This window comes from Nitrobacter vulgaris (assembly GCF_002028545.1).
Lineage (GTDB): Bacteria > Pseudomonadota > Alphaproteobacteria > Rhizobiales > Xanthobacteraceae > Nitrobacter > Nitrobacter vulgaris.
Map to the genome: position 1 here is coordinate 1 of NZ_MWPQ01000042.1, position 56,668 is coordinate 56,668.

Annotated in this window: 57 protein-coding genes; 19 read left to right on the forward strand and 38 right to left on the reverse strand. The window is 61.3% G+C overall.

Translation table 11 applies throughout. The annotated features are described in order from the left end of the window. The 3 genes from B2M20_RS10935 to B2M20_RS10945 form a co-directional block, all read right to left on the reverse strand. On the reverse strand, window positions 1–230 hold a 230-nt coding region (locus tag B2M20_RS10935), incomplete at its 3' end, for a putative inorganic carbon transporter subunit DabA (protein WP_139372887.1). Continuing rightward, window positions 215–973 carry a hypothetical protein gene (locus B2M20_RS10940; RefSeq protein WP_079447082.1) on the reverse strand — a complete coding sequence of 253 codons (759 nt, stop codon included), beginning with the start codon at window positions 971–973 and terminating at the stop codon, window positions 215–217. The genes B2M20_RS10940 and B2M20_RS10935, both read right to left, overlap by 16 nt. Before the next feature lie 5 nt (window positions 974–978). Next, window positions 979–2,679 (reverse strand): proton-conducting transporter transmembrane domain-containing protein, encoded by a 1,701-nt coding sequence (locus tag B2M20_RS10945; protein WP_079447083.1) that lies wholly within the window; start codon window positions 2,677–2,679, stop codon window positions 979–981. 208 nt (window positions 2,680–2,887) lie between these two features. Between B2M20_RS10945 and B2M20_RS10950 the strand changes: the two genes are divergently transcribed. Next, window positions 2,888–3,181, forward strand: coding sequence for a hypothetical protein (locus tag B2M20_RS10950; protein ID WP_079447084.1), 294 nt, complete (start codon window positions 2,888–2,890; stop codon window positions 3,179–3,181). An 845-nt stretch (window positions 3,182–4,026) separates the two neighbouring features. Here B2M20_RS10950 and B2M20_RS10955 read toward each other — a convergent pair. The 7 genes from B2M20_RS10955 to gatC all read right to left on the reverse strand — a co-directional run bounded on the left by B2M20_RS10955 (window position 4,027) and on the right by gatC (window position 11,313). After that, a complete protein-coding gene (locus B2M20_RS10955) occupies window positions 4,027–4,293 on the reverse strand; it encodes a hypothetical protein (protein WP_079447085.1) in 267 nt (88 codons plus the stop codon). Between the two features lie 1,646 nt (window positions 4,294–5,939). Continuing rightward, window positions 5,940–7,424 carry an Asp-tRNA(Asn)/Glu-tRNA(Gln) amidotransferase subunit GatB gene (gatB, locus tag B2M20_RS10960; RefSeq protein ID WP_079447086.1) on the reverse strand — a complete coding sequence of 495 codons (1,485 nt, stop codon included), beginning with the start codon at window positions 7,422–7,424 and terminating at the stop codon, window positions 5,940–5,942. A gap of 65 nt (window positions 7,425–7,489) precedes the next feature. Further along, window positions 7,490–8,869 (reverse strand): patatin-like phospholipase family protein, encoded by a 1,380-nt coding sequence (locus B2M20_RS10965; RefSeq protein ID WP_079447087.1) that lies wholly within the window; start codon window positions 8,867–8,869, stop codon window positions 7,490–7,492. Window positions 8,870–9,030: 161 nt separating this feature from the next. Then, complete coding sequence (locus B2M20_RS10970; protein WP_420799311.1) at window positions 9,031–9,339, reverse strand: hypothetical protein; 309 nt, start codon at window positions 9,337–9,339, stop codon at window positions 9,031–9,033. Beyond that, a complete protein-coding gene (gene gatA / locus B2M20_RS10975; RefSeq protein WP_079447088.1) occupies window positions 9,330–10,808 on the reverse strand; it encodes an Asp-tRNA(Asn)/Glu-tRNA(Gln) amidotransferase subunit GatA in 1,479 nt (492 codons plus the stop codon). Before gatA ends, B2M20_RS10970 begins: the two co-directional genes overlap by 10 nt. Continuing rightward, complete coding sequence (locus B2M20_RS20270) at window positions 10,805–11,011, reverse strand: hypothetical protein (RefSeq protein ID WP_079447089.1); 207 nt, start codon at window positions 11,009–11,011, stop codon at window positions 10,805–10,807. Before B2M20_RS20270 ends, gatA begins: the two co-directional genes overlap by 4 nt. Before the next feature lie 14 nt (window positions 11,012–11,025). Then, window positions 11,026–11,313 carry an Asp-tRNA(Asn)/Glu-tRNA(Gln) amidotransferase subunit GatC gene (gene gatC / locus B2M20_RS10985; protein ID WP_079447090.1) on the reverse strand — a complete coding sequence of 96 codons (288 nt, stop codon included), beginning with the start codon at window positions 11,311–11,313 and terminating at the stop codon, window positions 11,026–11,028. Window positions 11,314–11,478: 165 nt separating this feature from the next. Here gatC and ruvX point away from each other — a divergent pair, with 165 nt between their 5' ends. After that, window positions 11,479–11,994 (forward strand): Holliday junction resolvase RuvX, encoded by a 516-nt coding sequence (ruvX, locus tag B2M20_RS10990; protein WP_079447091.1) that lies wholly within the window; start codon window positions 11,479–11,481, stop codon window positions 11,992–11,994. Here the strand turns inward: ruvX and B2M20_RS10995 are convergent. After that, window positions 11,971–12,765, reverse strand: coding sequence for a CPBP family intramembrane glutamic endopeptidase (locus B2M20_RS10995; RefSeq protein WP_079447092.1), 795 nt, complete (start codon window positions 12,763–12,765; stop codon window positions 11,971–11,973). The genes ruvX and B2M20_RS10995 overlap by 24 nt on opposite strands. Before the next feature lie 15 nt (window positions 12,766–12,780). Further along, window positions 12,781–14,421 (reverse strand): acyl-CoA dehydrogenase family protein, encoded by a 1,641-nt coding sequence (locus B2M20_RS11000; protein ID WP_079447093.1) that lies wholly within the window; start codon window positions 14,419–14,421, stop codon window positions 12,781–12,783. A 173-nt stretch (window positions 14,422–14,594) separates the two neighbouring features. Here B2M20_RS11000 and B2M20_RS11005 point away from each other — a divergent pair, with 173 nt between their 5' ends. From B2M20_RS11005 to dprA, 4 genes are all read left to right on the forward strand, one after another. Then, complete coding sequence (locus B2M20_RS11005) at window positions 14,595–15,548, forward strand: aspartate carbamoyltransferase catalytic subunit (protein ID WP_079447094.1); 954 nt, start codon at window positions 14,595–14,597, stop codon at window positions 15,546–15,548. Between the two features lie 69 nt (window positions 15,549–15,617). Further along, window positions 15,618–16,919 (forward strand): dihydroorotase, encoded by a 1,302-nt coding sequence (locus tag B2M20_RS11010; RefSeq protein WP_079447095.1) that lies wholly within the window; start codon window positions 15,618–15,620, stop codon window positions 16,917–16,919. A gap of 161 nt (window positions 16,920–17,080) precedes the next feature. After that, window positions 17,081–17,677 (forward strand): glycerol-3-phosphate 1-O-acyltransferase PlsY, encoded by a 597-nt coding sequence (plsY, locus tag B2M20_RS11015; protein ID WP_079447096.1) that lies wholly within the window; start codon window positions 17,081–17,083, stop codon window positions 17,675–17,677. Between the two features lie 192 nt (window positions 17,678–17,869). Further along, a complete protein-coding gene (dprA, locus tag B2M20_RS11020) occupies window positions 17,870–18,988 on the forward strand; it encodes a DNA-processing protein DprA (RefSeq protein WP_079447097.1) in 1,119 nt (372 codons plus the stop codon). A 53-nt stretch (window positions 18,989–19,041) separates the two neighbouring features. Here dprA and B2M20_RS11025 read toward each other — a convergent pair whose 3' ends face one another. Continuing rightward, complete coding sequence (locus tag B2M20_RS11025; RefSeq protein ID WP_139372888.1) at window positions 19,042–19,881, reverse strand: prolipoprotein diacylglyceryl transferase; 840 nt, start codon at window positions 19,879–19,881, stop codon at window positions 19,042–19,044. A gap of 682 nt (window positions 19,882–20,563) precedes the next feature. Between B2M20_RS11025 and B2M20_RS11030 the strand changes: the two genes are divergently transcribed. From B2M20_RS11030 to purF, 6 genes are all read left to right on the forward strand, one after another. Next, entirely contained in the window at window positions 20,564–21,814 is a 1,251-nt protein-coding gene (locus B2M20_RS11030) for an SAM-dependent methyltransferase (RefSeq protein ID WP_087881168.1), read from the forward strand. A 311-nt stretch (window positions 21,815–22,125) separates the two neighbouring features. Next, window positions 22,126–23,616 (forward strand): replicative DNA helicase, encoded by a 1,491-nt coding sequence (locus B2M20_RS11035; RefSeq protein ID WP_079447186.1) that lies wholly within the window; start codon window positions 22,126–22,128, stop codon window positions 23,614–23,616. 123 nt (window positions 23,617–23,739) lie between these two features. Next, a complete protein-coding gene (gene alr / locus B2M20_RS11040) occupies window positions 23,740–24,927 on the forward strand; it encodes an alanine racemase (RefSeq protein WP_079447099.1) in 1,188 nt (395 codons plus the stop codon). Window positions 24,928–24,945: 18 nt separating this feature from the next. Continuing rightward, window positions 24,946–26,397, forward strand: a complete 1,452-nt coding sequence (gene radA / locus B2M20_RS11045) for a DNA repair protein RadA (RefSeq protein ID WP_079447100.1) — start codon at window positions 24,946–24,948, stop codon at window positions 26,395–26,397. A gap of 167 nt (window positions 26,398–26,564) precedes the next feature. Beyond that, window positions 26,565–27,194 carry a CvpA family protein gene (locus B2M20_RS11050; RefSeq protein WP_079447101.1) on the forward strand — a complete coding sequence of 210 codons (630 nt, stop codon included), beginning with the start codon at window positions 26,565–26,567 and terminating at the stop codon, window positions 27,192–27,194. Between the two features lie 58 nt (window positions 27,195–27,252). Then, complete coding sequence (purF, locus tag B2M20_RS11055) at window positions 27,253–28,767, forward strand: amidophosphoribosyltransferase (protein ID WP_079447102.1); 1,515 nt, start codon at window positions 27,253–27,255, stop codon at window positions 28,765–28,767. Window positions 28,768–28,794: 27 nt separating this feature from the next. On the opposite strand, the gene B2M20_RS11060 is transcribed toward purF, so the two are convergent. After that, complete coding sequence (locus tag B2M20_RS11060; RefSeq protein WP_079447103.1) at window positions 28,795–29,325, reverse strand: GNAT family N-acetyltransferase; 531 nt, start codon at window positions 29,323–29,325, stop codon at window positions 28,795–28,797. A gap of 51 nt (window positions 29,326–29,376) precedes the next feature. On the opposite strand from B2M20_RS11060, the gene B2M20_RS11065 reads away from it, so the two are divergent. Beyond that, window positions 29,377–30,120, forward strand: coding sequence for an SDR family NAD(P)-dependent oxidoreductase (locus tag B2M20_RS11065; protein ID WP_079447104.1), 744 nt, complete (start codon window positions 29,377–29,379; stop codon window positions 30,118–30,120). Between the two features lie 451 nt (window positions 30,121–30,571). Here B2M20_RS11065 and der read toward each other — a convergent pair whose 3' ends face one another. From der to B2M20_RS11095, 6 genes are all read right to left on the reverse strand, one after another. Then, on the reverse strand, window positions 30,572–31,954 hold the full coding sequence (gene der, locus B2M20_RS11070; protein ID WP_079447105.1) for a ribosome biogenesis GTPase Der: 1,383 nt from the start codon (window positions 31,952–31,954) through the stop codon (window positions 30,572–30,574). A gap of 65 nt (window positions 31,955–32,019) precedes the next feature. Then, window positions 32,020–32,538: a hypothetical protein gene (locus tag B2M20_RS11075; protein ID WP_079447106.1), complete on the reverse strand. Its 519-nt coding sequence runs from the start codon at window positions 32,536–32,538 to the stop codon at window positions 32,020–32,022. A 38-nt stretch (window positions 32,539–32,576) separates the two neighbouring features. Beyond that, window positions 32,577–33,230, reverse strand: a complete 654-nt coding sequence (locus B2M20_RS11080) for a tetratricopeptide repeat protein (protein WP_079447107.1) — start codon at window positions 33,228–33,230, stop codon at window positions 32,577–32,579. Between the two features lie 363 nt (window positions 33,231–33,593). Next, a complete protein-coding gene (locus B2M20_RS11085) occupies window positions 33,594–35,408 on the reverse strand; it encodes a di-heme-cytochrome C peroxidase (RefSeq protein WP_079447187.1) in 1,815 nt (604 codons plus the stop codon). A 174-nt stretch (window positions 35,409–35,582) separates the two neighbouring features. Further along, the gene (gene panB, locus B2M20_RS11090; RefSeq protein ID WP_079447108.1) at window positions 35,583–36,407 is read right to left on the reverse strand and encodes a 3-methyl-2-oxobutanoate hydroxymethyltransferase; all 825 of its coding nucleotides are present in this window, start codon (window positions 36,405–36,407) and stop codon (window positions 35,583–35,585) included. A 1-nt stretch (window position 36,408) separates the two neighbouring features. After that, a complete protein-coding gene (locus tag B2M20_RS11095; protein WP_079447109.1) occupies window positions 36,409–36,993 on the reverse strand; it encodes an NnrU family protein in 585 nt (194 codons plus the stop codon). 171 nt (window positions 36,994–37,164) lie between these two features. On the opposite strand from B2M20_RS11095, the gene B2M20_RS11100 reads away from it, so the two are divergent. Next, window positions 37,165–37,458: a hypothetical protein gene (locus B2M20_RS11100; protein ID WP_244553490.1), complete on the forward strand. Its 294-nt coding sequence runs from the start codon at window positions 37,165–37,167 to the stop codon at window positions 37,456–37,458. A gap of 140 nt (window positions 37,459–37,598) precedes the next feature. Here the strand turns inward: B2M20_RS11100 and B2M20_RS11105 are convergent, their stop codons facing one another. Then, window positions 37,599–39,218, reverse strand: a complete 1,620-nt coding sequence (locus tag B2M20_RS11105; protein ID WP_079447188.1) for a peptide chain release factor 3 — start codon at window positions 39,216–39,218, stop codon at window positions 37,599–37,601. 179 nt (window positions 39,219–39,397) lie between these two features. Between B2M20_RS11105 and sugE the strand changes: the two genes are divergently transcribed. Beyond that, window positions 39,398–39,712, forward strand: coding sequence for a quaternary ammonium compound efflux SMR transporter SugE (gene sugE, locus B2M20_RS11110; protein WP_079447111.1), 315 nt, complete (start codon window positions 39,398–39,400; stop codon window positions 39,710–39,712). Here sugE and B2M20_RS11115 read toward each other — a convergent pair. From B2M20_RS11115 to B2M20_RS11125, 3 genes are all read right to left on the reverse strand, one after another. Next, the gene (locus B2M20_RS11115; RefSeq protein ID WP_079447112.1) at window positions 39,705–40,706 is read right to left on the reverse strand and encodes an inorganic phosphate transporter; all 1,002 of its coding nucleotides are present in this window, start codon (window positions 40,704–40,706) and stop codon (window positions 39,705–39,707) included. The genes sugE and B2M20_RS11115 overlap by 8 nt on opposite strands. A 14-nt stretch (window positions 40,707–40,720) precedes the next feature. Then, window positions 40,721–41,365, reverse strand: coding sequence for a DUF47 domain-containing protein (locus B2M20_RS11120; RefSeq protein WP_079447189.1), 645 nt, complete (start codon window positions 41,363–41,365; stop codon window positions 40,721–40,723). A 286-nt stretch (window positions 41,366–41,651) separates the two neighbouring features. After that, window positions 41,652–42,014, reverse strand: coding sequence for an ArsC family reductase (locus B2M20_RS11125; protein WP_079447113.1), 363 nt, complete (start codon window positions 42,012–42,014; stop codon window positions 41,652–41,654). 28 nt (window positions 42,015–42,042) lie between these two features. Between B2M20_RS11125 and B2M20_RS11130 the strand changes: the two genes are divergently transcribed. From B2M20_RS11130 to B2M20_RS11140, 3 genes are all read left to right on the forward strand, one after another. After that, window positions 42,043–42,516 carry a copper uptake system-associated protein gene (locus tag B2M20_RS11130; RefSeq protein ID WP_244553491.1) on the forward strand — a complete coding sequence of 158 codons (474 nt, stop codon included), beginning with the start codon at window positions 42,043–42,045 and terminating at the stop codon, window positions 42,514–42,516. Between the two features lie 144 nt (window positions 42,517–42,660). Further along, entirely contained in the window at window positions 42,661–44,703 is a 2,043-nt protein-coding gene (gene thrS / locus B2M20_RS11135; RefSeq protein WP_079447115.1) for a threonine--tRNA ligase, read from the forward strand. A 145-nt stretch (window positions 44,704–44,848) separates the two neighbouring features. Then, complete coding sequence (locus B2M20_RS11140) at window positions 44,849–45,412, forward strand: nitroreductase family protein (RefSeq protein WP_079447116.1); 564 nt, start codon at window positions 44,849–44,851, stop codon at window positions 45,410–45,412. 39 nt (window positions 45,413–45,451) lie between these two features. Here the strand turns inward: B2M20_RS11140 and B2M20_RS11145 are convergent, their stop codons facing one another. The 5 genes from B2M20_RS11145 to exbB form a co-directional block, all read right to left on the reverse strand. Beyond that, window positions 45,452–45,892, reverse strand: a complete 441-nt coding sequence (locus tag B2M20_RS11145; protein WP_079447117.1) for a hypothetical protein — start codon at window positions 45,890–45,892, stop codon at window positions 45,452–45,454. A gap of 104 nt (window positions 45,893–45,996) precedes the next feature. After that, window positions 45,997–46,569 carry an invasion associated locus B family protein gene (locus tag B2M20_RS11150; RefSeq protein WP_244553492.1) on the reverse strand — a complete coding sequence of 191 codons (573 nt, stop codon included), beginning with the start codon at window positions 46,567–46,569 and terminating at the stop codon, window positions 45,997–45,999. Further along, entirely contained in the window at window positions 46,566–47,363 is a 798-nt protein-coding gene (locus tag B2M20_RS11155; RefSeq protein ID WP_079447118.1) for an energy transducer TonB family protein, read from the reverse strand. The genes B2M20_RS11150 and B2M20_RS11155 overlap by 4 nt, the downstream gene beginning before the upstream one ends. Further along, window positions 47,360–47,842 (reverse strand): TonB system transport protein ExbD, encoded by a 483-nt coding sequence (exbD, locus tag B2M20_RS11160; RefSeq protein ID WP_079447119.1) that lies wholly within the window; start codon window positions 47,840–47,842, stop codon window positions 47,360–47,362. The genes B2M20_RS11155 and exbD overlap by 4 nt, the downstream gene beginning before the upstream one ends. 6 nt (window positions 47,843–47,848) lie before the next feature. After that, window positions 47,849–48,547: a tonB-system energizer ExbB gene (gene exbB / locus B2M20_RS20670; RefSeq protein ID WP_087881164.1), complete on the reverse strand. Its 699-nt coding sequence runs from the start codon at window positions 48,545–48,547 to the stop codon at window positions 47,849–47,851. A gap of 47 nt (window positions 48,548–48,594) precedes the next feature. Here exbB and B2M20_RS20675 point away from each other — a divergent pair, with 47 nt between their 5' ends. After that, on the forward strand, window positions 48,595–49,005 hold the full coding sequence (locus tag B2M20_RS20675) for a hypothetical protein (RefSeq protein ID WP_087881165.1): 411 nt from the start codon (window positions 48,595–48,597) through the stop codon (window positions 49,003–49,005). A gap of 17 nt (window positions 49,006–49,022) precedes the next feature. Here B2M20_RS20675 and B2M20_RS11170 read toward each other — a convergent pair whose 3' ends face one another. The 9 genes from B2M20_RS11170 to B2M20_RS19545 all read right to left on the reverse strand — a co-directional run bounded on the left by B2M20_RS11170 (window position 49,023) and on the right by B2M20_RS19545 (window position 56,179). Further along, entirely contained in the window at window positions 49,023–50,972 is a 1,950-nt protein-coding gene (locus B2M20_RS11170) for an ABC transporter permease (protein ID WP_079447121.1), read from the reverse strand. Further along, complete coding sequence (locus tag B2M20_RS11175; protein ID WP_244553493.1) at window positions 50,969–52,201, reverse strand: efflux RND transporter periplasmic adaptor subunit; 1,233 nt, start codon at window positions 52,199–52,201, stop codon at window positions 50,969–50,971. Before B2M20_RS11175 ends, B2M20_RS11170 begins: the two co-directional genes overlap by 4 nt. 13 nt (window positions 52,202–52,214) lie before the next feature. Beyond that, the gene (locus B2M20_RS11180) at window positions 52,215–52,541 is read right to left on the reverse strand and encodes a hypothetical protein (RefSeq protein ID WP_079447123.1); all 327 of its coding nucleotides are present in this window, start codon (window positions 52,539–52,541) and stop codon (window positions 52,215–52,217) included. Further along, window positions 52,538–53,068, reverse strand: coding sequence for a thiamine pyrophosphate-binding protein (locus B2M20_RS11185; protein WP_079447124.1), 531 nt, complete (start codon window positions 53,066–53,068; stop codon window positions 52,538–52,540). The genes B2M20_RS11180 and B2M20_RS11185 overlap by 4 nt, the downstream gene beginning before the upstream one ends. Beyond that, window positions 53,068–54,294 carry a PepSY-associated TM helix domain-containing protein gene (locus B2M20_RS11190; RefSeq protein ID WP_079447125.1) on the reverse strand — a complete coding sequence of 409 codons (1,227 nt, stop codon included), beginning with the start codon at window positions 54,292–54,294 and terminating at the stop codon, window positions 53,068–53,070. Before B2M20_RS11190 ends, B2M20_RS11185 begins: the two co-directional genes overlap by 1 nt. 85 nt (window positions 54,295–54,379) lie before the next feature. Next, a complete protein-coding gene (locus B2M20_RS20000; protein ID WP_079447126.1) occupies window positions 54,380–54,580 on the reverse strand; it encodes a hypothetical protein in 201 nt (66 codons plus the stop codon). Window positions 54,581–54,673: 93 nt separating this feature from the next. Then, window positions 54,674–55,168: a DUF3016 domain-containing protein gene (locus B2M20_RS11200; protein WP_079447127.1), complete on the reverse strand. Its 495-nt coding sequence runs from the start codon at window positions 55,166–55,168 to the stop codon at window positions 54,674–54,676. A 76-nt stretch (window positions 55,169–55,244) separates the two neighbouring features. Continuing rightward, a complete protein-coding gene (locus tag B2M20_RS11205) occupies window positions 55,245–55,931 on the reverse strand; it encodes an energy transducer TonB (RefSeq protein ID WP_244553495.1) in 687 nt (228 codons plus the stop codon). A 98-nt stretch (window positions 55,932–56,029) separates the two neighbouring features. Further along, window positions 56,030–56,179, reverse strand: coding sequence for a hypothetical protein (locus tag B2M20_RS19545; RefSeq protein ID WP_158081532.1), 150 nt, complete (start codon window positions 56,177–56,179; stop codon window positions 56,030–56,032). Between the last annotated feature and the right edge of the window lie 489 nt (window positions 56,180–56,668).

Below are 56,668 nucleotides of genomic sequence, written 5' to 3' on the forward strand. Positions count from 1 at the left end.
TTGCCCTCGCGCTGCCACTGCTGGTAGTTGCTGCGCGGCAGGAACATGCGCGCATGAAACAGCTCCGCACCACGGCGCACCGCCTGTTCGAACGGCATGTTTTCGAGGCCGTAGAGCGGGTTGTGGTGAATGAAGGTACGCATCGGCCAGAAAAACGGCACCGGCTCACCCGCCACATAGGCGGTCGAGCGTACCCGCAGACGCCGGCCGAGGTTCAATGCATCCACCATGACCACCCTCCGATCGAACCCAGCACCGCGGCAACGGCTGCGAGCATCAGCAACAGACCAGTGCTGAGTGACAAGTCGACTGCGCCCGCCGGGCGCGGCCATTCTTTCCCGAACAGGCCATGCTGCCACAAGATTGCGGCCGCCCAGCTCCACAGCAACCACACCGCAAGCACGACAGTCGCCAGACCAGCGGGAATCTGCTTCAGCACCGCAAACATGGCGAAGAACCCGGGGAAAGGAGGCGCCGCCAGAGCCGCGAGCAAGGTCAGCACCAAGGCGCAGGTCAGGCGCGGAAAGGCCGGGCCGATGCGCCCACGCAGTCCGAGATACGCCCCTCCGAGACGCTCGCTCAGGCTGGAGCCGAGAACCATCAGCAGCGCAGCGGGGATTGTCACCGCCAGAGCCACGAACATGAGCGCTTTACCGTGCAGACCGTGCAGCCACGCCAGCCACACCAACGGCCAAGCGGAGGTGGCCTGCAGCCGCGCCCAAATGAACACCTCCTGCACCGCAAGCAGCCGCCATGCATAGAGCAGCGCGGTGAACGCCGCCAATAGCTGCAGGGGAGTTATGTATTGCTCGGGTGGCGCGGCCGCCCGGTCGAGCAACAGCACCCCCGCAATGGGACACGCCAAAAGCACTGGAGCGCGCAACCACACGGGTAGCGCCTGGAGCCCGGCGTTGAACAACATGCTCAGGGGAAACAGCGGCAGCAGGATCAAGGCAAGGAACAGAGCGATCATGGCGGTCAGACCCAACGCAGCCAAATATTCACCCGCTTGGTCGCGGCCAGCAGGCTGCGTGACAGTTGGGTGTAAATGACGGACACATAGAACTCTCGCGAGAACAGGGCGTAGAGATTGAGGTAAATAGCGTTCCACCGTGTGCCGGGTTTCCCCCCGATTTCGAGCGACTGCGCATAAAATGTCACCAGCCAGGCGCCGACCAGCAACGCAGTGAAGAACAGCACAAGGATGACGAAAGCGAGGTCGTTGATGCCCGCCGCGGCATAGATGGCGTCGCGCAGCACCGGATCCGGGTAGAGGAAGGCCTCGAACGCATGTGCGATGAGTGTATAGCCCACCACTACGATGAGAAAGGACAGAAGGATCATGGTCAGCAAGCCCCATGCGTTCTCGCTAGGCAGCTTGTGAATGGAGAAGAACAATTGCGCGCCAGTGACCCAGCCGAAGAACAGCAGCACCACCGAGCCTTGCTTATGGAAGAAATCCTCCGCCACCACCCCGTGTGACAAGCCCAGCACCAGCACCGGCACCAGCACGGTGACGAGCGCGGCCAACAGCCAGGGCACCTTCTTAACTTCGCGCAGGGGACGGCGCTCGACCACGAAGCTGTAGATATCATCGGGCGGCACGCCATCCTCGTGGCGGCTTTCGCTGATGACATTGCCCGAGCCGAGGAACAGCGTGGCTTTGAACAATCCATGTGCGATGAGGTGATAGACGGCGAGCGAAAATGCGCCCAGCCCGCATTCCATGATCATGAAGCCCATCTGCCCCATGGTGGAATAGCCCAGAGATTTCTTGACGTCATTTTGCGTGAGCATCAGCGCCGAGCCGATCAGCGCCGTCACCAGCCCGACGACGAAGGCCAGGTGCAGCACGTTGGGCGCGTGAACGAACACCGGAGCGAAGCGGTTGAACAAGAATCCCCCGGCGTTGACAATGCCCGCATGCATCAGTGCCGACACCGGCGTGGGACCGTCCATTGTGTAAGGCAGCCAAGTATGCAACAGGAACTGCGCCGAGCGGGCAAACGCCGCCAGCGCCAGCAGTAGCGCCGCCAGCGGCACCACCGCCACCCCGCCGAGTTGCACACTCGGATCGGCGCTGATCCGTGTGAACAGTTCCGGCAACTGAGCGGTTCCATAGCCATGCCACAACAGCAACGCCGCGCCCACCAGCGGCAGATCGCCCACGCGATAGGTCAGAAACGTCCACAACGCATAGCGGCCACTGGCTTTGCGACTGGTGTCGAAGCCGAGCAGAAAGAACAGCAGCACCCCAATCAGGAACCAGGCGACCAGCAGCGTGACCAGATCGGCGGCGATAACCATCAGCAGGATCACGGCCGTCATCAGGTCAAGCTTGGCAAAAAACCGCACGTAGCCGGGCTCGTCGGCCATGTAGCGCACCGAATAGACATGCACCACCAAGCTGATAGCCGCCACCAGCACCGCCATCGCCACCGCGAGATGGTCGAGCAACAGAGCCGCCGGCCCGAGTCGAGCCAGCATCACCTCGCTCTCCGGCGCGGCCAGCACCGCCACCAGCATCGCCAGCGCGACAGCGCAGGTGACAGCGGTCATCGTCACGCTGATGCGCGCCGCCTGTGCCGGCCGACCGGCTCCGGCTAGCGGGGCGACGATCGCCGATAGTGCCGGTAGCAACGGCAACACCACTAGACACCAAGAGACCCATTGGTCCACGGCAACACTCCTTGTTCGATCGGGATAGCGCGATGCCGAAGCATTCGGGGGCCCCGCAGCCCCGGCTGGCCAAGCAGGCCGGCCGCAACATCATAAAGGATAGACTGAATAAGCAAATTTGATTTTCTTATTCAGTCCCCAAGGCGAGCTGATAACAACGCTTGCCGCCAGCACTCGGCGAATCGTTTTTCATGCAAGAGAATCGTCCATGGCCAAATACGTCGGACTCGACCAAGACAGACATGGGATGACCCCGCTCGGGCGAACCGTGCTTGATGCGCGCGTGTTCGGTCTCATTCCCGAGACACAAGACTGCGCGAATTGGGACGCCGGCCAGATGCAGGCGTTGATGAGCAAAGTGGACCAGCTTTGGGATCAATACGGCAACGTTCCCAGCGCGTTGCCACCGGAGTTGGCCGACCGCCACAAGCGCGTTTATGCCGAGGCCATCGCCCGTGCAAAGGCGCGTGGCTGGGACGCTGAACTGGACGATAACGATTAGCTGGCCTGCGGCGGCCCGGGTTCGAAACCAGCCCTTTGCTCGGTCAGGCTAGTGCCTCCCAGGCGTCCTCGCCGCCGCGCTTCGCAGCAGATGTCGGTGGCAGCGGAGAGCTGGGGATGGCGCGTGCCGTGCAACGATCTGTGACGACGGGTCGCATCACCTCGGCGTCAGGTCGCAGGATGTGGAGGCTGCGAAAGGTGAATGATCGCACGCCTTACATCTCATTAGTCTATTAGGGGCAACGCGTTCACGCTCATGGCTGGCGCTGATTGGTGCACAATCTCTGGCAAACATTGCAGCGTGCGCCAACGAGCGGTTGAAAACGACACCCCTCGCAATCGAGCAATGGAACCAGCCCAAGCCAGTCGCTCGCGCATACTTGGCGAACAAACAGAATGCCTCGTTCTACTGGGCCTCATGCGGGTTTCTGCAGGTGCCCAGCCGCAGCCTCGATCAGTAACACTGATGGGTCGGTCGGGTATTTGCCGCCTTCCCGTCCTGAGAGGAACCTTGCCCTCGCCGACGTCGACGCGCCCCTGCTTCAGGGCCCATTGAAAGGAGATGCGCAGTCCATTCGTGCAGCTATGAAACAAAACGATGGAAAGAATTCCAAAACCCGCACCGACATCGCCGAAGCTATGCTGGCACAGCCCTTTCGTGCGCGCCCTTCTCGAGACGCTTGCTGCGTCGCCAGGCGGAACCGAGAGACCTTAGTTGTCGGTGGCCATATGGCACAGCTCCAGTGCCTTTGCTGCCCGAGATTTCAGATTCAATCGCAAGCAACCCGAAGGCGATACCAAGCGGTAAGACTCCCGCGGCGCATTGGACGCGAAAGTCAAAGCGGCTCAGTGCACCGTCATCCAGGCCCGCGCGTCGCGTTGCGCCATGACAATCTCGGCCTCGGACATCAGCGCCGCAACCTCGCGGCGCATCGCGGCCGCGTCAGTGTGTCCCTTAAGCGCTGCAAGATTGAACCATTTATGCGCGGCCACCAGATCGACCAGGCCGGCCCGACCGCTCGCCCAATACAGGCCCTGTTCGAAAAGAATATCCTGAATAGCGTCAGCGCTTACCGGCACCGCCGTCTCGTAGTCGATCTGCCCCTGATACATCTCTCTGTTCCTTTTTTTGCCACCCCTGCTTCGAGTGCGGCCCATCCACCTGTTGGCGCCCCGCTGGATCCAACCGCCGTTCGCCGGCGTGCCGTCCAGACACACGGATCATGGAGGTTAAATTTGAAGAGCAGTTTAAGTATTGGGATGAATCGAACGTGAACACCGTTGCGGACAGGAATCGCACCGAATCAAAAAACCCTTATGTGAGAGGGGTTTTTGTAGTTTCACAGGATTCGATTTACTGTTTCATTTGGCAAACTGCTAACCATCGCCACAGCCCGGATCCAACCGCGCTCGCTAAAGCAGGAGGCCGGACGCCGTAAGCATCACGATTCGCCGCCTTCCTGCGACAGATCAACTGCAAATGATGGAAAATGGCAGCGCCGGGGCTGAGCCACGCCAGCGCAGGACGAGGGCGTCGGTGAACACGTCAGGACCAACTCTCACCGCAGCCGAGGCTGCAAGTGATCGCGGATCTTGATATCCGCGTCGACGAAGACCGACGGTGAAACTCACCGCGTTCTTCCTTCGGATCGGTTGTCGCGGGGGGAGTTCCGAAACGACGATCCGACCGTTTGACCTGATGTCTCGCCGACACCCTCTCTCGTCGCCAAAGCCCGAATTTGAAATCTGTTTGGAAACAAACTCTCTTCGGCTCCTACGACTTCGCCGGCATCAAGCTGCCGGCGATTCCAAAGCGAACTTATTTCTTCTTCTTGGCGACCTTGCGGGTCTTCTTCGCAGTCTTCTTCACTGCGCTCTTCGTCTTCTTCACCTTCTTCGTTTTCGCTTTCGCCTTCTTCGCTTTCTTGGCCATGTTGCCCTCCAGATGTAGTGAGATGGCTTAGTCGCTGCATGCACTCGGGAATCGAAGTGCACATCATTCGAATACACCAACATATTGAAAAAAACAGTGTCTCGCTTAAGGAAGTGTTGATGCCTTACAGCGGCAAGACGGCAGCACGCACCGCGATGATGCGGAGACTCGTTGACGAGAGGCGCCAGCAAGCTAAGAAACCCTGCGCAGGCGCTTCTCAATATTTTTAAGAAAACCACTGCGCCGCAGCGATATTCTGCATTCAACAAATCAGCGATAGATGCGCAGTACGCATCGTGACGAGTCGGAGCGAAGGTGAAATCGATATAGGCATGGACTCCGAGTCGCGACTTTTGGCAATAAAAATATTTTCACCAACAAGCTTGAAAGCCACCGCTCGAGCCCGCCATGACGCATCGCTTTTGCGAATCGTGAAATACGATTCGCAAAATTGATCCTGCTCTCACTACTCTTCCGGGCGCTGTCGGCTCGTTGGGACAGGTTGCGAACTCAGTTGGTACGAGCCCGTGAAGACGTTTGCGAGCGGTTGGTGTTGTAGTCGATCCTCAGTCCTCGATGACTGGCGGGCCTCGTCGAGGCTGACGAACAGATGCTCGTTGAGGCATTAGGCGCGAAGCGGCCTTTGAAGCTTTTGACAAAGCCTTCTGCATCGGTTGGCGGGCGTAACGTAGCGCCACTCCGCGCCATGCGAGGCCAACTCCTTCAGCCAGGCCCGCAACGCTCAGCCAAACAAACGCAAGCGCCGTCGCACCATGCGGTCGGGGCGAGGAATGCAGCCGCGCAGCGTTGAAACTACGGTCGAAGGTTACAGACCAAGCTTGGTCTTGAGCAGATCATTCACCGCCTGCGGATTGACCTTGCCGCCAGACGCTTTCATCACTTGACCCACGAACCAGCCGATCATCTGTGGCTTGGCGCGGACCTGCGCGACCTTGTCCGGGTTGGCAGCGACGATATCCTCGACCGCCTTCTCGATCGCACCCATGTCGGTGACCTGCTTCATCCCGCGCGCCTCGACCAGCACCCGCGGATCGCCGCCCTCGGTCCAAACGATCTCGAACAGATCCTTGGCGATCTTGCCGGAGATGGTTCCCTCGCCAATCAGGTCGATGATCGCAGCGAGTTGGGGCGCCGATACCGGCGATGCCGCGATGCTCAGGCCCTCTTTGTTGAGGCGTCCGAACAGTTCGTTGATCACCCAGTTGGCGGCAACTTTCCCATCGCGTCGCGCGTTCGCAAGACCGGCCAGAACCGACTCGTAGAAGTTGGCGCTCTCATGCTCGTTGACAAGCACGGCGGCGTCATAGGGTGTCAGGCCGAGATCCGCGATGAACCTTGCCTTCTTCTGGTCCGGCAGTTCCGGCAGATCGGTCTTCAACGCATCGACGAAGGACTGCGAAAACTCCAGCGGCAGCAGGTCGGGGTCGGGGAAATAGCGGTAGTCGTGCGCCTCTTCCTTGGAGCGCATCGCGCGGGTCTCGCCCTTATCCGGATCGAACAGCCGGGTTTGCTGATCAATGCTGCCGCCATCCTCGAGAATTTCGATCTGACGCCGCGCCTCGTGTTCAATCGCCTGACCGATGAAGCGGATGGAGTTGACGTTCTTGATCTCGCAGCGCGTACCGAAGGGCTCGCCCGGCCGGCGCACCGAGACGTTGACGTCGGCGCGGAGGCTGCCTTTCTCCATGTCACCGTCGCAGGTGGCGAGATAGCGCAGGATCGTCCGCAGTTTCGTCACATAGGCCTTGGCCTGTTCGGATGAACGCATGTCGGGCTTGGATACGATTTCCATCAGCGCTACGCCGGAGCGGTTCAGGTCGATCGCGCTCATGTCCGCGTGCTGCTCGTGCAGAGACTTGCCGGCGTCCTGTTCGAGATGTAGCCGCTCGATCCCGACCACAAAGCTCGTGCCGTCAGCAAGATCGACCACGACTTCACCCTCACCGACGATCGGCGACTTGTACTGGCTGATCTGATAGCCCTGCGGCAGGTCGGGATAGAAATAGTTCTTGCGATCGAACACCGAGCGCAGGTTAATCTGCGCGTTCAACCCAAGCCCGGTGCGCACCGCCTGGCGGACGCATTCCTCGTTGATGACCGGCAGCATTCCGGGCATGGCCGCATCGACCAGCGAGACATGGCTGTTGGGGTCACCGCCGAAGGCGGTCGAGGCGCCCGAAAACAGCTTTGCGTTGGAAGTGACCTGGGCGTGGACTTCAAGCCCGATCACCATCTCCCAGTCGCCGGTTGCGCCTTTGATCAGGTTAGACGGTTTGACAGGTGCGTTCATGCGCGGCTTTTACTCCGGGGTTCGCGATTGGGAAACCCCATCTTACGCGGGATGTCCACGCTCGCTTACTTGCTTCCGGCAAACATGCGAAACGCGGAGCTTGCCCGCAATGCGTCCCGGCCTGCCGCGATGACCTCATCCACCTGCTGCGGCGGCAAGTGGAATCGGGTCGGAACAGTCTCGAGGCGAGCAGCGCGCGCGGAATCAAGTTGATCGAAGCCGACGCGGCCTACGAAAAATTTCAGATCGTGACAGTTCCAACCCGGACGCGCCCCGTAACGGGCGCGCTCCGCCGCAGTCAGACCACAGCGCCAACGGACCAGCGCCGCCTGCCAATCACCCATGGTGCGCTCGAAGGCGGTGTAACCCGCGCCCACACTGGCATCGATCGCGGTATTCGCCGCCGCCTTGACCAGATCGACGCCGCTTGGACCTTCAATGGTATTGATCCAGTTGCCTGAAACGCCGGTCTTGGCATCCACGACCACAAAAAGTCCGCGCCGAATTTTGACGGCCTGCTCGGGTGACAGCGGTTCATAGGGAGCGCGCGCCGACAGCAGCGCGATGGTGAAACCGGCCAAGCCGTAGTTGTCGACCAGACCACCGTCGAGCAGCTTGATGTAGGGAATTTCGCCATCATGATAGCGGCTGATTGCTTTCGCAAAGGCGCTCAACATCGGCGGCGCGTTGCGATTGTCGCGCGCTTTCAAGATCCAGGCCGGCAGCGGATCCTTACATCGACCCGGAAAGGTCTGAATCACCACCGGCGCGAACGCGACGGGGACCGCCGCCGACGCCGCCACCGCGTTTGCCAACGGATAAGACTCGAGGTCGCTGCACATTGCGCTGAACGCAGTCACACCAAAGACAAAGGGCGTGCGATTGTAGATGTCGGAGGCGTTGATCCACACCCGCGGGCGTACCGTCTTTCGCAGATCGGCGAAGGTCGCGCCATGAAACAGGTTGGCATCGAGCCAGCGCGGCAGGCCGTTGGAATCGTTGATACCGCCGGCGAACGCTTTGCTAAGCGTGGCAAGGTTGAGGTTGGTTTGAAGCCCCTCCTCGGCATTGCGCAGCAGGAATTTTTCACGGAAGTCGGCCATGGCCGCTCGTTTGCGCAATCCGAAATACGCAGCGGTTACCGACCCTCCCGACACTCCGGAAATGAAATCGATGCGGTCGATCATGGATGCGCCGCCGCCGCGCACTGGCGTCTGCGCCAGTTCTTCTAGCACACCGAAAGAAAAAGCAGCCGCCCGCGTACCGCCGCCTGAAAACGACAGCGCGACCAGATCGTCGTCGGTGGCGGTGCGTTCTTCGAAGTTTTCGTGCAGTTGGCCCGCGAGATCGGCGCTGCTGCCCGGCTGGTTGACAGGCGCGTTCTGGATCGACGCGCAGCCGAGCAGCATCGCACACAGTCCGATGACAGCTAATGCTGAACGCATGGTCCTAAAGTCGCCCCGCCAATCGCGCGCCGACTATGGTTCGGGGCGCGGCGAATGGCAATCCGTCTCGACCGGCCTACCTCCCGTTGTGGTCAATTTGCGGCGCCGGTACCGCGCATGAAGCGGCAATGAAATTGGCGGGGCGACCACCCCCGAATGAGCTAGCCGCTTTGGCCGCCCAGCAATTCCGCGACGATCTGGCTCCACTCGTCCTCGGACGAACCTTTCGCAAACGGCTTGTCGGCGCGGCGATACCAGTAAGCGGCGTTACCGATCTCGCGACCATCAAGCCGATGCAGATAGGCGTGTACCCAGGCGGCCTCCGGCCCCACCAGCGGCTGCACAATGACGTGCGCCTTATTCCAGTCACCCTTGGCAGCCCACCACAACGCCGCAAGCTGTGGCGAAACACCCCCCGGCGGGGCCGCACTCGTCAGGCTGGCTTTGAAAGTATCTGGAGTCACCACCACACCTCGGGTTTAAAGCGCCCGGTAGCCTGCTCGATAATCGCGCCGAGCGAAAGCAGCGTCTCCTCGTCGAACGGCCGACCAATCAGTTGCAGTCCGAGCGGAAGTCCCTGAGCATCCTTGCCCGCAGGCACGGAAATACCCGGCAAGCCCGCCATGTTTGCCGTCACAGTGAAGATGTCGTTGAGATACATCTCGATCGGATCGGAGCCAGCCTTCTCGCCGATGCCGAAGGCGGCGGACGGCGTCGCCGGAGTGAGGATCGCGTCGACCCCCGCTGCATAGCAATCCTCGAAATCCTTTTTGATCAAGGTACGAACCTTTTGTGCGCGGAGGTAATAGGCATCGTAGTAACCCGCCGACAAAACATAGGTTCCGATCATGATGCGACGGCGGACCTCCGCGCCAAAGCCTATCGCACGCGTATTTTCATACATTTCCACAATGTTGTTGCCCGCTGCCCGGGCGCCGTATCGGACGCCATCGTAACGCGCGAGGTTTGAGGACGCCTCGGCCGGTGCGACGATGTAGTAAGCGGGCAGTGCGTATTTCGTGTGGGGCAGCGACACCTCCACAAGTTCGGCGCCAGCGGCTTTCAGCCAGTCGGCACCCTGCGACCACAGTTTCTCGATTTCAGCGGGCATTCCGTCCAGCCGGTACTCCCTGGGAAGGCCGATCTTCATTCCCTTGACGGATTTGCCGACCACGGCTTCATAGTCGGGCACGGCACGATCGACTGAAGTCGTATCCTTGGGATCATGGCCTGCCATCGAGCGCAGCAGGATCGCCGCGTCGCGGACGGTACGCGCAATCGGCCCCGCCTGATCGAGCGACGACGCAAACGCGACAATGCCCCAGCGGGAGCAACGCCCGTAGGTGGGCTTGATGCCGACGGTACCGGTGAAGGCTGCGGGCTGGCGGATGGAGCCGCCGGTATCGGTCGCGGTTGCGCCGAGACATAATCCGGCCGCCACCGCCGAAGCCGATCCGCCGGATGAGCCACCGGGCACCAGTTTCGCGTCGGAGGCTTGCCGCCGCCACGGATTGAGCACCGGACCGAAGCACGAGGTCTCGTTGGACGAACCCATCGCGAATTCATCATTGTTGAGCTTGCCAAGCATCACCGCGCCGTCACGCGTGAAGAGCTGCGACGTCACCGTGGATTCATAAGGCGGCTTGAAATCATCGAGGATTCGCGAACACGCCGTGGTCCGTGTGCCTTCCGTCGCAAACAGATCCTTCACGCCGAGCGGAAGGCCATTGAGCGGTCCGCCCTCGCCTTTGGCAATCCGCCCGTCGGCCTGGCGCGCCATCGCCCTCGCCTGCTCCGGCGTCTCGAGCACATAGGCGTTCAAGACGCGCGCCCGCTCCATCGCCGCAAGATGCGCGTCGGCCAGTTCGAGCGCGGTGAACGATTTGCCCGCGAGACCGTCACGAGCCTCGGCCAGCGTAAGCGAAGTCAAGTCTGTCATTTATCAACCGCGCTGCAAAAAAAAGGCGATAGGGTTCTGTCGTTCCTGGGGTCATCGGCAGGCGCCGTATCGTTTGCCTGAAGTCTTTCGAAAACGGTCTTCATCGCCTCGTCGGGATCGGCGGTGCGGCCCTCGCGTTCCATGGCGTCGAGGTAATCCATATAAGCCCGATACGACTTTTCATCGCCACAGAGCAGACACATCGAATCAAACCCTGCTATTCGACGACCTTCGGCACCAGAAAGAAGTGGTCATGAGTCACCGCCGCGTTGGCGACGATCTTGTCCGCGATCTCGCCGTCATTCACCAGGTCGGGCCGCATTTTCATCGCCATCGGCGTCACAGACGTCATCGGTTCGACACCGTCGACGTTCACTTCCTGCAACTGCTCAACGAAGGCAAGGATCGCGTTCAGTTCGCCCTGGAGATGGGGAACCTCGGTGTCATCGACCGCTATACGCGCGAGATGCGCGATGCGGCGGACGGTAGCGGCATCGACGGACATATTAGGCCCCCGCAGGCGTCTATCGTAAGGCATTGGCGCCCTACAAGCGTTACGCCTATAGCAGACCCGGCTTTCGCACTGCAACCATCCGTGATTGCCAAGGTCGCGCAAACGGTTCCTTAGCCCCCTTTTGCCCTGCCTGTCTTGCCCATGATATGCGGTCTCATGCCTGCATCCATTCTCCCGTTGATCGAAGCCGCCGCGCATTGGCCTGAGCGCGGAGCGCTTGTCGGACTCGATCTCGGCACCAAGACCATTGGCGTCGCGGTGTCCGATCCGGATCGTCGCCTCGCCACCGGCGTGGAAACCATCCAACGCAAGACGTTCACGGTCGATGCCGCGCGGCTTCTTGCCATTGCAAGCGAACGTCGTGCGGAAGGTTTCATTCTTGGACTGCCGATCAACATGGACGGCAGTGAGGGGCCACGCGCACAGTCGACCCGTGCTTTTGCGCGCAATCTGGCAAAACTCACCGATTTCGCAATCGGGCTATGGGACGAGCGGCTCTCGACGGTCGCCGTCGAGCGCGAGTTGATCGGATTGGACATGAGCCGCGCAAAGCGCGCCAAGGTCATCGACGAGCATGCCGCGATCTTTATTCTTCAGGGTGCGTTGGACCGGCTTGCGGCACAGCGGCGATCGTCCGGACCGGAGCGATCACGGCTGATTGGCGAGCCATAACGTCTGTAGCGTCGCCGCGAGATTGTTGAGGCCATGCAGGATCACGGTCGGCCAGATCGAACCGCTGAGGTATCGCAGGTAACCGAACAGCAATCCGATCGAAAAGATCTGCCCGAAGAAAAACCAGTCGTATTGAAGGTGCATCGCTGTCCATACCATCGATGACAGCAAGATCGCGCCGGTGGGGCGCAAGAACGACTCCGACCAGCCGCGATACAGGAATCCGCGCGTCAGAAGTTCCTCGCTGACGGGCGCCACGACGCAAAATGAAATGACCAGAAGCCACAGCGCGCCATCGGCGCGGGCCGACTTTGCCACATCGACCATGAATGCAGCCGAACTTTCGTGTCCCACCGCATTGGATATTCCCTCCCAGCTGATGACAAGCACGACCATGGCGACGATGCCAAGCAGCAGGTAGCGCCATGAGGTCCAGCGCAGCGCGAGATAATCGGCGAACGACACTCCCGACAGCCGGATCGCGATCCACAGCGCGAGCAGGGCCGCAGGCAGCCCCATGATGACCGATAGTGAGATGGTCAGACCTCCGCCGGCCAATTCCTTGACCTCGTCGAAACTGAACGGCGCACGATCGGTGATCAGGAAATAAGCAAGGACGGATAGCTGTCCTGCAAACATCGCGGCGAATACCACGATCCCCCAAAGGCTGGTGCCAAGAAATTTCCACGTTTGCGGGACGCGGGTCGGTGAAGGAGCCAACGCCGGCGGCGTCACAGGATCACTTTCGGGTATACTTACTCCGCTCGGCATTTGCTTACCCCCGATTCATGGCAGCGCCCGCTCTAGCAGATCGCGGCTCTGGGCGGCGGACAATTCGGCCGTTCCGAACAGGCGCCCATGCGTGCCGCCGAGCCGTGTCGTCGCAAACAGCGCGGCCTGATTTGGCGAGGTCCGGTTGAGCGCCGCGACCGCGGCCAGTTGCGCGAGCGTCTCCACCGCCTGGCGCGCGACGCGCTCACAGTCGGGCCGACGGAAAGTCTTGGCAAGAAATGCTACCGCTTCCGCCGCACCGGGCAAACCATTGGTATCCGCCACGAAATCTTCGAGCACGGCGACAGCCGCCTCGCCTTCGTGGGCCAGCGCCCGCAGCACGTCGAGGCACATCACGTTTCCGGACCCTTCCCAGATCGCGTTTACCGGCGCCTCGCGATAGTGACGAGGCAGAATATTCTCCTCGACATAGCCGTTTCCCCCCAGACACTCCATCGCCTCATACAGAAAGCCCGGCGAGCTCTTGCAGATCCAATATTTCACCGCGGGCGTCAAAAGCCGCATCCATGTCGCCGCTTTCGGGTTAGACGGAGCTTCATCGCACGCGCGACACAGCCGCATCACCAATGCCAACGACGCTTCCACATGCAGCGCCATATCGGCAAGAACCGCATGCATCAAGGGCTGATCGACGAGACGTTTCTGGAACACGCTGCGATGACGTGTGTGATGCAGCGCATGTGCCAGCCCCGAGCGCATCAAGCCTACCGAGGCGATGGCGCAATCCTGCCGTGTTAACTGCACCATCTGGATGATGGTGCGAATGCCGTTTCCTTCGTCACCGACACGCCGGGCATAAGCCTCGATAAATTCCACTTCGGACGATGCATTGGAGCGATTGCCGAGCTTGTCCTTCAGCCGCTGGAGATGAATCGTGTTGACCGAGCCGTCTGGACGGAAGCGTGGCATGAAAAAGCATGTTAGTCCGCCATCCGCCTGCGCCAGCACCAAGAACGCGTCGCACATCGGCGCCGACATGAACCACTTGTGACCGGTGATACGATAGGCGTCGCCATCGCGGACGGCGCGGGTCTGGTTGATGGACACGTCGGTGCCGCCCTGCTTCTCGGTCATGCCCATGCCCAGGGTGATGCCGCGCTTGGTCCACCACGGCGCAACCGACGGGTCGTAGCTGCGGGTCGCAATCACCGGCATCGTTTTCGCCAACATGTCCGGCTGCACTGCGAGCGCCGCCACTGAGGCACGAGTCATGGTGATCGGACAGAGATGCCCGGTCTCGACCTGCGCAGCCATATAGAATTTTGCCGCACGCACCACTTCCGCCGCGCCGGCTGCCGGTTTGCCCTCGGCCGTCCAGGTGGAATTGTGGAGACCGGCATGAGCGCTGTTCGCCATCAGTTCGTGATAGGATGGATGGAATTCGACCTCGTCGCGCCGGTTACCGCGCGCATCGAACAGCCACAGCTTCGGCGGGTTCTCGTTGGCCAGACGGCCGCGCGCGGCCATCGCCGCCGAGCCCCAATGCTTTCCGAACGCCTCCATTTCGTCGCGGGCTGCGGCTCCGCCGTTCGCAGCTGCCGCCTCCGCCAACGGACGGTCGAGCGTAAATAGATCAACGTCTTCGAACGGCGGCGACTGGTTGAAGACCTCGTGCGTCCTGAATGGTTGCGTCATGAACCACCTCCGCCGGCGCTGATGCCCATGCGACTTTATGCCGGAACCGCGGCGAGTTCACGCCGACGGTCTCCACTTCATTTACCGTGACCTCCGCTTCGGCGGGGGATAACCCGCTCGCGCGCTGTTCGGCCTTGCCCGACGGGGCAACTCTGCCTATAGCTCTGGCTTTAATGACATCGCCAGCCAAATCGAGCTTTGTCCTTGGACACCGGCATCTGCTGGGCATCGAGGGCCTTTCCGTCGCCGACATTACCGGCCTCCTCGACCTTTCCGAAGAATACGTCGAATTGAACCGCCAGGTGGACAAGAAACGAACCTCCTTGCGCGGGCGTACCCAGATCAACCTGTTCTTCGAGGCTTCGACCCGAACCCAATCGTCATTCGAGATCGCCGGCAAGCGGCTCGGCGCCGACGTGATGAATATGTCGGTATCGTCAATGTCGACTCGCAAGGGGGAGACGCTGGTCGATACCGCGATGACGCTCAACGCCATGCACCCGGACATTCTGGTGATGCGACATTCAGCTTCCGGCGCGGTGGAGCTTCTGGCGCGCAAGGTTGACGGTTCCGTTATCAATGCTGGCGATGGCGCCCACGAACATCCGACCCAGGCGCTGTTGGATGCCCTGACTATCCGCCGCAACAAAGGACGGCTGGAGGGACTTCTGGTCGCGATTTGCGGCGACGTGCTCCACTCGCGTGTCGCGCGCTCCAATATCATCCTGCTCAACGCCATGGGCGCGCGGGTCCGCGTCGTTGCACCCTCCACGCTGCTGCCACCGGGCATCGAGCGCATGGGCGTCGAAGTCGCCCGCGATATGCGCGAGGGGCTGGACGGCGCAGACATCGTGATGATGCTCCGGCTACAACGCGAACGGATGAGCGGCTCGTTCGTGCCGTCGAGTTCCGAGTACTTCCATTATTACGGCCTCGACCAGAAAAAGCTCGCATACGCCAAACCTGACGCGCTGGTCATGCATCCGGGGCCAATGAATCGCGGCGTTGAGATTGATTCAATCGTCGCGGACGGCACGCAGTCTCTGATCCGCGAACAAGTGGAAATGGGCGTAGCGGTGCGGATGGCAGTGCTGGAGGCGCTGGCGAGGAACCTGCCGAATGCATGAACCCGACCGTTCCGGCCGATTTGCAGGGCGAGCATTAGCGAGCGCTCTCGATTTGCGAAGGTGCAGCACATGCTAAGTGGTCACCGCCCCGTCCTGCTCGCCAACGCTCGCATCGTCGACCCTGCCCTCGATCTCGATGGCCCTGGGGATGTGCTCATCACTGACGGGGTCGTTCGTGACGCGCGCCACGGCATCGGCGCCGCAGGAGTGCCCGAAGGCACCGACATCATCGACTGTGCCGGCAAGATCGTCGCTCCTGGCCTGATCGACATACGCGCTTTCGTCGGCGAGCCGGGCGCCGGCCATCGCGAAACCTTTGCATCCGCGAGCCGCGCCGCCGCTGCCGGCGGGATCACCACCATTGTCTGCCAGCCTGACACTTCGCCGGTGATCGACAATTCCGCAACCGTCGATTTCGTGCTGCGCCGCGCGCGGGACACCGCGATCGTCAACATTCATCCGATGGCGGCGCTGACCAAGGGTCTTGCCGGCAAGGAAATGACCGAGATCGGCCTCTTGAAGGAGGCAGGCGCGGTCGCCTTCACCGATGGTGCCCGCAGCGTGATGAATGCCGGGGTGATGCGTCGCGCCCTCACCTACGCCCGCGACTTCGACGCGCTGATCGTCCATCACACCGAAGATGCCTTTTTGGTCGGCGAAGGCGTCATGAATGAAGGCGAGCTATCTGCCCGTCTCGGATTGACGGGCGTTCCGACGGCCGCGGAAGCGGTGGTGCTGGAGCGCGACATGCGGCTCGTGGGACTCACCGGCGGTCGTTACCACGCGGCGTCGCTCACCTGCGCGGAATCTCTCGATATTCTCAATCGCGCGCGCGAGGCCGGACTTCCTGTCACCGCGTCCGCATCAATCAATCATCTAACTCTAAATGAAAACGATATCGGTCCATACCGCACGTTTCTGAAGTTGTCGCCGCCACTGCGCGGCGAGGATGACCGCCGCGCGCTGGTCGCAGCGCTGGCGTCAGGCCTGATCGATGTGGTGATGTCCGACCATAACCCGCAGGACGTGGAAACCAAGCGCCTGCCTTTCGCGGAAGCTGTGTCCGGCGCGATAGGGTTAGAAACCATGCTGACGGCGGCGCTGCGGCTTGTACACAACGGGGAACTCGATATCAAAACCCTGATCCGGGCAATGTCGACGCGGCCCGCAGAATTGCTGGGTTTGCCGGGCGGATCATTACAACCGGGCGCACCCGCCGATGTGATCGTGATCGATCCTGACGTCCCCTGGATTCTCGATCCCGCCGATCTCAAATCGCAATGCAAGAATACGCCATTTGACGAGTCGCGCTTCCTGGGCCGTGTCGTCCGCACAATCGTCGGCGGACGCACGGTTTTCGAACACGTCTGACGCCACAATAAGGGCGGCCAGCGAAGGTATCCGAACCAAGGAACACCCGCTGCGCAGGCGGATGGACGCGAACCTCATGCTCTACCTTGACATGTCGGTTATGGCGCGATGAAGCCGATCTATGGTTTACATCTGCGAAGTGAAGCCCGGAGCCCCTCACGATGTCTTCTTCCATCATTGCCGTGATCGCCTTCGTCTTCGGCTACCTGTTCGGCTCAGTCCCGTTCGGGATGATTTTGACGCGGCTCGCCGGAACGCAAGATCTGCGTTCGGTCGGCTCCGGCAATATCGGTGCAACCAACGTGCTGCGGACCGGACACAAGCGACTCGCCGCGGCAACGCTTGTTGGAGATATGCTCAAGGGCACTGCCGCCGTACTTGTTGCAGGATCGCTATGGGGACCTGCGGCCGCCATGGCTGCGGCACTCGGTGCGTTTCTCGGCCACCTTTTTCCAGTGTGGCTGAAATTCCATGGCGGCAAGGGCGTCGCAACCTATATCGGGGTACTGCTGGGCCTGTGCTGGGCGACAGCGCTCGCCTTCTGCGCGATCTGGCTGCTTGTGGCGTTCACGACACGCTACTCGTCACTGTCGGCACTCATCGCCAGTCTCCTCACGCCGCTGCTGTTGTGGTGGCTCGGACACCCGCAGCAAGCGCTGCTGTTTGCGGTGCTGACCGTGCTGTTGTGGTTCAAACACCGCGACAACATCCGGCGTCTTTCCGCGGGCAGCGAAGGCAGGATCGGCGCGAAAGCGTAACGGCGATCTGGGATCAAATTGATCAACGCCGCATCCGAGGTTGCTCCCTCGCGACAACTTGGGCAAAGCTCACCTGGAGCATTTCCGCTTTTTACTGATTGGGAGCGAACTCCAGTTTGTTGTTTTGACGCGTTTTCTTCACGCGAACCGGTATCCACTTCGCTCGAAAACGCTCTAGCTTTGGGGGCAGGCGTGGACATCCGGAATCCAGACAGGCGGCTGAACGAAGCGCAGCGGATCGATTGGCTGCGGCTTATCCGGTCCGAAAACGTCGGGCCTCGGACCTTTCGTTCCCTCGTGAACCATTTCGGCAGCGCCCGTGAGGCCCTCATCCGGCTACCCGATCTGGCGCGGCGTGGCGGAGCTTCGCGTCCCGGCCGGCTTTGTGCGGAAGCCGAGGCGCGGAACGAGTTGGCGGCTGCCCGGCGGATCGGCGTCAGTTTGCTAGCGCCAGGAGAGGCCGGCTATCCCCCGCACCTTGCAATGATCGACGACGCGCCGCCACTGCTTGGTGTGCGCGGCAACCTCGATGTCATGGAGCGTCCCATGATCGCGATCGTCGGCTCACGCAATGCATCCGGCGCCGGTCACAAGTTCGCGCAAACGCTGGCGCATAATCTCGGCGATGCCGGCTTCGTCATCGTATCGGGACTGGCACGCGGTATCGATCAGGCAGCGCATCGTGCAAGCCTGGCACGCGGTACTGTCGCAGTGCTTGCCGGTGGCCATGACCGTATCTATCCGTCGGAGCATGAGGATCTGCTAGCGGCAATATTAGAAGGCGGCGGCGCGATTTCTGAAATGCCGATGGGGCATGTGCCACGAGCCCGTGATTTCCCGCGGCGCAATCGCCTGATCTCAGGCGCTGCGATCGGTGTTGTCGTGGTCGAGGCCGCGCATCGATCTGGCTCGCTGATCACCGCCCGCATCGCTGCCGAGCAAGGCCGCGAGGTTTTCGCCGTGCCGGGCTCGCCGCTCGATCCTCGTGCCGCCGGCACTAACGATCTTATCAAGCAGGGCGCGACTCTGATTACCGAGGCATCCGACGTCATCAATGCCGTCCGGCCGATCTTGAGACGGCCGGTCGATCTACCCGCTGAAGAACCGGAGCACGGCAGCACCTGGACCGAAGAGCCTGCCGCAAGCGACCGTGCGCGCATCGTCGCCTTGCTTGGTCCCGCACCGATTGGACTCGACGATCTGATTCGGATGGCGGATGCCCCACCAGCCGTCGTGCGTACGGTCCTGCTTGAACTGGAACTGGCCGGACGACTGGAGCGCCATGGCGGCGGTTTGGTATCAATGATCTGACGGTCTGTTCGACTCGATTCGAAGTTGCAGCGATTGTAGCGTCTTCAAAGCGACTACTGGACGGGAGCCGATGGCGGCGGCGCGGACCAAGAAGCGGCGGGCTCCAATGGCGGCGATGCCGGCTCCGTCCTAGGCGAAGCTGATGGCGACGGCGCTGCGGAGGTCGATGGCGACGATACGGCGACAGAGTCGGAGGGAGCTGGCGCCAGCGTGGAACTCGCTGCTTCCGACGGCGGCAGGGCTTCGCTCTTGCCGACCTTCGGCGCAGGCGTCACCGCCGGAACGGGATCGGCGCGCAGAGGCACCGCTTTGGGTTCACCGAAAGGCGCAGCATCGGTCGGAGTGCCATCCGCCTTGTTGCGTTCGGACGCGCTGGGTTTCTCGGCTTCAGATTTATCAACGCCAGGTTTTCCCGTTTCGCTTCTACCGACGTCGGCCTTATCGCTCTCGGATTTGGCTGGATCAGGCTTCGATGCGTCCGGCTTGACCGCTTGCGGCTTTGCGGCTTGCTCCAGAGCAGGCTGTTTCTCGTCGGCCTGTTTCTTGGCAGGCTCCGTTTTTGGCGCTTCGTCCTTGACCGTCTTTTCTTCGGCCGCTTCTTTCTTGCCGGGCTGCGCCTTGGGCGTCTGTCCGTTAGCTGGTTCTTCCTTAACCGCTTCTTTTTCCTTGGCTGGCGTCACGTCGGACGGTTCAGTCTTCGCCGTCTCGGGCTTCGTCGCAGCGTCGCTCGGAGACGCGCCCTGCCCCGCGGCGCCAGCTTTCGTCGATTCGTCCGGGGCCGGCTTGCTTTGCTTGCTGAGCTTTTTCCTGTCTCGAGGCTTCCGCCTATCCTGCTGACTGGCCTCCTCCGAAGCCGGTCTCGCAGTCTCGGGATTCTCGGCGGCCGGCCGCATGATGCGCCTTCCATACCGGTCCTTACCTGCCTGTGGTTCATTCTGCGCGGAAGGATCAGGCTGCGCCGCCTGAGGAAGCGGCCTCCTGCCCTGTCCCTCCGCCTGCCTCGGTTCCGGTCTCACATCACCCGGAGATAACCTGGGTCGTTCAGGGCGGGACCGCTGATCGGTCGCGCCTCTGGAAATCAGATAGGCACTAAGCATCCCGGCCATGTCGGGGCCGGTGGTATAATGCTGGCGCAGGAAGCCTGGCAACGATCCGGGCGGTACCGTCCTGAGTAGCCCGCGCACCGCTTTGTGGCAGGAGGCGCAGTTCCCCGAAAACATCTGGGCAGCCGACTTTCCTGCCTCGAGATTTTGCGCTCCGGCATCACCCGCGAAAACAACGATCATAAGCATCGTCGCTAAACTGAGCGCTCGGCTCGACATTCTCATCCTCCGGGTGCGGAAATTGCGCGGCCGCCGCGGCGGCACACCTTTTAGCTCATTATGCTGCGAATGGAAGCGTAGAGATGAATGTAAACACATGACCGCAGCTCGATTCCGGATATCGGCCTTGCGATCAGAACATTGGTGAACCGGCTTCCGCGACATTATTATTAATTATTATTGCTGATGGAACTTGGACGCCATTCCCAGACGTTATGGCGGCTGATGCGTCCTCGTGATGATGGTGGTTTCGATGGACCGTTTGTTGCGGTTTTTTCTGAACCAATTTATCCGGCGCGGCTCGATCACATTCGTAACCGCGAGCGGTATGGCCTTCACTTGCGGCGATGGCACCGGGGAACCGGTTCGGGTCCGGCTGACCACGAAAGACGTCGCACGCCAGCTTCTGCTCGATCCTGAAATGTCTTTCGGCGAGGCCTACACCGACGGCACAATGCTCGTCGAACGGGGATCGATTGCCGACGTTCTGGCGATCATCCTCGACCAGCCCGACATCATGCCGCGCTGGGCGAAGCTGCAATGGTGGCTCCGCTATCTCGCCCGCAACTTCCAGCAATTCAATCCTCGCGGACGTTCCATAAACAACGTCTCGCGCCATTACGATCTCGACGGCCGTCTCTACTCACTGTTTCTCGATGCCGACAAACAATACAGTTGCGCGTATTTCGAAACTCCGGACATGACGCTGGACGACGCCCAGCTTGCAAAGAAGCGGCATATCACCGCCAAGATTCTGGTCGAGCGCGGCCACAACGTCCTCGATATCGGCTCGGGCTGGGGCGGGCTCAGCCTTTATCTCGCGGAAATGACTGGCGCCAACGTCACCGGCATCACGCTTTCGACCGAACAACTTCAGGTGTCGAAAGCCCGCGCGGCTGAGAACAACATGACGCGGTCGACGAAATTCCTGCTCCAGGACTATCGCGATATTCCCGGATCGTTCGATCGCATCGTATCTGTCGGGATGTTCGAGCATGTCGGCGTCGACCACTACGATACCTTTTTCAAACGTTGCGCCGAGCTACTTGAACCCGACGGCATAATGCTGCTGCATTCGATCGGCCGTTCCGAGGGCCCGGGCATTACCAATCCCTGGATCGCGAAGTACATCTTTCCGGGCGGCTACATCCCCGCGCTGTCCGAAGTCCTGTCAGCCATCGAGGGCGCCGGACTGCTCGTCTGCGACATCGAAATCCTGCGTCTGCACTATGCAGAGACGCTGAAGGCATGGCGTGAGCGCTTCATGGCGAGACGCGAAGAAGTCGTGTGGCTCTACGATGAGCGGTTCGGGCGCATGTGGGAGTTTTATTTGGCAGCATCGGAAATGTCGTTCCGGAAGCAGAACCTGATGAATTTCCAAGTTCAGATCACGAAACGGCAAGGCACCGTACCTATGACGCGCGATTATATCCAATGTGGGGAAGCGAAACTGCGCAATCTTGAGCAAAAACAGCGGCCGCGGTTTCAAATCGCCGGCGAATGAGCCGCTTCAAATCGGGAAATTTCAGTTTCGAAGGCTAAGTGCGATCCTTAGTGCTGTGAATATAGGCCGATATGCAAAGTCGCTCCGTCATCCATTCGAAGTTTCGTTTTGAGCGTCAGCCCGGCTCGGCGAGTCGAACGGAGATTTGTCGCTGGCGACAGTCAAGTTCCTTGCATTTTCGACTCAAGTTTCATTCAAGGTCATGTGGGAATCGGGCATAAGGGGCAGGACCTTGCTTTCGCCGTCCACCGGAGCGGCGCTTTATGCGGGGCCTGTATCCCACAAATAATCCAGGTCAGAATCCGAAAGCCATGGCTGATTCGAACATCCTGAAGCTTGCGCCTGACGCGACGACACCAGCCTATCGCACCCCGCCGCACAACATCGAAGCCGAGCGCGGCATTCTCGGTGCCATTCTGGTCAACAACGACGCATTTTACAGGGTTTCGGATTTCCTGGAGCCGAAGCATTTCTTCGACCCGATGCATCGGACCATCTTTGAGACCGCAGGCAGCCTGATCCGCGCTGGCAAGATCGCAACGCCTGTCACGGTCAAGACGTTCGTTCCCGCTGAAACCGATATCGGCGGAATGACCGTAAGTCAGTACCTCGCCCGTCTGGCGGCGGAAGCGACCACGATCATCAACGCCCTGCATTACGGACGCACAATCTATGAGCAGGCGTTACGCCGCGACCTGATTCACATCGGCGAGGACATGGTCAACGTCGCCTACGACGCGCCGGTCGATTTCGCGCCGCGAGCGCAGATTGAGGACGCCGAGCGCCGACTCTACGAGCTGGCCGAATCCGGCCGCTATGAAGGCGGCTTCCAGAAATTCTCGCAGGCGATGAAGATCGCACTCGACATGGCGGCCAACGCCTACCGCCGCGATGGAAAGCTTTCCGGCATCGCGACGGGCCTGCGCGATCTCGACTCGAAAATGGGCGGATTGCAGCAGTCCGACCTGATCATCGTGGCCGGCAGGCCGGGCATGGGCAAGACCGCGCTCGCGACCAACATCGCCTACAACATCGCCAAGACTCATGAGTCGGAGCTTCAGCCTGACGGCACGATGAAGACCGTCAATGGCGGGATCGTGGGCTTCTTCTCCTGCGAAATGTCGGCGGAGCAACTGGCGACTCGTATTCTCGCCGAGCAGACCTGCATTCCCTCGAGCAATATTCGGCGCGGCGGCATCACTGAAAACGATTTCGAGAAGATCCGCGATCACACCATCGAGCTGGAGCACCTGCCGCTCTTCGTCGACGAAACCGGCGGCCTTTCGATTTCACAACTCACCGCGCGCGCCCGCCGTCTGAAGCGGCAGAGAGGGCTCGACGTCTTGGTGATCGACTACATCCAGCTTCTGCTGGGTAGCGGCAAGCGCAGCGACAACCGCGTGCAGGAAGTCACCGAAATCACCACCAGCCTGAAAGCGCTGGCGAAGGAGCTGAACGTTCCGATCATCGCGCTGTCGCAATTGTCGCGTCAGGTCGAAAATCGCGACGACAAGCGCCCGCAACTCTCAGATTTGCGCGAATCCGGCTCGATCGAACAGGACGCCGATGTCGTGATGTTCGTCTATCGCGAAGAGTATTACCTCCAGAACAAGGAGCCTCGGCCCGGCACGCCTGAACATGAGAAATGGCAACTCGAGATGCATCTGGTGCACGGCAAAGCCGAAGTCATCATCGGCAAGCAGCGCCATGGGCCGACCGGCACCGTCGAACTACAGTTCGAAGGCCAGTTCACCCGCTTCAGCGACCTCGCACATGACGGTCACCTGCCCGAACGCATCTAGCGTCGATTCCGACAGTCGCCTCACGATGCGGCGCGCTACAATATGAGCAGGCTCGATTTACAGCCTTTCCAAGCATACGACTCGCGCTGTTGAACCGCCGCACAGCCGAGCGTACCATGCGGCATGAATCTCATTCCCGATTCCAAAATGACCTCCAGCAGCGTGCCCACCGATGCCGGCGCGGCTATTGCGACGGCTGCGGCGATCGGCACCCTCACCGTCGATCTGGACGCTATAGTCGCCAACTGGCGCAAGCTCGAAAAGACCGCGGTGCCCGCCGAATGTGCGGGGGTGGTCAAGGCCGACGCTTACGGCTGTGGAGCCCGACCCGTGGTGCGCGCGCTGAGCGCCGCCGGATGCAAAACGTTTTTCGTTGCCACGCTCGATGAGGCGCGCGTGGTGCGCGGTGCCGCGGCCGCGGCCGACATCTATGTGCTGGACGGCTTTTTTCAGAATTGCGGTGACGCTTTCGCGGCAATCAATTGCCGGCCCGTGATCGGCGATCTCAACGAACTTGCGGAATGGGACGTGTTTTGCCGCCGTACCGGCTGGGCGGGCGGCGCGGCCATCCACATCGACACCGGCATGAACCGCCTCGGTCTCACCATCGATGAAGCGCAAGGCATCCTTCCAAGGATCGACGCCGGCGATCATGGTATCACGCTGGTGATGAGTCATCTGGCGTGCGCGGACAGCCTCCATCATCCTCTCAATGCCAGTCAGGTCGCGGCGTTTCGGGAGACCGCCAGGCTGTTTTCCGGCGTTCCGTCTTCGCTGGCGAACTCGTCTGGTATTTTTCTCGGGCCGCAATATCAATTTGACCTGGTGCGTCCGGGCGCCGCGCTCTACGGCGTCAACCCCACGCCGGAAGCCACCAATCCGATGCAGCCGGTGGTCGAGTTGAAGGCGCGGATCTTGCAAACCCGCTCGATCGACAAAGGCGAAAGCGTCGGCTACGGCGCGACGTGGACCGCGCGGCGGCCGACCCGGCTTGCCGTTGTCTCGGCGGGATACGCCGACGGATATTTCCGTGCCGGCGGCAGCAATGACGGTACGCGCGGAGCCGACGTCATTGTCGCCGGAACGCGATGCCCGGTGGCAGGCCGGATTTCCATGGACCTGTTGGCGGTCGACATCACCGACCTGCCATCTCACGCGGGAGTCCGGCGCGGCCATCTGGCGACGCTCATCGGTGAAGGCATCACCGTGGACGAACTCGCTCACCATTTCGGCACCATCGGTTACGAGGTGCTGACCAGCCTGGGCGGCCGCTACAACCGAATCTACAAGGGCGGTCCAGCCGAGTCGTGAGCTAGCGTCGATCACAGAATGCCCAAATCCGCCCTCTCCTTCGTCTGCCAGAACTGCGGCGCGGCCTATAACCGCTGGCAGGGCAAGTGCGACGCTTGCGGCGAGTGGAATACGCTGGCCGAGGAGGACGTAAGCGGCGCGACGACGATGCCGGTCAGCATCCGCTCCAAGCGCAAGGGCCGATTGTTCACACTGGAAACGCTAACGGGTAAGACGCAGGATGCGCCGCGCCTCTCCTCCGGCATGACTGAGCTCGATCGCGTCACCGGCGGCGGCTTTGTCCGCGGCTCGGTTCTGCTGGTCGGCGGCGACCCGGGGATCGGCAAATCGACTTTGCTCACGCAAGCGACGAGCCTGCTGGCGCGCGCCGGCCATCGCGCCGTCTATATCTCCGGTGAGGAAGCGGTCGCGCAAGTGCGATTGCGCGCCGAACGCCTTGGGCTTGCCGACGCACCGGTGCAACTGGCAGCGGAAACCTCTGTTGAGGATATCGTCGCCACTCTGTCCGAAGGGTCGGTACCGCGCCTTGTGGTGATCGACTCGATCCAGACCATGTGGACCGACACGGTGGAATCCGCGCCGGGAACCGTAACCCAGGTGCGCGCTTCGGCGCAGGCCCTCATTCGTTTCGCAAAAAAGTCCGGGGCGGCGCTGATTCTGGTGGGCCACGTCACCAAGGACGGCCAGATCGCTGGCCCCCGCGTGGTCGAGCACATGGTCGACGCCGTGCTGTCGTTCGAAGGTGAAGGCTCTCAACAATTCCGTATTCTGCGAGCGGTGAAGAACCGGTTCGGCCCCACCGACGAGATCGGCGTCTTCGAGATGACAGGACTCGGCTTGCGCGAAGTCTCCAATCCGTCCGAACTGTTCCTGTCGGAACGTGATCTCGGTAGTCCGGGCACGGCGGTCTTCGCGGGCATCGAGGGCACCAGGCCGGTGCTGGTGGAACTACAGGCATTAGTGGCGCCCACCTCGCTCGGCACACCGCGGCGCGCCGTCGTCGGTTGGGATTCGAGCCGGCTGTCCATGGTGCTGGCGGTTCTCGAAGCTCACTGCGGGGTCAAGCTCTCGGGTCACGACGTTTATTTCAATGTGGCGGGTGGTCTGCGAATCAACGAGCCAGCCGCCGATCTTGCCGCGGCTGCGGCGCTCGTGTCTTCACTGACAAACGCCCAACTCCCGACCGACGCGGTCTATTTCGGCGAGATTTCGCTATCTGGCGCGGTCAGACCGGTGGCCCAAACCTCGGCACGGCTGAAAGAAGCCGCCAAGCTCGGATTCGGACGTGCCGTGCTGCCGGAATCGGCCCGTGGAGACGTCGGCGGCGATGCTGGCCTGTCGCTCAATACCGTCGCCGGATTGACGACGCTGGTGGCGGATATCGCAGCGCGCGGACAAAGCCGCTCTAGCAAGGCCACCGAGCCGGAGAAAAATGCCACACCTGCCCGATTCCGTCGTCAGGACGGCTAAAGCGGCGTGACCTTGCGACCGCCCGCCGCTATACATTCGGCGGCCGCAAGGCCAATGATAGTTTTGTGCGAAAATGTCCCTGCTAGACGCGCTGTATGATCGTCTGCGAGACCAGCAATAAGCAACGATTCGTGGTTTGAGATTTTACGAGCGGACCTGACCAGCCGATGCCGATAACCATCCTCGACCTCGTTCTGCTAGCCGTAATGCTGATTTCGGGGCTGCTGGCGATGATCCGCGGCTTTATGCGCGAAATCCTGTCGATTGCCTCGTGGGGCATAGCCGCGCTGGCCACCCTTTACTCGTTCCAGAAGCTCCTGCCGTTCGCCAAGAATTATATTAACAACGATACGATCGCGGCTGCCGCCGTCATCGGTGGCGTTTTCATCGGCACCTTGATCGTGATTTCCCTCATCACGACACGCATTTCCGACATGGTCCTCGATTCCAGGATCGGCGCACTCGACCGCACCCTTGGTTTCCTGTTCGGACTGGCGCGGGGTCTGTTGATCGTCGTCGTTGCCTTCCTGTTTTTCACCTGGCTGGTTCCGGACAAGCAGCGGCCCGATTGGGTCACGGCGGCAAAATCGCTCACGGTGCTCAATTCCACTGGCGTCTGGCTACAGTCGCTCTTGCCGGACGATCCCGAGAACACCATTTTAAACAAGCTCAAGAAGAATAAGCCCGAAGAGGAGCAGCCGGATGCGGAACCTGCGTCACCGGGTTCCGAGGGCTATTCCAAACCTGCCCGAGACGGCCTGCAAAAGCTGATCGACGGCAAACCGGCGGAACAGTAGTTAGAACGCGGACTTGACGTTCACGACTTATTCAGGTCCGACCGAATAGTGAGGCGCAATGGACTGTCAGCAGAGCCTTTCCAGCGACGCGTCCTCGCATGATTCCGAACCTGATTTCGATCTTGACGGCGACATGCTCCGTGAGGAATGCGGCGTGTTCGGCATCTTCGGTCATCCGGAAGCCGCAGCGATCACTGCGCTTGGCCTTCACGCACTCCAGCATCGCGGCCAGGAAGCGGCCGGCATCGTGACCTTCGATGGCCATCGCTTTCACTCTGAACGCCGGCTCGGACTTGTCGGTGACGCCTTCTCCCGCCGCGAGGTAATCGAACGTCTCCCTGGCAGCGCCGCTGTCGGCCACACCCGCTACTCCACCACCGGGGGCACCATCCTGCGGAATGTGCAACCGCTGTTCGCCGAACTCAACGCAGGCGGCTTCGCCGTTGCGCACAACGGTAACCTCACCAACGGACTGACGCTACGTCGCGAATTGGTAGGCCGCGGCGCGTTGATGCAATCGACCACCGACACCGAGGCCATCCTTCATCTGGTCGCACAGTCAAGGCGCGGCCGCTTCATCGAGCGCTATATCGAAGCGCTTCGGGCTCTCGAGGGCGCCTATGCGCTGGTGTCGCTGACTAACAAGAAGCTGGTCGGAACGCGTGATCCGCGGGGCATCCGCCCGCTCGTGCTCGGCGAACTCGACGGTTGTCCGATCCTTACCTCGGAAACCTGTGCGCTCGATATCATCGGCGCAAAGTATGTCCGTGACATCGAACCCGGCGAAGTCATCGTGTTCCATCGTGTCGATGGCACCATCCAGACCGAAATCCACAAGCCCTTCCCGCCGATGCCGCCAAGGCCGTGCATCTTCGAATACATCTATTTTTCACGGCCAGACTCAATCGTCGAAGGCCGTTCGGTCTACGAAGTTCGCAAGGCGTTCGGCGCACAACTGGCCCGTGAGAGTCACGCCGAGGTCGATGTCGTGGTACCGGTGCCCGATTCCGGCGTGCCTGCCGCCCTTGGCTACAGCCAGTTTTCCGGGGTGCCGTACGAACTCGGGATCATCAGAAACCATTATGTCGGCCGCACGTTCATCCAGCCGGCCCAAAGCGTCCGCGAACTTGGCGTCCGGATGAAGCATTCCGCCAACCGCGCCGCGATTGCCGGCAAACGCATCATCCTGATCGACGACTCGCTGGTGCGCGGCACGACTTCAAGAAAGATCGTTCGCATGATGCGCGACGCCGGGGCCACGGAGGTGCATTTCCGCCTGGCCTCGCCGCCGATCATCCATCCCGATTACTACGGCATCGACCTGCCCGACCGGAGCGGACTATTGGCCGCGACCCACAGCCTCGAGCAGATGCGTGACATGATCGGCGCGGATTCGCTTGCCTTCCTCTCCATCGACGGCATGTACCGCGCCATGGGCGAACCCGGACGCGATCCGGCGAACCCGAAATATTCCGATCACTGCTTTACTGGCGCCTATCCGACCAACCTTACCGACCATACTGACGTCGAACCGCAACCCCATCAGTTGTCGCTGCTCGCGGAAGCGAGCTGACCGGACACGCCCCACAAGCGTCCGCAGTCAAAACTGCCGGACCATGAACGACGCCGCTTTGCTGTAACCATGCAGCTTCCGCATCAGTGTGACGTCACCGATCTCGTCGAGCGGGATCGCGCGGAAGCCATGTCGCACCCAAAATCCCGCGGAGTCATTGACTGCCACCAGCGAAACGGTGGCGAGTCTTTCCTTACCCGCTCGCACGAGCACCTGCGACACCGCCAATGACGCCGCGCCGGTCCCACGCAACCCGGACAGCAATGCAAGGTCGTGAATATAGTAAGTTTCAGGTCGCCTGGGCAACTCGCCGAGGTATGAATTCAACGCTGGCGGATCCTTGGCCCGCCACGGATGGCTGATGACATAGCCGGCGATAGTCCTGCCGGCGTGGAAGACCAGGCAGCCAGCCGTGTAAAGGCAGAGCCGCTCGGCGAACACTTCCGCATCCTCTGGAAACGCTGGATGAACCTCTTTTGCAACTGCCAGCACCTGCGGCAGGTCACTGGGCACCATCGGCCTCCATTCGCCTTTGGCCTCGCCAGATAATTCGGGCATAAGGCACAGAACCTCCGTCCTCGTCCCCCCCTAGCACGAAGCACCCCAGTCATGACACAACCGCTCGCCTCCCGCATAGCGCTTGTCAGCGGCGCCTCGCGCGGCATCGGCTACGCCACCGCACGCGCGCTTGCCAAAGCCGGCGCGCATGTCATCGCAGTTGCGCGCACGCAAGGCGGGCTCGAAGAACTCGACGACGACATCCGCAAGGACGGCGGCAACGCGACGCTGGTGCCGCTCAATCTCACCGACTTCGATGGAATCGCACGGCTCGGCGCGGCCCTGAACGAGCGTCACGGCAAACTCGATATCCTCATCGGCAACGCAGGCATCGCCGGTCCATCCTCCCCGCTTGGCCACATCGAGATGAAGCCATGGCAGGACGTGATGGCGATCAACGTCACCGCGAATTTTCAATTGATCCGCTGCATGGAACCGTTGCTGCAGCAATCGGATGCCGGACGCGCGGTATTCGTTACCGCCAGCGCTGCTGGCGAGGCCAACGCTTATCGCGGCCCCTACGCAGCCTCGAAGGCGGCGCTGGACACGCTGGCGCGATGCTGGGCAAACGAGACCGCCTCGACTCCGCTCCGCGTCAACCTATTCGATCCGGGACCGGTCCGGACCCGGATGCGCGCCACAGTGTTCCCCGGCGAGGATCCCATGACGCTGGACACGCCGGAACAGGTTGCGGATCTCATTATACCGATGTGCCTTCCCTCCTGGAGCGAGACCGGAAAACTATACGACTACGCCAGTGGCGAGGTTATGAGCTTCGGCTCGCCGCCGGCCTAGAGCCGTTCCGCTTCGGATGGGAATCAGAAGCGGAGCTCCATGATTTTGATTTAACGCGTTTCTTCACGCGAACCGGTTTCCACTTCGCTCGAAAACGCTGTAGGCGCGCCGGCGATTGGCCGCCATCGGTCGCGTTCCGCCACCGCCGGCGTATTGAACCGTTTGGGGACGGCCGCCTCACAAATGACTGGAAGTACGCGATGGATGGTGTCGGGCGGGTCAGGAGCTGTCGATGCAAGCCGTTGTCGAGCGCGTGATACGCGCTTTTACCCTCAAGAACTCACCGTCCGACGAAAAGGCCGACGGCGACTGCCGAACTCCGGCCGGATTGGCCGCCGACTTGTTGGAGAATTACAGAGCGCATCTTCTGCAGCGCGCACAGCCTCCTTGCAGCCGGTGACGGCGTCCTGCTTCTGGCAATTCTGATCGACAAATCGATTAGCGGTGCGCGCTATGACTTGCGCTTGCGCTTATGCGCGAACGGATTAGCTTTTTCGCGAAGCGTGACGCGGATCGGCGTGCCGGGGAGATCGAAAAAGCCGCGCAGGCTGTTGACGAGATAGCGCAGATAGGATTCCGGAACCGCGTCCGCCCGCGAACAGAACACAATGAAACTCGGCGGCCGCGCCTTGGCCTGGGTTACATAGTTGAGTTTCAATCGCCGACCCGAAACAGCTGGCGGCGGGTTGGCATCGACCGCCTGCTCGAACCAGCGATTGAGCGCCGCGGTCGGCACACGACGATTCCAGACGGCGTAGGCGCTTTGGATCGCCGTCATCAGGCCGTCGATCCCGTCGCCCGTCAGGCCGGAGACCGCGACAATCGGCGCGCCCTTGACCTGCGGCAGCCAGTGATCTGCATCGGTGCGCAGCGACGCGATCCGGCCGGATCCCCGATCCATCAGATCCCATTTGTTGACGGCGATCACCAGAGCGCGGCCTTCACGTTCGATCAGGTCGGCGATGCGGAGGTCCTGCTCCTCGAATTTGTTCTGCACATCCATCATCAGCACGACGACTTCGGCGAACCTGACGGCGCGCAACGTATCCGCCACGGACAGTTTCTCGAGCTTCTCCTCGATCCGCGACCTGCGCCGTAGCCCGGCGGTGTCGAAGATCCGGAAATCCCGTCCCTTCCAGTCGAGCTCGACCGAAATGGAATCCCGCGTGGTGCCGGCTTCGGAACTGGTCAGCAGCCGCTCTTCCCCAAGCAGATAATTGATCAGTGTCGATTTGCCGGCATTGGGGCGCCCGACAATCGCCACGCGGATCGGCCGCTGCGAGATATCGTCGGATTCGATGATGTCGTCATCGTCGAATTCCTCGGCTTCTTCGGCTGGCTCCGGCATCACGGCACGCAATGCGTCATACAGATCGCTCATGCCCTCGCCGTGCTCGGCGGACACCCCGATCGGATCGCCAAGGCCCAGCGCATAGGATTCCAGAGCCCCGGCGTCCCCGTGCCTGCCCTCGCTCTTGTTGGCGACGAGCACAACCGGCTTGTTGGCGCGGCGCGCGAAATCGGCGAACGAACGATCGGTCGGCGTGAGGCCCGCACGCGCATCGAATACGAACATCAGGACATCGGCGGCTGCAATCGCAGCTTCGGTCTGCTCCTGCATTCGCGCCGTCAGCGAGCCGCGCGGACCTTCATCGAGACCAGCGGTGTCGATCACCGTGAAATCGAGGTCGCCGAGCCGAGCCTGTCCTTCGCGGCGATCACGTGTGACGCCTGGCTCGTCATCAACCAGCGCCAGCTTCTGCCCGACCAGACGGTTGAACAGGGTCGACTTGCCGACATTGGGTCGGCCTATGATGGCAATGGTGAAGGGCATCGAAGCTCCGCGCCCGTTCCGGGCGGCGTCTCAATACCAGTGTTTCAGCAGCGCCGATACCGCTGTCAGCGCGAGAAGCTGCCGCTGGGCATCGGTGCCGGGAATGGCGACGCTGCCGGCTCGGTCTGTTGTGCGGCAGGCGGCGGCGGTGCAGCCTGCTGCGCCGACGGGGACTCTTCTTTTGGCAGGGACGTGGCCCGCCGATGAACGAGACGCTTGGGCTTGCTGGGCGCGGCGGCGGCAGTGCCGGCATCAGCGGCGGCGGCCTCGGCGCCACCGGACGAGCCGTTTGCTGCGCCCTGTTGTCGCGCCCGCCCCGATTCCGGCGCCGGTGCCGTGGCAGGCTGAGCTTGCTGAAGCTCGCCGTCGCTCTTGTAAAGATCCTTCGGCACGCCTTGCTCGATGCCCGGAACGCCACCCGGGAAAACCGGCTGGCGGTTACCCTGCATCTTCTTCTTCGTATCGAGGAAGCCGAGCAAATCGGACGGATCCCAATTGTTCAGGCCGCCACTACCGCAACCAGCCAGCACGCCGCACAGCGAAATCAGAACAGCGAAAGTCAATAGGCGTTGCGAGCGGCGCATCGACGGTTCTCGTTCAAGCTTGAGTTCGACAAACCTGCTCAGCTCTTCGCAACCGGCGGCAGCAAAGCTTGCAGGGCTTCGGCGCGGTTGCGCAGGCTGGACGGCGTCTGGCCGTCCTCGCTGATCATGTCGAGCCACTTCCGTGCAGCCGTGGTGTCGTCGTTGCGCCAGGCGGATAACGCCAAAAGCTCGCGCGCGGTATGGCGAAAGGTCGCCTCGGGCGCAGTCGTCGGCTCGAGCCGCTGCAGCATCTTGTTGTAGGTTTCGGTGTCCACCAGCAATCCGGCGGCGCGCACCCGCGCAAGATCACGCTCGGCGCTGCTGAACCCGCTGTCGGCGGCAATCGCATCATAAAGTTTCACCGCTGCATTGACGTCATGCTTGGCGGCTTCAGCAGCGGCGCGAAGCCGCGACAGATTACGATATCCGGGCGGTGCGGTCTCCGCCAGTTTGGTGAAAGCCGCTTCCGCTTCGGCATGCTTGTTTTGATCGGCCAGCGCAGCCGCCGCTTCAAAGGTCGAACTGGCCTCGGCGGCCTTCTGGGTCTGGAGATATTGGTATCCACGCCAACCGCCGACAGCGGCAATCACGAGAATGATAGCGGCAATGATTAGCGCCGAATAGCGGCTCCAAATTCTCTGGACCTGTTCGCGACGCAGCTCATCATCAATTTCACTAAATATCTCAGTCACTTACTGCTATCCCCGCTTCCCCAAACCACAGCGCCGCGCCGCGCGCGCCCCCACCAATAGCGACCGCGATATCGTAGCGATATGGCACCGACAAGGCAAAAGCGAGTCCGATCGGCTAAAGCGTTTTCTTCACGCGAACCGGATTCCATCCTCGGGTCAAGCCCGAGGACATGACGCTACGGTGAGGCTCGACTGCCGGAGTTCCTGTGTCACGAAGAACGCGATGCCAAGCGGTACTTTTCATGCTGACAACACCGTCCCAGCTTCACTTGTCTTCATCCACGCTGTTCGATGAACAACAGGTTGACGTCGCGTAAGGCCGGAACGGTGTTACGAAATACGCTTGGCGAAGCAGGCCAGCCGTCAAAGCGTTTTCAGATATTCGAGAAGAGCTTTCTTGTCAGCATCCGGCAGGCTCGTCCCAAATTCGTGACCGCAACGGCTGTTGCCTGAGTTCAGATCGTCGCAACCGGTTGTTTCGCGAACATTGCCGGCCTGGGCCTGATTTAAAGCAATGCCAATGTTATTCACGTCATAGTCGGGACCGATCGCAAAACGCTGCTGCCGTTGGCTTGCAGGCTTGAGCAACTCGGCAAGACTCGCGACCGAGCCATTGTGCAGGTACGGAGCGGCCGCCCATATGCCGTAGAGAACCCGCGATTCATAGGCGCCCTTCGGGGGCGTTGGGGCTGCAGCGTCCGTTTTCGAGCTTGAGCTTCCAGCATCCATGTCGAGTCGAAGACGGGTTTCAGGAGTTGCAGCGGCGTCGGGAAACCTGAATGCACCCGGCAAGTCCTGCAAGACGGTTGGGAGTCGAGTGGCATCGACAGGCTCGGACGCGCCCTGCGCGACCTCGGGCTTGGCAGAAACACCAAGGGCTCGTGGTGAGGTGCCTTTCGAAAAGCTCAGGACGTGCTCTCCGATCGTGCCTATCACCGAGGTCGAAAGGATGTTGAATGCGAGGTCGGTTTCTTTCAGAGGCTTGGTCGCGAACGGAATGTAAGCACCTTTCAGGACTCCCGATTTGGCCGTCCATCCCAGGATATCGTATTCACGCGTGTCCGTCCCGACGTTCTGAATTGGCGTCGCCCAGGTCTGCTGAAATGGGAAACGCTCCGTGCCGGCTTTTTGGCCATGGCATTCCTGGCAGCCGCCATCAGCAGCCGACCGTTCAAAGATCGTTTTGCCCTTGGCCGCCAGCGCGGTGTCGACGGACCATGGCCATTTCGGCGGCCCGATTTTCTTTGCCAGATCCTCAAGCTTTTGCAGCCCGTCAAAATTCACCGAATTATTGTTCAGGAAGTCGATAAACAGGCCATCGTGCGTCGGCTGGAAGTTGCCGAACACGCCCATCACTTCACCAACATTCCGAGCCAGCCCGAGGATATCACTCCCGTTATCGGCGAATCCGGGCCACTGCGTCTTGTCCTGTTTTGGCGCGTTCCAGAGAAAAGGATAGCGTACCGGCGCATCGGCTCTGTGAATGTTTTCGGGGATCAAAAATGTCGGCTCCGGGCCGATGCCCAACCCCGTCACGCGATTGAAGATCATGCCGACTGCATCGAGGCGCCCCAATCCCCAGGCGGGGTTCGGAAGAGATCGATCAATGATGGTGTGGTATCGCACGTACCATGCATCGACGTCGCTCCGCAGCGCGGCGACTTTATTGCTATCGGGCTTGGCCGTCTGAAGGACAGACGCTGCAAATGCATTGAACGCGGCATCGTCGGACGTTGCCCGCGCCATCGCCTTATCGAGATCGCTTAAGAACGTTTGGAAATCGACGAGCGCCGGCCCGCCATCGATACGATACTGCCGTTCTGCGACCTTGATCTGGCGGGTGTGACAGGCGGAGCACGTCATCCCGACAACCTTCGCGCCCGTCGGGCCTGATGCATAAAAACCGACAGGAAGCTCCTGCGAAGCATCGAGCGCCGGCAAATATCCGTATCGTGTCAGCCCGCCGGAAAGAAAGGGAGCCCCGTCAGCTTGCTTGAGTGCCTTGAGCCACGCCAATGGAATGAGGCGCGAACCTTGATCGCGCGTGTAGAAATCGGTGCGGCTAGGCATATCCCAAGCTGAGCCTTGGTCAACGAATACCGGACCAGACTCGTCGGCAAAGGATGAGGTGGCGAGAGGAAAATTCAGGAGGACGAGGGCCAGAATAAGAGTTCGCATCTGTGCTCCGAGCGCACAGCCATTTAGGGCTGCCATGTTGTTGTTGACACACCGCAAGCGAGCGGTGGACGTTACTTCGCACGGATAGCGTGTTCTCGCAATGGTTGATACAACAAGAAAATTCTAGTCAAGCGATCATAAACTTGATGGGGAGTTCGAACCGGCCATGGCGATCTAGCTCTTCGGCTTCATCGCATAAACGTGTTCGGGACCGGGAAAGGCGCGGCTACGCACGTCGCGTGCATAGCCTTCGATCGCGGCCTCGATCATGGGGCCGAGTTCGCCATAGCGCCGGACAAATTTCGGCGCTCGCGGCGACAAGCCGAGCATGTCCTCCAACACCAGCACCTGGCCGTCGCAGGCGGGACTGGCACCGATGCCGATCGTCGGGATCGCCACCGTTTCCGTGATCTTGCGCGCCAACGGCTCCGCAACCGCTTCGATCACCATCGAGAACGCGCCCGCCTCCGCCACGGCACGCGCATCGTCCTCGATCGGCTGCCAAGTTCCTTCCTCGCGTCCCTGCGCACGAAATGAGCCGAGCGTGTTGATCGATTGCGGTGTCAGGCCGACATGCCCCATGACGGGAATTCCGCGCTCGGAAAGAAATGCAATGGTCTCCGCCATCTTCACGCCGCCTTCGAGCTTCACCGCGCCGCAAAGCGTCTCCTTGAGAAGGCGCGCGGCGGAATGAAACGCCTGCTCCTTCGAGGCCTCATACGAGCCGAACGGCATGTCCACCACGACCAATGCATGTTGTGACCCGCGCATCACCGCGCGGCCCTGCAGGATCATCATGTCGAGCGTGACCGGCACGGTGGTCTCGAAACCGTGCATCACGTTACCCAGACTGTCGCCGACCAGGATGACATCGCAATAGCGGTCGACCAGTGCTGCTGTATGAGCATGATACGAGGTCAGCATCACGATTGGATCGCTGTTCTTGCGAGCGCGAATGTCGGGTGCTGTCCTGCGACTGATGGTCGACTGAATCGACATCTCAGGCTCCGAAGACGGGAACGCCGACAACGTACGGATGGAAGAGAGCGCCGAGTGCAAGATAAAGGACGAGGCCAACGATAACCGCAATCACGTCGTTGCGAACCCCGCCGACTGGAATCGGTAGGCCGCTTGGATCCGAGCGGCGTTTGAGCGAAATGCGATCGATAACCGCCCAAGCAAGAATCGATCCGAACAAAATGATCGAGCCGAGATCTCCGTTGGCGAGCAGATGCGCCGTCGCCCACAGCTTCACCCCTACCAACAACGGATGCTTCAGCTTCGCGTAGATACGGCCGCGGATATAGGACGCGACCATAAGAATGATAGCGGGCAGAATCAGCGCTTCCGCGATGTGCTTCATCACGCGCGGCGGATGCCAGACGTCGATCCAGCCGGTGGCGCGATAGTCCAGGAATCCCCACACAATCAGCGCGACACCAACCGCGGAGATCAGCGAAAACCCGACCTTGTATGGTCCTTCGCCATAGGACGAGATTAACCGCGCACGAAAATCGCGCTTAGTTGCCGCGAGATGCACCCCGAGGAACACAACAAGGCCAGCAATCATCACGAGTAGTCCCATCGTATCCTCCTATGAGCTGGTCTCGATTAACATTTTTGAGGAGTTTCAGGCAACACGGCGCAATAACAGAGGCAAACACGTTTTCGTCGCAACAACACCTAGCAATCACCTAAAAAAAACGAAGAACGCCAGCGCACGATCACCGCTCCACCAAACCAGATGGAGCTTTCAATGAACGTCAGACTTCTCGTCGCCGCCGCCGCTATCACAGCCTTTGGAGTTGCCGGTGCCCAGGCCCAGCAGCTCTCACCCCAGGGTCAAGCACAGCAGAACGACAGCATTCGTGGCAGCGCAGGAGCGTCCGGATCCGCGCATACCCAGAAGGTTCATCCGAAAGGATCGGCGAAGGGTACGGTCGGCGCGGCGCCAGGGCGCAGCGGGGTCGATGCTGGCGCCTCCGGCTCGGCAGATACGCCGCCTGCGAACATCAACGGCAGCGCCCGCACGGGCGGCTCGATGCGCTAGTGGCTCTAGTGGGACCTTGAATTTGACATTCGCTTGCCGGGTTTGCTGCAAAAGTGGTTATCGAATGTCAAACTCACTCCACTAGTACGCGTTTTTCGGGAAACGGCCGGTCCAGACACCGGCCGTTTTTCGTTGCGGGATTATGCCGACTTCTTCACGTCCTTGACGCTTGAAAAGACGATACCTTCGGCGCGATCTCGTGTGTAGCCAAGATAGAATTCGTTCTTGGCCAGAAATACCGGGTCGCCATCGACGTCGTCAGCGACGCCGGAGCCGTTGGCGGCGATGAAGGCATCGAGCTTCTTGCGGTCGTCGGATGAAATCCAGCGCGCAAGCTGAAATTCGCAGATTTCGAAATCCACCGGCAGCGAATATTCGGCATCGAGCCGAGCTTTCAGCACATCCAGCTGCAACATCCCGACAACGCCGACGAGAGCAGGCGCGCCGTCGCGCGGGCGGAAAACCTGCACCACGCCCTCCTCCGACATCTGCTGCAGTGCCTCCTTCAGCTTTTTCGCCTTCATCGCATCGGTTAGCCTCACTCGCCGCACGATTTCCGGCGCGAACGACGGCACACCTACAAAGGTGACATCCTCACCTTCGGTCAGGGTATCGCCGATCCGCAACGTACCATGATTGGGAATGCCGACCACGTCGCCGGCGAAAGCCTCATCCGCAATGGCGCGATCCTGCGCAAAGAAGAACTGCGGCGACGACAGCGGCATCGGCTTGCCGGTGCGCACCAGCTTCGCCTTCATGCCGCGCGTGAGCTTGCCGGAACATAGACGCGCAAAGGCGATGCGGTCGCGATGATTGGGATCCATGTTCGCTTGAATCTTGAATACGAAGGCGGTCATGCGCGGCTCATCGGCCTCGACCTTGCGCAGATTGGACTCCTGCGCGCGCGGAGGAGGCGCGAACTTTCCGAGTCCTTCCAGAAGATCACCGACGCCGAAATTGCGCAGCGCCGAGCCAAAATACACCGGGGTTAGGTGCCCCTCGCGAAATGCCTCAAGCTCGAACGGCTTGCAGGCTTCGGTTACCAGCGCCAGTTCCTCCCTGACCTCATCGACATTCAGATTGGCGTTGCGCGCCGCGAGATCTGCGATGTCGATCCGTTCGGCCGCGCCGGTCTTGGCGCCGCTGCCCTCGAGCAGGCGGATGCCGCCGGTCGCAATATCGTAGGTACCGAGAAAATCGCGGCCGCGTCCGACCGGCCATGTCATCGGAGTGGTATCGAGCGCCAAAGTCTTCTCAATCTCGTCCAGCAACTCGAAGGTATCGCGGCTCTCCCGATCCATCTTGTTGATAAAGGTGATGATCGGGATATCACGCAGACGGCAGACCTCGAACAGCTTTCGGGTGCGCGCCTCGATGCCCTTTGCCGCGTCGATCACCATGACGGCCGAATCCACCGCGGTCAGGGTGCGGTAGGTGTCCTCGGAAAAGTCCTCGTGGCCAGGCGTGTCCAGCAGGTTAAATACCCGGCCATCGAACTCGAACGTCATCACGGAAGTGACCACCGAGATTCCACGGTCACGCTCGATTTTCATCCAGTCGGAACGGGTATTGCGTCGCTCCCCTTTTGCTTTCACCTGCCCGGCAAGATTGATGGCGCCGCCGAACAGTAGAAGCTTTTCCGTCAGCGTCGTCTTGCCGGCATCCGGATGCGAGATGATCGCGAAAGTGCGCCGGCGCGCGACTTCGGCCGCCAATGGCGAGCGCGGAGACGTGTCAGTCTGCAAAGCGAGGTCGGACATCAGCGAGCGTGTGGCAGGGAAAATCGGCCGGATCAAGGGGTTTCCATCCCGTACCTCAAGCGCCGCCGGGAGCTTGCCGGGCGCTCCCGCCTGCCCCATATCAAGGCTGGGGAAGGACGACCTTCCATCTCACACGACCACTGCGGGGACGGCCCTGCCTCATGATTTGGGAGGGCCTTATGGCCTGGTTTTTGTTGCTCGCCGCCGGATTGATGGAAGTTGGCTGGGCGATCGGCCTTAAATACACTGAAGGATTCACGCGGCTAATGCCGTCGGTGCTGACATTGACGGCTATGGCGATCAGCATGGCGTTGCTCGGACTGGCGCTCAAAACGCTTCCGATCGGTACCGCCTACGCGGTCTGGACCGGCATCGGCGCGGTCGGAACCGCAATTCTCGGCATCGTGCTATTCGGTGATCCGGCGACGATGGCGCGGCTCGCCTGCATCGGCCTCATCGTCGCCGGAATCGCCGGGCTAAAGCTTGTTACTTGACGAATGCCACGACCCAATAGGCCAGCGCGGCGACGATTGCCGATGCGGGAATGGTGATGACCCACGCATAGACGATGGAACTGGCGACGTTCCAGCGTACCGCGGACAACCGCCGCGCCGCGCCGACGCCCACGATGGAGCCGGTGATGGTGTGGGTCGTCGATACCGGGACGCCGAGAAACGTCGCCATGAATAGTGTGGCCGCGCCGCCGGTCTCCGCGCAGAAGCCCTGCATCGGCGTCAGCTTGGTGATACGAAGACCCATCGTCCGCACGATCCGCCAGCCGCCCATTAGGGTTCCCAGCGCCATTGCAGCCTGACAGGACAGCACCACCCAGAACGGTACGCTGAATTCGCTGCCGAGATAACCTTGCGAAAACAGCAGCACGGCAATGATGCCCATGGTCTTCTGCGCGTCATTCCCACCATGGCCCAACGAATAAAGCGAAGCCGAAAAAAACTGAAAAATGCGGAATGCGCGATCGACCGCGAAAGGCGTCGAGCGCACCGATAGCCATGAGACGATGGCGACCAGCACCAGCGCAAGCAGAAAACCAACCAGCGGCGATAATACGATCGCAAGTAACGTCTTCGACAGACCGCTCCAGACCGCCGCCGAAAGACCGGCTTTGGCGATGCCTCCACCGACCAGACCACCGATCAGGGCGTGCGAGCTGCTTGACGGAATCCCGAGTCCCCAGGTGACCACGTTCCAGACAATGGCGCCAACCAGCGCAGCGAAGATCACCTGCGCGTCAATCACATTCGGATCTATGATTCCGGTGCCGATGGTATTTGCGACATGCAGACCGAATACCATGAAGGCGACAAAGTTGAAGAACGCCGCCCAGACCACCGCGTATTGCGGTCGCAGCACTCGGGTGGAGACGATGGTCGCGATCGAATTCGCGGCGTCGTGCAGTCCGTTCAGGAAATCGAACAGCAGCGCGACGGCGATCAGGCCGACAAGGACCGGAAGACCAATGGCGTCCACGGTGCGGCCCTGCCCTATACCTGCTCGATGACGATGCTGCTGATCTCGTTGGCTACGTCATCGAAGCGGTCCGCGACCTTCTCCAAGTGATCGTAGATCTCGACACCGACAATGAAGTCCATGGCATTGGCGTTGCGGTGCTTCAAGAAAAGCTCCTTCAGGCCGATATCGTGCAGATCATCGACACGGCCTTCCAGCTTGCCCAGTTCCTCGGTGATTGCCATCAGCATCGCGACGTTGTTGCTGATCGACTCCAGCAACGGCAGCGCCCGATGGACCAGATTGGCACATTCCACGATCAGCGTACCTATCTCACGCATCGGCGGCTCAAAGCTGAGCACCTCGAACAGCACCACGGCCTTCGCCGTCTGCTGCATCTGGTCGATGGCGTCATCCATCGAAGTGATCAGGTTTTTAATGTCGACGCGATCGAATGGCGTGATGAAGGTGCGCCGAACCGCCGTCAGCACCTCGCGCGTGATGCCGTCCGCATCGTTTTCAAGCTGGCTGACCCGCTGGCAAAAAACCGGCGTTTCTTCACCACCCTTCAGCATTCCCTGAAGCGCAGCTGCCCCCTGCACAACTGTCTGCGAATGACGGGCAAATAAATCGAAAAAGCGCTCCTCTTTCGGCAGAAAGGACCGGAACAAACGCAGCATCGCAACATCCACTTTGCAGACAAGAACCGGGCCGCCAGTCCGGATCGCAGGGATGTCATAAACCATTTCCGGCAAAGGTGGGCAATCGGCATCGCAACCGCCGGGATCATCCACCGGTTTATGGGCCTCCTGCCCGGATGATGGATTCACAACGATTGCTTGAAATCATGAGCAATTTCGCTGACCACCGCTGCGGCGGACCATCGCGCAGACGACGAAAATCGCGACTGGATCACCGTGACCCGTTCACGCCGGCGATGTGAAGAAAATTAGCGAAGCAGCCCTTTCACTTCGCCTTCGGCAGTCGAAGCTCTTTTTCATAGACCTCAGGCTTGAAGCCGACGAGCAGCTTGCCACCGGCCTCCAGCACAGGTCGTTTGATCATCGAAGGCTGTTCAATCATGAGTGCCAATGCGCGGGCTTCCGTCAATCCCGCCTTCTCCACATCCGGCAATTTGCGAAACGTGGTGCCGGCGCGGTTGAGCAATGTTTCCCAGCCGAGCTTTGCGACCCATCTTTTGAGCCGGGCGTCATCGATGCCAGCCGTCTTGTAGTCATGAAAGTTGTAGCCGATGCCATGATCGTCGAGCCACGCGCGCGCCTTCTTCATGGTGTCGCAGTTCTTGATGCCGTAGATGGTGTTGGTCAACGCAAGGCGCTCCGGAGATTGTTGTATTATGAAGCGGATGTATAAGGAGATTTCGGTGCTGACGAAACTACTTGCCGCACTCATCGTACTCTGGGGCCTCGCCGGATCGGCGATCGCGGAGCCTGACGAGGACGCTGTGCGCGATCTGCTCCATTCGACCTTCGACAAGCCGGAAGCAAAGCTGGATGTCGCGCCTGTGGTCGCCCTGGCAGGCTATGCGATTGCGGGCTGGACGCAGGGCGAGACCGGCGGGCGGGCGCTCCTCCGTAACAAGCACGGACGCTGGACCATAGTCCTCTGCGCGGGAGACGAAATCAGGAGCGCCGAGGCCTTGCGGCATGCCGGCATTGCCCCTGATGTCGCAAACGCACTCGCCCAAGCGCTCGCGAAAGCCGAGCAAACGGTTCCGGCCGACCGGCTTGCAATGTTTGCCCGGTTTGAGGGGCTGCTGCGGATGGACGAGGCGGGCAACCACCCTCCGGCTCATGATCGGGCGCACTGATCAACGGTAAAAGGACAAAGGCGGCTTTCGCCTCGGGATTTGGCGGAGACGGCTTTCACCGGTTGCATGCCGCAAATCGGCTGCTATACCGCAGCATCCCGCTTACCTGCGCTCGTTCGCAGGAGTGAGCCACAGGAGAGACTGATGTCCGACAAACAAGACCCCTCGTCGGGATTCCGGTATGGCCTCGCCAACTTGAAGCCCGCCTCGCCCACCGACAACGTTGTTCTCACCTTCCCCGACGGTGCGGAACGTGAGTTTCCGAGAAACATCACCGGCCTGGAAATCGCCAAGGGAATCTCGCCATCGCTGGCGAAGCGAACGGTGGCAATGGCGCTCGACGGCGTTGTCAGCGATCTTGTCGATCCGATCGAACAGGATGCAAAAATCGAATTCATCAGCCGCGACGACCCTCGCGCGCTGGAACTAATTCGCCATGACGCCGCGCATGTGCTGGCGGAAGCCGTGCAAACACTTTGGCCGGGCACGCAAGTGACCATCGGCCCCGTGATCGAGAACGGATTCTATTACGACTTCTTCCGCAACGAGCCGTTCTCGGTCGAGGATTTTGCCGCGATCGAGAAAAAAATGCGCGAGATCATCGCGCGCGACAAGCCTTTCACCAAGGACGTCTGGGATCGCGAAAAGACCAAGCAGGTATTCCGCGACAAGGGCGAGGCCTTCAAGGTCGAACTCGTCGACGCCATCCCCGGCAACGAGCCGATCAAGATCTACTACCAGGGCGACTGGTTCGATCTCTGTCGCGGCCCGCACATGACCTCCACCGGCAAGATCGGCAACGCTTTCAAGCTGATGAAGGTGGCAGGCGCGTACTGGCGCGGCGACAGCAATAATCCGATGCTGACGCGCATCTACGGCACGGCGTTTGCTAAGCAGGAAGACCTCGATGCCTACCTCAAGCAAATCGAGGAAGCCGAGAAACGCGACCACCGAAAGCTCGGCCGCGAACTCGACCTGTTCCACTTCCAGGAGGAAGGTCCAGGCGTGGTGTTCTGGCACGCCAAGGGCTGGACCATCTTCCAGGCCGTGATCGCCTATATGCGCCGCCGCCTCACCGGCGACTACGACGAGGTCAATGCGCCGCAAATGCTCGATAAGTCGCTATGGGAGACCTCGGGCCACTGGGAATGGTATCGCGAGAACATGTTCGCGGCGCAGTCGGCCGGCGACGAGGCTGAGGACAAGCGCTGGTTCACGATCAAGCCGATGAACTGTCCGGGCCACGTGCAACTCTTCAAGCACGGGCTCAAAAGCTACCGCGACCTGCCGCTGCGGCTCGCCGAGTTCGGCGTGGTCCATCGCTACGAGCCGTCGGGCGCCATGCACGGCCTGATGCGCGTGCGCGGCTTCACGCAGGACGACGCGCACATCTTCTGCACCGAGCAGCAGCTCGCCGACGAGTGCCTCAAGATCAACGAACTGATCCTTTCGACCTATGCCGATTTCGGTTTCGACGGCGATCTGACGGTGAAACTCTCGACACGCCCCGAGAAGCGGGTGGGCTCGGACGCGGCGTGGGATCACGCCGAAGCGGTGATGGCGGATGTTCTCAAGCGCATCGCCGCATCAAACAACCGGGTCAAGACTGAGACCAATCCCGGCGAAGGCGCATTCTACGGACCGAAGTTCGAATACGTGCTGCGCGACGCCATCGGCCGCGACTGGCAATGCGGCACAACGCAAGTGGACTTCAATCTGCCAGAGCGGTTCGGCGCATTCTACATTGACGCCGATGGCGGCAAGAAGGCACCCGTGATGGTGCATCGCGCGATCTGCGGATCGATTGAACGCTTCATCGGCATCTTGATCGAGCACTTTGCCGGCCACTTTCCGCTTTGGCTCGCGCCGGTGCAGGCGGTCGTCACCACCATTACTTCGGATGGTGATGAATACGCCAGGGAAGTCGCAGCCGCAGCGCGGCGTGCGGGGCTTCGCGTCGAAATCGATCTGCGCAACGAGAAGATCAACTACAAAGTGCGCGAGCACTCGCTAGCGAAAATTCCTGCTTTGCTCGTCGTCGGCAAGAAGGAAGCTGAGACCAAATCGGTTTCCATCCGCCGTCTCGGTAGCGATGGCCAGAAGGTGATGCCAACCGGTGAGGCCATTGCCGCGCTTGTGGAGGAAGCCATGCCGCCGGACATCCAACACCGCAAGATACCGCAGTAGCTGCGGGCTTCGAAAAAGATACGTATCAGTTACATGCCGGCAAGCTTTGCCAAGGAACACGCGCCCGCCCGCAAATAGATCGATCACAATCGCGTCCCCCCTTGCGCGAGCCAAGCGGGCGGCAGCAAGTTCAACGAGAGCACTTATGTCCGATATTATCGAATTCCTGCGCACCCGCCGCTCGGTCAAGCCACGCGACATGAGCGGGCCCTGCCCCTCGGCTGAGGAGATCGATATCATCCTCACCATCGGCGCGCGCGTGCCTGATCACGGCAAGATAACGCCTTGGCGATTCATCGTGTTCGAAGGCGATGCACGCGCCCGCGCCGGCGACGTCATCGCTCGTGTCTACGCGAGCAAGAATCCGTCGGCACCGAAGGAGGAAGTCGAAATCGAAAAGCGCCAGTTGATGGAAGCGCCCCTGGTAATCGGTGTGGTGAGTTGCATAAAGCAACACCCCAGTGTGCCGTCGTGGGAGCAGGTGTTGTCGGCAGGGGCCAGCGCCATGAATATCGTCACGGCCGTCACCGCGCTCGGCTATGGAGCGAACTGGCTGACTGGCTGGTTCGCCTACGATCGCGACGTGCTCGACGGCCTCGGGTTAAAGTCGGACGAAAGATTCGCGGGCTTTATTCATATCGGCACGCCGACCAAGCCCAGCAAGGACCGGCCTCGTCCAGCCCTGTCGGATATCGTCACCCGATTCTAGCGGTTCGAGCATTCGCATCTCGTGGCGGGCGCTGGCCGATCACTCCGTTTCCGATCTCTTGAGTGTCTTGTCTCGTTCTTCGAGCCAGAGCACGATCTGGTTTGCGGTGACAGATCCGACGCCCGGCTCGGACAACAATTCATCCCAGGTGTAGGCGGTTGCGATCTCGACGAGATAGCGACTGCGCTTGGCGACGGTCCGGCCACCGAGCGAGGCGTAGCGGCCATGAAGCAACGCCTCCACGGCCCGACGCGGCAGGTTGCGGCGCGGAGCTTTCTCGCTCGGCTTGGGGCAGAACGCCCGCACGTCGTGCTCCTCGATATCGAGCTGCGCGGCGATGCGGCGATGATCCATACCGAGCGTGCGCAGGATCGCCACCTCGTCGCGGAGCCATGAGAGGAAGCGACGCCGGTTGTAATCGCGTTGAGGCGGCGGCGATTCCTGCTGGACGGAGAGATCATCCTTAACCAGCGTCAGCATGGGCAATCTCCCGATTTGGTGGATGTTTGACTCAACTGCGTTGCAACCCTGGCCTGTCTTTTGATTGAGCATGATCTCGTCAAAACCGGTTCTCTCGACTGTCGCTATTTTGCGAGTTCTGTTGCGCGCGCCAACGCGGGACCGAAGCCGTTGAGCGAGACGTTGAAGGTGACGGCCTCGTTGCTGGAGAGGTTGAGCGAGGCGACCACGAGTTTCGTGCCCTTGCGCATGGCGTCGGTGGCGGCGGCGGGGAAATTCACCGGCAACAGGCAGCCCTGCGGCACGCAGGTGGAGAAGCGCAGTCCCTTTCCAAGGTCTTTGTCGTCGAGCTTGAGCACCGCGCCGGCGTCGAGATTGAGCCCGAACGGCATCAGGATGGTGCCATCGACCTTGCCGCCCACGGCAGAGTTCAGTTCGATGGCGTAGACGCGCCTGCCGGTTTCCTTGTTGCCCTGCGCTTGCGACAACAAGCATTGCTTGCGCCGCTCGATGATCCGGCAATCGACGGTCCAGTCGCCGAAGGTCTCGTTCACCGACGAGGCCCCGTTCGGCAGCGTTGCTGCTGATGTGGCTGGCTGCTGCACCGCCGGTTGCTGGGCCTGGGCCGCAGTCATCGTTGCTGTGATCGCGGCAGCGAGGGTGAACAGGCGTGTTCGTGTGAGATTGGCTGACATCATCGACTGAACCTGATTGGAACGGCGAGTGTGATTGAACCGCCGCCGACATCGGGCGGCGGGGCGGGAACGGGACTGGCGCGGCGCGGCAGCGAGGCGGCTTCTGCGTCGAGCGCGGAGTCGCCGGCCGAGCGCACCAGGCGTGCCGACAGCACGCGGCCGGAGCGGTCGATCGTGAACGCAACCGTCGCAACCCCCGCACCCGCCGCACCGGACGGGAAACGCTTGTGGCGGTTGAGATGCGCCATCAGCGCGCCGCGCCAGGAGCTCGGCGACATCGACGAGGCCATGCCTTCCGCGGGCGCGGCGGCGCGATCGGCGCGCTGCGCCTGTGAACTCTGCGGTGCGGTGGTGCGCGGCGCCTTCTTCTTTTTCTTCTTCGGCTTCGGTTTCGGCGGCTCCGTCTTGGCCGGCAGCACCACCTCCGCCTTCTCCACCTTCGGCGTCGGCGGCGGCTTGAGCTCGGCCTCCTTCACTTCCGGCGGCGTCGGATCTGGCTTCTCCTCGACCGGCTTCTCCGGTTCGGGCTGCTCCTCCTCGGCCTCCTCCATCTGCGGCCCCGGCGCGATGTCCTGCTGCGGCACCTCCGGCGCCACCGCCAGCGGCGCCAGCTCCATCATGATCGCGGCCGGCGGATCGCCCGGCGTCTCGGCCTGCGCCGGCCAGTGCAACGCCAGCCAGATGCCGCCGGCGTGCACCGCGACCACCGCAAGCCCGGCCGCGGTCCAGCGCAGCGCCGCGGCCCTGGTCACCGCGCCTTCCGGCCGCCCGTCCGGATCGCGCCAATCGATCCTCATGGCTTGGTAGCCGCCGCTGGCGCACTGCTACCGGCGGCCACGCTACCTGCTTGCACCTGTCCGGTATCCTCCAGCCCAACCAGCGCGATCTTGAGATAGCCGGCCTCGCGCAACAGGTTCATCACCTTCATCAGCTCGTTGTAAGCCACCGTCCCGTCGGCGCGCAGAAACACCCGCTGCTCGCGGTCATTGCTGGTCTGCTGATCGAGCGTTGCCTGAAGGGTATTGCGCGGCACCTCGTCGTTGCCGAGCGCCAGCGTCAGATCCTGCTTCACCGTCAAAAATACCGGCTTGTCGGGACGCGGCTGCGGCTGTGCATTCGACACCGGCAGGTCGACCGCGACATCCACCGTCGATAACGGCGCAGCCACCATGAAGATGATCAAAAGCACCAGCATCACATCGATGAACGGGGTGACGTTGATTTCGCTCAGCTCGTCGATGCCGCCGTCCTGCGGGTTCTTCAGAGATACCGCCATGAGGGCTCACTCCGCAGCGGAGCGGCCGCGCGACAGCGGCACCACGGACGGTCCAAGCCCCCGCTCCTGACGTTCCAGGTCGCGCGAGATGTGCTGAATGATCTCGCCGGAGGCATCCGACAGCAGCGCCCGGTAGCTCGAAAGCGCACGCGCGAACACGTTGTAGATGATCACCGCCGGAATCGCGGCGACGAGCCCGAGCGCGGTCGCAAGCAAGGCTTCGGCGATGCCCGGCGCCACCACCGCAAGATTGGTGGTCTTGGAATGCGAGATGCCGATAAAGGAGTTCATGATGCCCCACACCGTGCCGAACAGCCCGACGAACGGCGCGGTCGCCCCGATGGTCGCAAGCAAGCCCGTGCCGCGGGCGATGTCGCGCCCCGACTTGGCCTCGATCCGCGACAGCGCGATGGCCAGACGCTCCTTGATGCCCTCAGAGGACAGATCGTTCGAGCGCCTGCATTCGTTCTCCGCCGCCTCCATCAGATCAGACACCGGGCCCTTGCCGGTCCACCCCTCAGAGATCTCTGCCCGTGCCGCCGCAAGAGTGTCGGCGCGCTCCAGCTTGCGCAAGCAGCTCTGTGCCCGCCGCCGCGAAGCCGCCAGATCCAGCCCCCGCGCCAGCCAGATCGTCCACGTCACCAGCGACGCAAACGCCAGACCGATCATCACCGCCTTCACAATGATGTCGGCCTGCATGAACATGCCCCACGGCGACAGGTCTTGCGGAAGCGTGGAGGACGAGGCATCCGATGCTGGCGCGGCAGCCGGCGCAGCTGATTGATCCAGAGGCGCGGCCGCGTCAGACGATGCCGCCGGTGCCTCCCCGGACGAAGCTTCAGCCGCAGGTACACCCGAAGAAGACGACGGCGTGGGCGATGTCACCGACGACGGCGGTGTCGTTGGCGATGCGGACGATGGCTGCGCGGACGGCTGCATCGGCGTCGATGCTGCTTGGGAAGACATCGGCACTGACGATGATGGCTGCGTCGGTAACGCCGACCGCGGTGAAGGCTGCGTCGCGGGATGCGCCGACGGCCCAGATCCCGCCGCAGCCGGATGCTCCCTCTGCTGCTGCGCAGTCGCCGGCGCCGCAATCGCCAGAACGGCGAGCGCGACGACAAACCCAAGACGTGTCGCCCTTGTTACAAATCCCGTCATGATTCCCCGTTCCTTGTTCCTATTGACTTGACAGCGCCACGACAGGATCAAGCCGCGCCGCGCGAAACGCCGGCATGAAGCCGAACAGCGTTCCCATAACCACTGCCCCCGTTACCGCGCCGATCGCTGCCGTGATCGAGAAAATTACCGTCATGCCGAACAGTGTGGCTGCGGCTATTCCGATCAGCACGCCGAGCAGCAACCCGAACACGCCACCGATTGCCGACAAAACGATCGCCTCGGTCAGGAACTGGCCCAGGATGTCCGCGGTCCTGGCCCCGATCGCGGCACGGACACCGATTTCCCTGGTGCGCTCGGCCACGGTGATCAGCATGATGTTCATGATGCCGATACCGCCGACCAGCATCGAAATCGCGGCGATGGCGCCGAGCAAAAGATTACTTGAGCGGCGCTCATCCTCGGCCTTGCGGAAGGCGGACGCCGCATCGTGCAGCCAAAAATCCTCGCGACCGTGGCGGCGGATCAACAGCGACTTGATGGCGTCCTTGGTCTGTTGCAGACGGGACATATCGGCGATGGAGACAACGATCTCCGACAGCTCGTCCTTACCATAGAGTCGCATCGCAGCCGTCCGAAGCGGCATCACCACGTTATTGTCCCGATCCATGCCCTTCTCGGAAAGGCCCTTGGACTCGAGCACGCCGGTGACAAGAAATGGAATGTTGTTGACCAAAACGTGGCTGCCGGAAGGATCGGCGATATTGGGAAACAGTTTTAACGCGAGGGTCGCACCGAGCAACATCACGGCGTTGCCGCTGATCTCATCCTCCTTCGTAAAGAACATTCCCTTCGCCGTATCCCAGTTGTGAACCGTCCGAAACTCGGCCGTGGTGGCGATTACTTCGGCGTTCATATCCGTGTTGGCGTGCCGCAATATGCCGGCTTCCCACAAGGCCGGCATCGACCCGGACACGTTGGCAAGATCCTTGATCGCCTCGGCATCGGCGAGAGTCAGCGGCATGCTGGTCACTGCGGATTCGCCCGCACGGCTGACCACCAACCAGTTGGTGCCGATGGCGGAGGCCCGCTCCATGAACGACGCCTGCGCGCCGCGCCCGATCGCCATCATGGCGACGACGGAAGCAACGCCGATGACGATGCCGCTCAGGGTCAGCGCCGTACGAACCGGATTGACCGCAAGCGCGGCGAAGGCAGAGCGGGCCGCTTCCTCCAGCCAGGCCCACAGCGGCGGCGAGGTGCCATTCGCATGCCGTGCAGCAACGGCAACCGAGGAGCGCGGAACCCTTCCAGCGTCGCGACCGCTGTCAGAGGCGATCAGTCCGTCCTCGATCCGGATGATGCGCTCAGCCGCGGCGGCTACGTTCGAGTCGTGAGTGATGAGGATGATCGTGTGCCCGGCGCCGGCAAGCTCTTTCAGGATCCCCAGTACTTCCGTGCCGCTTTTGCTGTCCAACGCGCCCGTCGGCTCGTCAGCGAGGATCACCGCGCCACCGTTCATCAGCGAGCGCGCGATCGAGACACGCTGCTGCTGGCCGCCCGAGAGCTGCGACGGCCGATTGAACATGCGCGTGGCAAGGCCGAGCCGCGCCAGCAGTGCGGACGCGCGGCGATGACGATAAGCGCGGGGCGCGCCGGCATGAACCGCCGGCATCTCGACATTGCCTAGCGCGCTTACTGTCGAGATCAAATGATACTGCTGGAAGATGAAACCAAAGGAATTGCGACGCAGCGCAGCGAGACCGTCACGATCGAGCCCGGCGACATCCTGTCCCGCAAAACGGTAGATGCCCTGCGTCGGCCGGTCGATCAGGCCGATGATATTCATCAGCGTCGACTTGCCGGATCCGGAGGCGCCGACGATGGCGACGAACTCGCCGGAATAGATCGACAGCTCGACGCCGCGCAGCGCGCGGGTAACAACATCGCCGCTACGATAGGAGCGGCAAATGCCCGTCAGGTCGATGAGCGGAACATGCGATGCGTTCATGACTCCACCCTCAGCTTAGCGGGCGGACCGGACGCCTTCACGCCCGTGATGATCCGTTCGCCACCGGCGAGGCCGCTCGTGACTTCACTGAGGAAGCGGGTCCGGGCACCAGTCTCGACCTTGCGGACGGCGATGGTCCCGTCTCCCTGAAGAACGCGAACCTCGCTTTTTTCGTTGAGTGACGACACTGGAATGACCAGGGCGTTTTGCGCCGCGGCGGTGACGAAAAATACCTGTGCGGTCATTCCGGCTTTCAAGCCGCCATCCTTGTTGGGAACGTCGAACAGCGCCGTGTAGAGTACGACATTGCCCGATTGCGTTGCAGCCTTGGCCTCGACCTTCTTGTCGGGCCGGCGCGGCGCCGGCTGGATTTGCCGGAGCGTTGCATGCCACTTGCGGTCCGGCCGGCCCAATGTGGTGAACCACAGCGGCATGCCTTCACGCAGCTTGACGACGTCGGCTTCGGACACATCTGTCCACACCGTCATGGTATCGAGGTCGGCGATTTGCAGCACCAGCGGCGTATCATAGTTCGCGTTGAGGGTCTGCCCCTCCTTCGCGTCCAACGAAACCACGGTGCCCGCCATCGGCGCGGTGATACGGGCGAAGCGCAATGCTGTTTTTTGCGCGTGAAGATCGGCCTGCATCTGACGGATGCGGGCTTTGGAAGCGTCGATACGAGCGATCAGGATGTCGCGGTCGCGCTCCGCCGTCTCAAAAGCGACTTTCGAAACTGCGCTGCTCTGAGACAGCGTCAGGTGGCGCTCGGCATTGCGTTTTGCAAACGCAAGCCCGGCTTCCTGCTCGGCGAGTTCGGCGGTCAACCGCGCGACGTCCGCCTCAATGCCCTCGACCTTGGCCGCCTGCATCTCGGCGTCGATCTCCGCCACGACCGCCCCCGCGGTCACCTCGTCGCCAACGGCAACGTGAAGACGCTTCAACTGGCCGGACACCTGCGCGCCGACATCGACATAAGCGCGCGGCTGTATTTTACCGGTCGCGGCAACGGTGCTCTCGATGTCCTGCCGCGTGACGGCAACGGTCTCATAAAGGCTGTCCGGCGACGGCGCGCGGAATCCCATGAAAGCAAGGGTGCCGAGCACAGCCAGTGTGACAACGCTCACCCCCAGGACGAGCCGCCGAGAACCGCGCGTTCGCCGCGCCGGCGCGGTCCAGGCCGGCAGCAGCGTCACGCCATCGACATCGTCAGGAGGCACCGGGGCGTTCATCGTCGGCATCCGCTCACTGAATGTCTTTGTAGTCGACGTCGAACGACTGGCCGGGGCCAGCGTCGAACAGCAAATAGAACTCGCCGTCAGGCTTGCGGAAGCTGACGGTCGAGTCGGTCCCGAAGCTTGTTTGCAGGATGATCGTCTCGTCGTAGCGAACGACGTCGAGCCTCACCCCGGGAACGCCGGTGCCGTCCGCGAATCCGCCTTCGCAACCCACCATCGTCGCATCGATCATCTTGCAGATACAAAACGGCGGATGCGCCCAGGCAGCACCGATAAAGAAAGACACCGCGCCGAAGGTGGCGATGGTCAGTCCGCCTTTCCAGAGCCCCTTCATATCCGCCCCCTCTTCTCGAGCCAGGCCGCAGTCAAGGGCGAGGCTGTGCGGATCGGGATCGACGTCTGGTATAGCGCGCCGTCCCAGCCCTCGAACGTCACCCACAACATACCGTCAGCACTGGCCTTCTCCGGAATCCGCACTTCCGCAAACTGTCGATAAGGGGTACCCGAAAACAGCGCGCCCGCGGTACGAACGTTGCGCGGCTTGCCGACGCGCAAGTATGCCGCCTTCACCTGATCGACGCAGGCCGGACACAGCGCCATGACAAAAGACTTGGTGTAACCCGCACGCCCTTCCGCCTCCGGTTCGATCAGCTTGAACTCGGCCATCCGCGCGGTCCACGGACCAACCACAACCTCGCCGATATCGCGCTCGCCGAGGCCCTTCTTGCCACCGAACAATGCATCTGCCTGGAAGAAGGCCGGCGCCGAAACGATCGGCACGATCAGCATCAAGGCGCTGAGATGGAATCGCCAGCGCTGCCACAGCGACGCATTGCGCGATGGGGATACGAGCGCCGCCATTACTCAGTCGCCTCCAGCCCCAACCGCACATGTCTGCGGTCGCGGACGATCTTCACTGTCTCGATCGCGGTGCGCCTGGTCCACACCATCATCCCGGAAAACACCAGTGTGGTCAGCGTCAGACCGAACAGCAGGTAGATGAGCTTGAGCCACACGCCGGCGAAATCGCCGGTGTGCAAAGGCCGCATCGAGCCGGTGACGAGCTCGAGCGCGGAGCGGTCGGACACGCGCCGCGCCCGCTCCACCTTGCCGTTGTAGGGATTGACCTCCACCGTCTCGAAAATCAGCGGATAATTGCCGCGCCCACCGACGCTGATTTGGCCGTAGGCGCTGTCCGGGAGTTCCACGAAGCTGGGCTCAAGATCAGGCAGCTGAGCATGCACGATCTCGGCCGCCTGCCCCAGCGTGATCCGCGGCGCCGGCGCGCCCTCGGCGACCACCGGCACGTCGGTGCGCGCCACCACGGGCGGCACACCTGCCGTTGAAATCGAAATGTGGTTGTCGCTGAGAATCGCCTGGATCAAAAACCAGCTTGCGGTCACCGCCATAATGGCGATGAATGGGATCGACCACACCCCGGCCAGCCGGTGCAGGTCGCCCCAGAAGATGCGCTTGCCCTTGCCGATGCGAAGGCGGGGCTGCAGGTAGGCACGCCAGAACCGCTTGTAGACGACGATCCCTGTGATCAGCGAACCAAGCAGTGGAACCGACAAGGCCGAGACAAAGTACCACCCAATCGGGAAGCTACTGTCGAACGGCATCAACAGCCAGCCGTGCAAGGCGCGCGTGAAATCACGAAAATCGAACGTGCCCTGCTCGCCCTGCACCACGCCAGTGTATGGATTGACGAACAACTTGGCGGAACTGCCATCGGGGCGTGTCACTTGCACCCCCAGGGCGAAGATCGACTTCACCGGCCGCGAGATGAATCTCACCCGAGCACCGGGCACCTCGCGCTCAACCGCCGCCAGTATCTCGTCATAACCGAGCAGCCGCGCGTCATTCGTGGGAGCATTGGCCCGCTCCATCGGAGATGCCAACCACATGATCTCCTGACTGACGGTCGCGATCGACCCTGTCAGACAAACGAAGAACAAAAACGCCCAGATCGGCAGCGCAAGCCAACCGTGAATTACGAACCACAGGCGGGCACCTGAGGTCTTACGCGATGCGGTTCCATTCACTCCTGCTGTCCTCGGCGCGCTGGTTGTCCCGCCACGGGACATCCGCAGGTCAAAGAATGGCGACCCTATAGTTAGAGACGTTCGAGCAACCGCTTTTTGAACCCCCTCGCTACAAAATTTTTTGACGTCATGAGCTAACCAGTCGCACCCATCTTTTTTCTTCCAACCGCTCCAGAAGCGGAACTTGGTGGACAAGGGTATAGCGTTGCGGCTCGCCATAAACGCCGGTGTCGTAGTTACCGAACACGGAATAGTGCTTTTGATTCAGTAGATTTGCGGCGCCGTGGTCCTGGATAAGCGAATAGACGACGCCTTCCACGACCGTCACAATGACCTCGTCGGAGCGGCAACCTTCCCCTATCGCGGAAAAAGAAGGGTTCGCCCAGGTCCTGATAAAAGAAAGTGAAAAGGCACAGCCGCCTCAGAAACCCTGGCGACTAGTGGAGAAGGTACGCCGGAACCAGTCGTCCAGCAGTGCTTTCTCGTATACATACCGATCGCCCGAAAAGCGCGCCGACGGATTCATCTGGTAGTTGATATCGGTGAGCGTCTCTTCGCCACTTCGCACACGCCGGCCTCTTTCGATCAATGCATAACGCAGTACGATCCTCGGTAGCGTGACGCCATTAACAATCCGGACGTTGTTGGGAGCAAAACGAAGCGGCTGTTGATAGCCAGCAAGATCGATATCGACGATATCTATGTTGAGATTCTGCCCAGGCGCGAGAAATCGCTTGCCGAGACGATCCAGATGAGCGCGAAAAGCCGCCTCTACCGACGCGCTCGAAGTATCGTATGAGCCTGCATCGGTATAGCGGTCAGAATTGACGAAGCGCACGTTCACGCCAGCGTGGCTCGATGCCGGCGAAAGAATGATGACTGCAAGAACCGCAGCGATGCCAAGATTCCAGCGCATGGTTCACCTTTCGGCCCCGTTGACCGAACATAAGCACGAATCCCGAAACCTTCCAGGCGCAATTGCCGAGACGAGTTCACATCCTGAAGCGCACGGGAACAACGAGTTGCACGACCTGCGCGGTGATCTCCGGCGGCACAGGGGGTAAAGGAGATGCGCGCACGATCATCGCGAAGGCTTCGTCGTCGAGTTCAGGAGAACCCGAAGAGCGCACAAGATGATATCGGAGCACCCGACCGTCGCGATCCATGCCGAAGCTCAAAAGCGCCGTCCCTTCAGTTCCTTTCATACGGGCCTCGCTCGGATAGCGCTTGTAGCGCTCCAGGTGAGAGAGCAGCCTCGCCTTCCAAGCATGCGAGACCCCGACGGACGCTTGATCGGTATCGCTCGCTCCCATCTCGGGTTGGTCAGGCACGCCGGTAGCGCCCATGATCGGCACACTCGTATGAGGCGGCGCGGAGCTTGCGGCTGGCGGAACAGGAGGTGCGCTTGCCTTGTGAACTAACGCCCGCTTCGGACTCGGCGCCGGCAATGCCACCGGCTTTTCTACCGCTTCTCCTTGTTCGGAAATCTCCGGCGGAGGGTCCTCGGCGAGCGTCGGCGGGGGTAATTCAGCGAGTTCCGCCGACGTTGGTTCGGCAACCTCACCGTGCTCGACGAAGGTTGAGCCATGGGAGGGAACAACGACGATCTCGACAAGGGCCGGACCAGGCTGTTCGCCGACCACCGGCTTGACCGTCGGATCGCAAACCAGCGTATACAAGATAGCGAAATGTGCAGTGAGCGCGATACACGATGGGATTCTCCGCGCAACAAGACGAGGCATCCAACCGCCTTGCATGATGGCGGTGGGGTTTCCCATCACGCACCGTCCGCGACCAGGGATTTACGGTGATGAATTACATCGGCGCGGGTCAGCATGGCGGTAACACGTTGCGGAACGGCCATGACGATGGACGCACAAAGAGAATGACCATCAGCCGCGCGGACAGTTCGCATGATGGCGTGCATTCTTCGCTCTCCGGCCTGCGAATAATACAACGTCGCGCATACGCAGCCGCGCGCTTCTCACAGGGCATGGCAGCTACCTAGGCTGGGCATGTGCCGCCTTCAAGGCATTGCAAGAGCCAGCAAACTTGAATACCTCGAAAGTAATGAGGGCTTCTCTCCGCGACGCGGTCGGAGCGACACAGAATATTTCGCAAGCGATTGCGAGCCTGGGAGCATCGCCGAGCCGCTTGCTGCCGGGATCAATCAAAGGACGTCGGCAAGCAACGAGATTCGCTTACGCGTGATAGCGCGGTGAAAATGGCAGAAGCGGCTCAAGATGCGGCGGGTCGTCTTCTGGAACAGATGGGCTGAAACCATCGGTAGCGAGGCTCATCAGTCATGCTCGCGACTGAGCCCCATTCAAACGTCTGGCACGATGTTTCATCGTGCATCGCCCTTTGTGATTGCCGAACCGTCGATGGTGATGCGCGACGCCTTATTCCTAACCTG

Coding starts and splice junctions, on each gene's coding strand:
- B2M20_RS11155 (WP_079447118.1), bottom strand. CDS start 47,363: ATGAGGATCGATTGGCGCGATCCGGACGGGCGGCCGGAAGGCGCGGTG.
- thrS (WP_079447115.1), top strand. CDS start 42,661: ATGTCCGACAAACAAGACCCCTCGTCGGGATTCCGGTATGGCCTCGCC.
- B2M20_RS11050 (WP_079447101.1), top strand. CDS start 26,565: ATGCCGATAACCATCCTCGACCTCGTTCTGCTAGCCGTAATGCTGATT.
- B2M20_RS11065 (WP_079447104.1), top strand. CDS start 29,377: ATGACACAACCGCTCGCCTCCCGCATAGCGCTTGTCAGCGGCGCCTCG.
- B2M20_RS10950 (WP_079447084.1), top strand. CDS start 2,888: ATGGCCAAATACGTCGGACTCGACCAAGACAGACATGGGATGACCCCG.
- purF (WP_079447102.1), top strand. CDS start 27,253: ATGGACTGTCAGCAGAGCCTTTCCAGCGACGCGTCCTCGCATGATTCC.
- der (WP_079447105.1), bottom strand. CDS start 31,954: ATGCCCTTCACCATTGCCATCATAGGCCGACCCAATGTCGGCAAGTCG.
- B2M20_RS11060 (WP_079447103.1), bottom strand. CDS start 29,325: ATGCCCGAATTATCTGGCGAGGCCAAAGGCGAATGGAGGCCGATGGTG.
- radA (WP_079447100.1), top strand. CDS start 24,946: ATGCCCAAATCCGCCCTCTCCTTCGTCTGCCAGAACTGCGGCGCGGCC.
- ruvX (WP_079447091.1), top strand. CDS start 11,479: ATGCCTGCATCCATTCTCCCGTTGATCGAAGCCGCCGCGCATTGGCCT.
- B2M20_RS11100 (WP_244553490.1), top strand. CDS start 37,165: ATGAACGTCAGACTTCTCGTCGCCGCCGCCGCTATCACAGCCTTTGGA.
- exbB (WP_087881164.1), bottom strand. CDS start 48,547: ATGTTCATGCAGGCCGACATCATTGTGAAGGCGGTGATGATCGGTCTG.
- panB (WP_079447108.1), bottom strand. CDS start 36,407: ATGTCGATTCAGTCGACCATCAGTCGCAGGACAGCACCCGACATTCGC.
- B2M20_RS11000 (WP_079447093.1), bottom strand. CDS start 14,421: ATGACGCAACCATTCAGGACGCACGAGGTCTTCAACCAGTCGCCGCCG.
- B2M20_RS11200 (WP_079447127.1), bottom strand. CDS start 55,168: ATGCGCTGGAATCTTGGCATCGCTGCGGTTCTTGCAGTCATCATTCTT.
- sugE (WP_079447111.1), top strand. CDS start 39,398: ATGGCCTGGTTTTTGTTGCTCGCCGCCGGATTGATGGAAGTTGGCTGG.
- B2M20_RS10955 (WP_079447085.1), bottom strand. CDS start 4,293: ATGTATCAGGGGCAGATCGACTACGAGACGGCGGTGCCGGTAAGCGCT.
- B2M20_RS11145 (WP_079447117.1), bottom strand. CDS start 45,892: ATGCTGACGCTGGTTAAGGATGATCTCTCCGTCCAGCAGGAATCGCCG.
- B2M20_RS11105 (WP_079447188.1), bottom strand. CDS start 39,218: ATGTCCGACCTCGCTTTGCAGACTGACACGTCTCCGCGCTCGCCATTG.
- alr (WP_079447099.1), top strand. CDS start 23,740: ATGAATCTCATTCCCGATTCCAAAATGACCTCCAGCAGCGTGCCCACC.
- B2M20_RS10965 (WP_079447087.1), bottom strand. CDS start 8,869: ATGCGTTCAGCATTAGCTGTCATCGGACTGTGTGCGATGCTGCTCGGC.
- exbD (WP_079447119.1), bottom strand. CDS start 47,842: ATGGCGGTATCTCTGAAGAACCCGCAGGACGGCGGCATCGACGAGCTG.
- B2M20_RS11075 (WP_079447106.1), bottom strand. CDS start 32,538: ATGCGCCGCTCGCAACGCCTATTGACTTTCGCTGTTCTGATTTCGCTG.
- B2M20_RS11010 (WP_079447095.1), top strand. CDS start 15,618: ATGCTAAGTGGTCACCGCCCCGTCCTGCTCGCCAACGCTCGCATCGTC.
- B2M20_RS11190 (WP_079447125.1), bottom strand. CDS start 54,294: ATGTCCCGTGGCGGGACAACCAGCGCGCCGAGGACAGCAGGAGTGAAT.
- B2M20_RS10995 (WP_079447092.1), bottom strand. CDS start 12,765: ATGCCGAGCGGAGTAAGTATACCCGAAAGTGATCCTGTGACGCCGCCG.
- B2M20_RS11185 (WP_079447124.1), bottom strand. CDS start 53,068: ATGGCGGCGCTCGTATCCCCATCGCGCAATGCGTCGCTGTGGCAGCGC.
- B2M20_RS10940 (WP_079447082.1), bottom strand. CDS start 973: ATGATCGCTCTGTTCCTTGCCTTGATCCTGCTGCCGCTGTTTCCCCTG.
- B2M20_RS11095 (WP_079447109.1), bottom strand. CDS start 36,993: ATGGGACTACTCGTGATGATTGCTGGCCTTGTTGTGTTCCTCGGGGTG.
- B2M20_RS11025 (WP_139372888.1), bottom strand. CDS start 19,881: ATGCGGCCGGCCGCCGAGAATCCCGAGACTGCGAGACCGGCTTCGGAG.
- plsY (WP_079447096.1), top strand. CDS start 17,081: ATGTCTTCTTCCATCATTGCCGTGATCGCCTTCGTCTTCGGCTACCTG.
- B2M20_RS11085 (WP_079447187.1), bottom strand. CDS start 35,408: ATGCGAACTCTTATTCTGGCCCTCGTCCTCCTGAATTTTCCTCTCGCC.
- B2M20_RS11005 (WP_079447094.1), top strand. CDS start 14,595: ATGACATCGCCAGCCAAATCGAGCTTTGTCCTTGGACACCGGCATCTG.
- B2M20_RS11150 (WP_244553492.1), bottom strand. CDS start 46,569: ATGATGTCAGCCAATCTCACACGAACACGCCTGTTCACCCTCGCTGCC.
- B2M20_RS11120 (WP_079447189.1), bottom strand. CDS start 41,365: ATGCTGCGTTTGTTCCGGTCCTTTCTGCCGAAAGAGGAGCGCTTTTTC.
- B2M20_RS20270 (WP_079447089.1), bottom strand. CDS start 11,011: ATGTGTCTGCTCTGTGGCGATGAAAAGTCGTATCGGGCTTATATGGAT.
- gatA (WP_079447088.1), bottom strand. CDS start 10,808: ATGACAGACTTGACTTCGCTTACGCTGGCCGAGGCTCGTGACGGTCTC.
- B2M20_RS20675 (WP_087881165.1), top strand. CDS start 48,595: ATGCTGGCGCGGCAGCCGGCGCAGCTGATTGATCCAGAGGCGCGGCCG.
- B2M20_RS11170 (WP_079447121.1), bottom strand. CDS start 50,972: ATGAACGCATCGCATGTTCCGCTCATCGACCTGACGGGCATTTGCCGC.
- B2M20_RS11035 (WP_079447186.1), top strand. CDS start 22,126: ATGGCTGATTCGAACATCCTGAAGCTTGCGCCTGACGCGACGACACCA.
- B2M20_RS11140 (WP_079447116.1), top strand. CDS start 44,849: ATGTCCGATATTATCGAATTCCTGCGCACCCGCCGCTCGGTCAAGCCA.
- B2M20_RS11180 (WP_079447123.1), bottom strand. CDS start 52,541: ATGAAGGGGCTCTGGAAAGGCGGACTGACCATCGCCACCTTCGGCGCG.
- gatC (WP_079447090.1), bottom strand. CDS start 11,313: ATGTCCGTCGATGCCGCTACCGTCCGCCGCATCGCGCATCTCGCGCGT.
- gatB (WP_079447086.1), bottom strand. CDS start 7,424: ATGAACGCACCTGTCAAACCGTCTAACCTGATCAAAGGCGCAACCGGC.
- B2M20_RS19545 (WP_158081532.1), bottom strand. CDS start 56,179: ATGCACGCCATCATGCGAACTGTCCGCGCGGCTGATGGTCATTCTCTT.
- B2M20_RS11030 (WP_087881168.1), top strand. CDS start 20,564: ATGGACCGTTTGTTGCGGTTTTTTCTGAACCAATTTATCCGGCGCGGC.
- B2M20_RS11175 (WP_244553493.1), bottom strand. CDS start 52,201: ATGAACGCCCCGGTGCCTCCTGACGATGTCGATGGCGTGACGCTGCTG.
- B2M20_RS11130 (WP_244553491.1), top strand. CDS start 42,043: ATGAAGCGGATGTATAAGGAGATTTCGGTGCTGACGAAACTACTTGCC.